A 53094-nucleotide genomic window follows, 5' to 3' on the forward strand; every position below is an offset into this window, starting at 1 on the left:
CGCCGATCTCCTTGCGGCGGACCCGATTGGCATAGGCGACCCGGTCCTCGACCAACTCCACTCTGAAGGACACGCCGAGCGGTTCGAGCTGGGCGGCCACAGCGGCGGTCAGCGCCTCGGCCTCGTCCGGCAGGCTGGTCGGGCAGGTGACGTCGAGCGTCAGGCCGTCGCTCCAGCCCGCCTCGTCCAGCAGTCGCCGGGCGGTGTCGCGATCGGTCCCGTCGGTGTCGGCGACCGCCGGCGCCCCGAAATGCATCGGGCTGAGGAAGCCGTCGAGCGCCCGGCCGGCGCCGCCCAGAACCCCCGACACCAGCGCCTGGCGGTCGAGCGCCAGGTTCAGCGCCCGCCGCACGCGGGGATCCTGCAGCGGTCCGCGGGCGGCGTTGAACAGAAAGATGATGGCCGTCGGCGATAGGTGGCCGACCAGCGTCACGCCGGCCTGCCTCGCCAGCCGCGCCGCGGCCTCCCGGTCGAGCCCGCTGGCGACCTGGGCGCTGCCGTCCGCAACCGCTGCCGAACGCGCGCCGGGCGCCGCCACGCCTTGGAGGTGCAGCACCGGGTTCGGCATCCCCCGGCCTTCGCCGGCCCGCAGCGTCATCCGGCCGTCGGGCGCGCGGGCCTCGACCCGGTAGGCGCCGCACCCTACCGGCTCGCCCTCGCCGGCCTGCGGCGACAGCACGTATCCGGATCCGAGGATGTCCAGCAGATCGGCCGTCGGCCGCTCCAGGTCGATCCGCACGGTCGATCCGGAAACAACGGTCGCCTTCGCCCCGGCCAGGTACTGCGCCCAGACCGCCGGCGCCCCGAGCGTGGCCCCCATGTCCGGCCGGGCCATGCGGGTGACCGACCATGCGACCGCCTCGGCATCGGCCGGGGCCCCGTCGTGGCACCGGATGCCGGGGCGCAGGTCGAAGGTCCAACTGCGGGCGTCGTCGGAGACCGACCAGCTCTCGGCCAGCGCCGGCCACCAGCGGCCGTCCGGCCCGCGCCGCACCAGCGCCTCGTGCACCGCCTCGAGCAGGGCGAGCTTGTCCGGGTCGTCGGTGCAGTCGTGCGGGTCGACGAGGTCGACACCAGCCTGGACGATCAACGGGCCGGCGGCCTCGGCGCTCAACGGTTGGCGCCCCAGACCTGCTTGTACAGTTCGACGATCGTGGTCTCGTCGGGAATCTTCGGGTTGTTGGCGTGCGAACCCGAGGCAACGCACTGCCGCGCCATGGTCTCCATCAGCCCGAACCACTTCGACTCGTCGATGCCGTAGGCCGGCGGGCTGGGCACCTCGAGGTCCTGGTTGATCTGGAACAGCCAGTCCAGCAGCTTGCCGGCGGCGACCTCGTCGCTGTCGCCTCGCCCGGCCGCCCCGATCAGCCGTCCGGCCTCGGCGTAGCGGTCGAGGGCGGCGTCCAGCGACCAGCGGGTGACGGTCGGCAGAAGCATGGCGTTGGACAGGCCGTGCGGCACGTGGAAATGCGCGCCGATCGGCCGGCTCATGCCATGCACCAGCGCCACCGAGGCGTTCGAGAACGCCATGCCGGCCTGGGTCGCGCCCAGCATCATCTGCTCGCGGGCCTCGCGGTTGGCCGGCTCGAAGCAGGCGGTGCGCAGATGCGCGCCGATCCGCTGCATGGCGGCGGTCGCCATGGAATCCGAATACGGGTTGCGCTTCTGGCTGACGAACGCCTCCAGCGCGTGGGTGAAGCTGTCGATGCCGGTGTCGGCGGTCAGCCGGAACGGCTTCTTCATGGTCAGCTCGTAGTCGACGATCGCCGCCTCCGCCTGGCCGCCCAGGCACATCACCAGCATCTTCTCGTCGGTCTCGACGTCGGTGATCACGGTACCGCGGGTCACCTCCGAGCCGGTGCCGGCGGTGGTCGGAATGCAGACCAGCGGCACCGCCGCGGTGTCGACCCCGTTCGGGACCTTGTAGTCGCGCATCCGCCCGCCATGCGCCGCCAGGATGTTCATGGCCTTTGCGGTGTCCATCGGCGAGCCGCCGCCGAAGCCGATCAGCCCGTCGTATCCGCCCTCCTTGAAGGCCGCCACGCCGGCCTCGACCACGGTGGTCGTCGGGTCCGGCACGGTCTCGGAGAACACCCCATGGGCGATGCCCGCCGCCTCCAGCGGGGCGGTCAGCGCGGCGATCAGGCCGGACGAGACCATGAACGGATCGGAGACGATCAGCGGCCGGGACACGCCCAGCTTGCCGAGCACCTCGGGGGCACGGCCGATCGCGCCGCCGCCGATCAGCATGATCCGGGGGCCGAAGATCGTGGCGGACATGGCGCATTCTCCCTGCGGTACTGTGGTCTTGCTTGGCCCGACGATACGCGGCGGCGGGAAACCGGGGCAAGGGCGGTGGCGACGGCAACCGCCCCCGGGACCGAAGGACGGCGACGAAACACGACCCGCGGCATGCTAAGCTGTTGCCGCCATGTCCCTAGTCCAAGACACCGTCCTGTTCCTCGCCGCTGCCGTGGTCGCCGTGCCGGTGATGAAACGGCTCGGTTTCGGGGCCCTGCTCGGCTATCTCGCCGCCGGGGTGGCAATCGGCCCATGGCTGTTCGGCCTCGTGTCGGACGTCGATTCGATCCTGCATTTCGCCGAGTTCGGCGTCGTCCTCCTGCTGTTCCTGATCGGGCTCGAGCTGCATCCGTCGCGGCTTTGGGCCCTGCGCCGGCCGATCCTCGGGCTCGGCTCCAGCCAGGTGCTGTTGAGCGCGGCGATCATCGCCCTGGCGGCCTGGCTGATCGGCCAGCGCGTCCAGACAGCGGTGGTGATCGGGCTGGTGCTGGCGCTGTCCTCGACCGCGTTCGCGCTGCAAACCCTGGCCGAGCGCAAGGAGCTACGGACCCAGCAGGGCCGGGCCGCCTTCTCGATCCTGCTGTTCCAGGACCTGGCGGTGATCCCGCTGCTGGCGGTGCTGCCCTGGATCGCAACCGCCTCGATCGAGAAGGTGACCGACGGTGCCGCCGGGATGAGCGACACCCAATGGCTGGCCATCTTCTTCTCGGTGTTCGCCGTGGCGGTCGCGGTGATCGGCGGACGCTATGTGCTGCGGCCTTTCCTCAAGCTGGTGGCCGCCGCCGACGTGCCGGAGCTGTTCACCGCGGCGGCCCTGCTGGTGGTGCTCGGCATGGCGCTGCTGATGGAGGAGATCGGGCTGTCGATGGCGCTCGGCGCGTTCCTGGCCGGGGTGCTGCTGGCGGATACCCAGTACCGGCACCAGCTCGAGGGCGACATCGAGCCGTTCAAGGGGCTGCTGCTCGGCCTGTTCTTCATCGCCGTCGGCATGTCGATGGATCTCGGCCTGCTGCTGGCCTCGCCGCTCGCGGTGTTCGGGGTGGCGATCGCGCTGATGGCGGCCAAGCTGGTCGTGCTGCTCGTGCTTGGGCTCGTCGCCGGCATGCGCTGGGAGGCGGCGCTGGCGCTCGGCGCGGTGCTGCCGCAGGGCGGCGAATTCGCCTTCGTGCTGTTCGGGCAGGCCACCAGCGTCGGCGCCGTCGACCGTCAGACCGCCGACTTCCTGATCCTGGCGGTCGCCGTCTCGATGGCGTTGACGCCGCTGTCGGTCGGCCTGGCGGACCGGGTACGCCGGACGTTCGCCCAGCGCGCCGAGGCGGAGGCGCCGCTGCCCGAGGTCGACGAGCACGACCCGCGGGTGGTGATCGCCGGCTTCGGGCGGTTCGGCCAGATCGTCGGCCGGCTGCTCAACATCCGCCGGATCAAGTTCGTGGCGCTCGACTCCGACAACGCCCGGATCGAAGTGGCGCGGCGGTTCGGCAACCTCGCCTATTTCGGCGACGCCAACCGGCTGCAGGTGCTGGAGGCCGCGGGAACCGGCAAGGCCGAGATCTTCGTCGTGGCCGTCGACGATCCGGACCGGGCGATCGAGATCGCCCGCATGGTGCGGATGCATTTCCCGGGCATCCGGGTCTACGCCCGGGCCATCGACCGGTTCCACGCCTACAGGTTGATGGAGGTCGGCGTCGACGCGGTGATCCGCGAGATGTTCGGCTCGAGCATCGACATGGCCAAGGCGGTGTTCGTCGGGCTCGGCGAGTCCAACCGCCGGGCCAACGAGCTCACCCGGACCTTCAAGGAATACGACGAGCAACTTCTGCGGGAGCAGTACCGGATGCAGGGCGACGAGTCCGAACTGATCCGCTCGTCGCGGGAGGCCGCCGTCCATCTGGCCGGGCTTTTCGAGCATGACCGCGAGCTCTCCGATGACGACGAGAGCCGCGGGCGGGAAGCCGCCGAATAGTCGAAAAACCACTTTCGGCGGTGTTTCGTTAACCAAATTCGTTCACACTATGGAAAGACATTTCGCACAGAGTTCGGCGACGCGAGGGAGAAGCACGCGCGCATGACCGACCCAACGATCCAAGCGGTACTCGATATCGCCTTGCGGGCGGCGCCTTGGATGGTGCTGGGCTGCGCGATCGGTCTGATCATCGCGCGCATCGGTCGCCGCGAGGGCCGGCGGCCGCCGGCCGCCGGCGTGGCGGCCGACACCGCGGACGTCACCCGCATCACCGACGGCTCCGGCCGGGAGACCCTGCACCGCCGGCTCGACACCGCGCTCGCCGGCGAGCGCGGGTTCGATGGCGCCCCGGCGCTCATCGTCCTGAACTTCGACAACTTCCGCTTCGTCAACGACGGCTTCGGCCATGCCGCCGGCGACGCCCTGCTCGCCGAGGCCGCGCATCGGATCCGCGGCGCTCTGCGCCACACCGACACACCGGCACGGATCGGCGGGGACGAGTTCCTGGTGCTGCTGGAGAACACCGGCGGCGCCGGCCCCGCGCTCGCCGTTGCCGAGCGGCTGCGCAGCGCGGTCTCGCGGCCCTATGAGATCGCCGGCCAGCGCTTTCAGCTGTCGGTCAGCATCGGAATCGCCCTGGCGCCGCGCCACGGCCGCACAGCCGAGGACCTGACCCGCAGCGCCACCGCCGCCATGTCGGCGATCAAGCGCCGCGGCGGCGACGGCGTCGAGCTTCCCACCATGATCGCGATGACCGATGCGTCGGAGCGGCTCCGCCTGGAGGCCGAACTGCGGGTGGCGCTGGAGCGCGGCGAGTTCGAGCTGCACTACCAGCCGAAGTTCTCGCTAGCCGACGGCCAGCCGCGCCTGATCGGCGCCGAGGCGCTGCTGCGCTGGAGCCATCCCAAGCGCGGCATGATCCCGCCGGCTTCCTTCATAGCGGTCGCCGAGGAGACCGGCCTGATCGTGCCGATCGGCGACTGGGTGCTGCGCGAGGCACTGGCGGCGGTGCGGCGCTGGGGCGCCGAGGCCGATGCGTCGCACCGCACGCCGTCGGTCGCGGTGAACCTGTCGTTCAAGCAGTTCGACCGCCCGGATTTCTTCGAGTTCGTCCGCGACACCCTGCGCGACGCCAAGGTCGACACGAGCCTGCTGGAGCTCGAGCTGACCGAGAGCATCGTCATGCGCAACGCCGAAACCACAGTCGAGGTGCTGCGCCGTCTGCGCGCGCTCGGCGTCCGGCTGTCGATCGACGACTTCGGTACCGGCTACTCGTCGCTCAGCCTGCTCAAGCGCCTGCCGGTACAGTGCCTGAAGATCGACCGTTCGTTCATGCGCGACGTCCCGGTCAGCGACGAGGACAGCGCGATCGTGACCGCCATCCTCGGCCTCGCCCACACCCTGGGCCTGGAGGTCGTGGCGGAGGGCGTGGAGACCGAGGCCCAACTGGCCTATCTGCGCGCCCGGAACTGCAACTCCGTGCAGGGCTTCCTGCTCGCCCGGCCGATGCCCGAGGCGGCCTTCCGGCTGCTCCTCAAGCAGGCCGCCCGGCGTCCCACCTCGCGCGGCAGCGATGCCGAGGACGGGCTGGCGACCGGGCTGTTCCCGATGCCGCTGCCGGTGCCGGCGACCTCCGACTGACCCGATCGCCTCTGTCGCCGGCGCGGACCCGCTTGGCCGCGCGCGCCCGGCGCGCTAGATAGCGGGTCGCTTCCTTCGGGATTCCCGTTCCATGTCCCTGTCCAGCCCGGCCGTGCGCGCCGTCCTGATCGGCAACGCGGCGCTCGCCGTCACGGTGCTCTGCTGGGGCTCCATGGTCCCGCTGATGCACGAGCTGCTGCGCCGGCACGACGCGCTGGAGATCGCGGTGCTGCGCTACGCCGTCGCCGCACCGCTGCTGCTGGCGATCCTGGTGTCGCCGATCGGCGGCCGCCCGCCCGCGGCCGGCACCATCGCCGGCGCCCTGCCGCGGCTGCTGGCCCTCGGCGTCCTCGGCGTCATCGTGTTCGCCACCGCCTACACCTTCGGGATCTACTATGCCGGCCCGGTGCAGGCCTCGATCGTCGGCAGCGCCGCGCCGGTGATCGCGGTGGCGCTCGGCTGGCTGCTCAACCGCGACGTCCCGGACCGCACCCTGCTGCTGGGCATCGCCGTCGCGGTGCCCGGAACCGCCCTGGCGCTGAGCGCCGGCAACGCCAATGCGCTGGCGGCCGAGAGCCCCTGGATCCTGGCGCTCGGGGTCGCCCTGGTGCTGCTGGCCAACGTCGCATGGTCGCTGTACTCGGCCCTGGCCCGGCGCTGGATGGACGGCTGGCCGCCGGTCGCCCTGACCGCGGCGACCATCGCCGCCGGCGGCATCCTGTTCTCACTGGGCTACGTGGCCGCCGGCCTCGCCGGGCTGGTGCGGTTCCCGCCGCCCGCCCCGACCCTCCCGGACGCCGGCCTGCTGGTGTTCGTCGCGGTGTTCGGCATCTGCCTCGGCGTGGTGTGCTGGAACCTCGGCGTCGCCCGCCTCGGGCTGTCGCTCGCCTCGCTGTACCTGAACGTCACGCCGATCGTCGCCATCGGCCTGTCGGCCGTGCTCGGCGCCGACGTCACCGCCGCCCACCTCGCCGGCACCGCGCTGGTGATCCTCGGGATCGGCGGCGCCCAGGTCCAACGCCTGCGCGACGCCCGCGCCGCCGACCGCGCCGCTCAGACCGCGGCCGAGCGGTAGGCGGCGCGGCCCTCGACCAGGGTCGCCGCCACCCGCACCGGCCCGGTGCCGGAATCCCGCACCACCGCCAGGTCGGCACGCGCGCCCTCGGCGATCGCGCCGCGGTCGTCCAGGCCGGCCGCCCGGGCCGGGTTGGCCGAGACCAGCGCCCAGGCCTCCGGGAACTCGGCGTCGCCGTCGCGCGCCAGCCGGAACGGTGCCTGCACCAGCGCCGGGTAGTAGTAGTCGGACACCAGGATCGTGCAGCGCCCCTCGCGCACCTCGCGGGCCGCCAGGATGCCGGCACTGCCCAGATGGCTGCCGCCGCGCACCACGTTCGGGGCGCCGCAGATCACCGGGTCGCCGAGCGACACCGCGGTCTCGGCGGTCGCGGTGTTCATCGGGAACTCGGCGATCCGGCAGCCGACGGCGTGATAGCGCCGCCGCATCTCCGGCGTCATGTCGTCGTGGCTGGCCAGCGCCACACCGTGCGCCACCGCCGCCGCCGCCAGCCGGTCGACAGAAGCCGGCACCTGCGGCCGGCCCTCGGCCACCCGGTGCAGCATCGCGATGAACTGGTCGTGGCTGAGGCCGGTCCGGGCGGTCTCGGTAGCGGTCGACCTGCCCTGGTTCAGGATGCGGTCGAGAATCATGTCGGAGTGGTCGTTGAACGCCAGCAGGTCGACGCTGCCCTCGGCCAGCCAGCCCAGAACCTCGTCCTCGGCCGCCAGGTTGTGGGTCTCGTGCCGCAGGTGGAACCGGGTGTCGCAGGCCAGCCGCGGCCTCATCGCCTCGATCGCCGACTTCAGCGCCACGGTGGACTCCCGGCCGCGCAGCCCCGGCTCCCAGGAGTAGGTCACGCCGTGATAGGCGGTGCTGATGCCGTTGGCGACCAGCTGGGCGTCGGTGTCCAGCAGCGCCAGGTCGGTCGGGAAGTGCACGCCGGGGCGCGGCATCATCTGGCGCTCGAAGGCGTCGCCGTGCAGGTCGATGACGCCCGGCAGCAGCCAGGCGTCGCCGGCGTCCCACTCCTCGCCGCGGCTGGCGGCGCCGATACCGGCGATCCGGCCGTCCTCGACGGTGACGGTGGTGTCCACGACCTGGCCGTCGGCCAGCAGCACGCGCCGGCTCGCGATGGTGCGGGTGGTCACCGGGCTTCTCCTCGTTCGGGGTGCATGGCATAACCCCGGCCGGGGTCGAGAGAGACCTGATTACCGCCACTCACGACCCGGCGCCAGACCCGCGATCGTGGTTTAACAGGAGTGTCACGGTGCCCGAGTTCCCCGCGTTTCCCGAGAACCAGGCCGACCCGGCGCCGACATGGCCGCGCTACGCGATCTACTTCGCCCCGGAGCCGGGCTCGCCGCTCGCCGAGTTCGGTGCCGACTGGCTGGGCCGCGACTGCGCGAGCGGTGCCGAACGGACGCTGCCGGCAGTGCCCGGCGTGACGCCGGAGCGCCTCGCCGCAATCACCGAGAGCGCCCGCAACTACGGGTTCCACGCCACCCTGAAGCCGCCGTTCCATCTCAAGCATGGGCGCTCGCCGGCGGCGCTCGAGGAGGCCGCCGCGGCGTTCGCCGCGACCCGTGCGCCGATCCCGGTGCAGCTCGGCCTGCGCTCGCTCGGCGGGTTCCTGGCGCTGATGATGACGCCGCCGGACCACCGGATCTCGGCACTGGCCGCCGACGTCGTGCAGGACCTCGACGGTTTCCGCGCCCTGCCCGGCGACGCCGAGCTGGCGCGCCGGCGCGAGGCCGGGCTGTCGGCCCAGCAGGAGGCGCTGCTGCAGCGCTGGGGCTACCCCTATGTGATGGGCGAGTTCCGGTTCCACATGACGCTGTCGTCGCGGCTGCCGGACGGCCCCGAGCGCGAGGCGATCGTCACGGCCCTGGAGCCGCGGGTCGCGCCGGTGACCGCCGGCCCGACGTCTATCGACGCCATCGCGCTGTTCGTGCAGGAGCGCAGGGGCGGCCCGTTCACGCTGGCCAGGCGATTCCCGTTCGGGGGATGACGCCGGGGAATTGCGTCAGAGCTGGCCGACGATCCGGGCCGGCAGGTCCGCCACGCTGGCCGCCGAACCGGACCCGTTCCCGGTGACCCCGCCGATCGCCCGCTCTGCGCGCGGGGTGCGCCCGAAGCATTCGCGGTAGCATTTCGAGAAGTGGCTGGCCGACACGAAGCCGCAGGCCAGCGCCACCGACAGGATCGACATCGAGGTCTGGACCAGCAGCTGACGCGCCCGCTGTAGCCGGAGCGTCAGGTAGTAGCGGGTCGGCGTGGCGCCCAGATACTTGCGGAACAGCCGCTCGAGCTGGCGGGTCGACAGCCCGGCGCGGTCCGCCAGGTCGGTCTGGGTCAGCGGCTCCTCGAGATTGGTCTCCATCTCGCTGATAACCGAGATCAGCTTCGGATGGCTGACCCCGAGCCGGGCCCGCAGTTCCATGCGCTGGTGGTCGTGCGGTTCGCGGATGCGGTCGTGGATGAACTGCTCCGACACCTGGTTGGCGAGCGCCTGGCCGTGCTGCCGGCCGATCAGGTGCAGCATCATGTCGAGCGCCGCGGTGCCGCCGGAACAGGTGAACCGGTCGCGGTCGATCTCGTACAGGTCGGACGACACCTCGATCTCGGGGAAGTCCTCGGTGAAGCCGCCGAGATTCTCCCAGTGGATCGTGCAGCGCCGGCCGTCGAGCAGGCCGGCCCGGGCCAGCAGGTGGCTGCCGGTGCACAGCGCCCCCATGGTCGCGCCCTGGCGGGCGACCCGCCGCAGGAAGCCGAGGATGCGCTCGTCCTCGTAGCGCTGCACGTCGATGCCGGTGACCACCACCAGGATCTTCTCGCGGTCGACCTCGGACATCCCCTTGTGCGGGACCACCTCGATGCCGTTGCTGGCCGCCACCGGCTTTCCGTCGGGGCTGATGATCTGCCATTCGTACAACGGCCGGCCGGCCATGCGGTTGGCCGACCGCAACGGCTCGACGGCCGAGGTGAAGGCCATCATCGAGAAGTTCCGGATCAGCAGGAACCCTATTCGGGTCGGTACCGCGTTCGGGTCGTCGAACATGGAATGGGCGTGCTCCGGAACCGCCTTTATTTCATTGTGTTCACGTCGGACGCCAGGCAACCAAACGTCGGCACAAGACTACTGCGAACAGCAGGCGCTACGCATTCGGAAAATATCGAAAAAGTGACAACATCCCGACCGCCGCCGAGGCGCTCGCCGGGCCGGTTGCGCGCCGCCTATCCGGCCAGGGTCGGTACCCCGTTGCGGATCACCGTGGTGCAGGGATTGAAGCCGATCCGATAGGCCAGCTCGGCCGGCTCCTCGATGGCCCAATGCACGAAGTCGGCGACCTTCCCGACCTCCAGGCTGCCTCGGTCGTTCTGCAATCCCAATGCCCTGGCCGCGTTCAGTGTGGTTCCTGCCAGCGCCTCCGCGGGGGTCAGGCCGAACAGCACGCAGGCCATGTTCATGGTCACCAGCAGTGACGTCACCGGCGACGAGCCGGGGTTGCTGTCGGTGGCCACCGCGATCGGGACACCCGCCTTGCGCAACCGGGCAACCGGGGGCCGACGGGTCTCCTGCAGCGTGAAGAAGGCGCCGGGCAGAAGGACCGCGACGGTTCCCGACTCGGCCATCGCCTCGATGCCGTCGGGACCGAGATACTCCAGGTGGTCGGCCGACAGGGCGCCGGCCGCGGCCGCCAGCGCCGCGCCTCCAAGGTCGCTCAGCTGCTCGGCGTGCAGTTTCACCGGCAGCTTGAAAAGCGCCGCCGCCTCGAACACCCGGGCCACCTGCGCCGGCGAGAACGCGATTCCCTCGCAGAACGCGTCGACCTGATCGACCAGCCCCTGCTCGACCGCCCCCGGCAGCACCTCGTCGCAGACGAAGTCGACATAGCCGTCGGCGTCGTTCATCCACTCCGGCGGCACCGCGTGCGCGCCGAGGAAGGTGGTGGTCACCGCCACCGGCAGCCGGGCCTCGATCGCCCGCGCCACCCGCAGCATCTTCAGCTCGGTATCCAGGTCCAGGCCGTAGCCCGACTTGATCTCGATCGCGGTGACGCCCTCGGCGAGCAGCGGCCGGAGCCGCCGCGTCGCGGCGGCGAGAAGTTCCTCCTCCGACGCCCTGCGGGTCGCGTTGACCGTCGACAGGATGCCGCCGCCGGCGCGGGCGATATCGGCATAGCTGGCGCCCATCAGGCGGCGCTCGAACTCGCCGGCCCGTTGGCCGCCATGCACGATGTGGGTGTGGCAGTCGATCAGCGCCGGAGTGATCCAGCCGCCGTCGGCCTGGTGCACGATCGACGCCAGGCCCTCGATCGGTCCGGTCAGGTCGGCGCGCGCCCCGACCCAGGCGATGCGCCCGTTCTTGACCGCGATGGCCCCGTCCTCGATCCTGCCATACGGCGTCGATCCCGCCATGGTGGCGAGCCCGACATCGACCCAGAGAGAATCCCACATGCCGCACCCCACCTCTGCGGCACGCCGTCCGGCCGACGGCCGTGCCCCCGCAGCGAGCCAACGGTAATCGGATGGCGCCCGCCATGCAAAACCCGGGAATGAAACGCTGGTTCGCACCCTGGGCGCTGACGCCCGACGGCTGGCTGCGCGACGTGCTGCTGGAAGCCGACGCCGACGGGACCCTGACGGGCGTCACGGCGGACGCCGCCGCCGGCGACGCCGAGCGGCTGGACGGCGCGGTGGTGCCGGGCGTGCCGAACCTGCACAGCCACGCATTCCAGTTCGCGCTGGCCGGTCGGGCCGAGCGCGCCGGCCCGGATCATGGCGCGCCCGGCGGCGACGACAGCTTCTGGACCTGGCGCGAGGCGATGTACGGCTTCCTCGCGGCCCTCGACCCGGACGGCATCGAGGCGATCGCCACCCGGCTGTACCGGGCGATGCTGGCGCGCGGCTACACCGCGGTCGGCGAGTTCCACTACGTCCACCATGCCCCGGGCGGGCAGCCCTATGCCGATCCGGCCGAGACCTCGCGCCGCCTGCTGCGGGCCGCCGAGACCGCCGGCATCGGCATCACCCTGCTGCCGGTCTACTACGAGGACGGCGGCTTCGGCGGAGCCCCGGCGGGCGAGCGGCAGCGCAGGTTCCTGCACGATCCGGACGGCTTCGCCCGCCTGCTGCAGGCGCTGGCGCCCGAGTTCGCCGGGCGCGCCGACCGCCGGCTCGGCATCGCGCCGCACTCGCTGCGGGCGGCCCGGCCGGACCGGCTGCAGGCGGCGGTCGCGGCGCTCGACGCGCTCGACCCGACCGCGCCGGTCCACATCCACGTGGCCGAGCAGCCGAAGGAGGTCGAGGACTGCCTGGCCTGGTGCGGGCGCCGCCCGGTCGAACTGCTGTTCGACACCGCGGCCGTGGACCGTCGCTGGTGCCTGGTGCACGCCACCCATCTGTCGGACGCCGAGCGCCGGGCGATCGCCGGTTCCGGCGCGGTGGCCGGGCTGTGTCCCACCACCGAGGCGAATCTCGGCGACGGGCTGTTCCCGGCCGGCGCCTATCTGGACGACGGCGGCGCCATCGGCATCGGCTCCGACAGCCATGTCTGCATCGACCCGGCCGAGGAGCTGCGCTGGCTCGAGAACGGCCAACGCCTGGTCACCGGGCGCCGCACCGTGCTGGCGGACGGTCCCGGGGCGTCGGTCGGCGTCGGGCTGCTGCAGCGGGTCTGCCGGGGCGGCGCCGCCGCGCTGGGGCGGGCGATCGGGGCGATCGAGGCCGGCCGGCGCGCCGACTTCGTGGTGCTGGCCGACGACGGCGGCGACGCACAGGACCCGTCCGTGCTGGTCGACCGCTGGATCTTCGCCCCGGCCGGCGTCCGAGTCGCGGCTACCGTGGTCGGCGGCCGGACCCGTGGCCCGGCCTGATCGAGCCGCGGGACCTCGATATTTCGTATGGTGGATGCATCGCCATTGCATCTTTCGCATGCGTTGTCCTACGAATTGCGATGAAATGAACGGACAGCGTGTCAAATGAGACCGGTCGGCAAGTTGAACGCGAGCGATCTGCAGAAGCGGGCGGGCGATGCGGCGGCGCTCCTGAAGATCATGGCGAACGACAAGCGTCTGCTGGTGCTTTGCGAGTTGGCCGATGCCGGCGAGCGCACGGTCACCGAGCTGGAAGGGATAAGCGGCCTCAGCCAGTCCGCGCTGTCGCAGCACTTGGCGAGGATGCGGCATCATGGGATCGTCAAGACGCGGCGGTCGGCCCAGTCGATCTTCTACTCGCTCGCCTCGCACGAGGCGCGGGTGATCATCGAGGCGCTGTGCCGGTTGTACCTGCCGCAAGTCGACACCGTGCCGGGCGAGGCGGCCGAGAGTGCCGCGGCCAGTTGAGGCGACGCCCGGCGATGCAGATCGGGCCTGATGATGACCACCGAACCGACTACCGAATTCATCGATGCCGTCACGCTGGCCGACTGGCTGCGTGAAGGAAGGGTCGCGCTGTTCGACGTGCGTGAGGAGGACGAGTTCGCGCAGGCGCGCATCCCGGGCTCGAGGCTGGTTCCGCTGTCGCGCTTCGATCCGACGGCGATCGCCGCCGGGCCGGACGACCGCATCGTGCTGCACTGCCGCAGCGCCCGGCGCTGCGGGCTCGCCGCCGAGCAGCTGCGCGCCACCGGCGACCGGCGTCCGCTGTACCGGCTGGAAGGCGGGATCATCGCCTGGGTCCAGAGCGGACTTCCGGTGGAACCCGGCTAAGCCTTTACCAAACAAACACCTTCTATCCCGCCCGGGATCGGTGTACCACTAGGATCACGCCCCCTGGTCCGCCTCGGGGCGTGTTCCTGTTTCCGCCCCGGGCGATCGATGCACGTGTATCTCCCCATCGCCGAGATTTCGGTGAACGTCTTCCTCGTTCTGGGGATGGGCGGAATGATCGGGGTGTTGTCGGGGCTGTTCGGGGTCGGCGGCGGGTTCCTCATGACGCCGCTGCTGATCTTCATGGGTGTGCCGCCGGCGGTTTCGGTGGCGACCAGCGCCAACCAGATCGTCGCTTCGTCGGTGTCCGGGGTGATCGCGCACTGGCGGCGCGGCAACGTCGACTTCAAGATGGGCATGGTGCTGCTGGTCGGCGGCTTCTTCGGATCGTCGGCCGGCGTCGCGCTGTTCACGCTGCTGCGCCGGTTCGGCCAGATCGACCTGGTCATCAACCTCAGCTACGTGGTCTTCCTCGGCACCATCGGCCTGCTGATGCTGAACGAGAGCGTGCGCTCGATCTGGCGTTCGCGCAGGCCGACCGGCCGGCGTTCCAAGCTGCACCAGCACAACTGGCTGCACGGCCTGCCGCTGAAGATGCGGTTCCGCCGCTCGAAACTGTACATCAGCGCCCTGCTGCCGCTCGGCATCGGGTTCTTCGTCGGCATCCTGACCGCGCTGATGGGGGTGGGCGGCGGCTTCGTGATGGTGCCGGCGATGATCTACCTGCTCGGCATGCCGACCGGCGTGGTGGTCGGCACCTCGCTGTTCCAGATCATCTTCGTCACCGCCAACGTCACCTTCCTGCAGGCTCTCAACACCCAGACCGTGGACGTGATCCTCGCGATCACGCTGCTGGTCGGTGCGGTCATCGGCGCCCAGTTCGGGACCCAGCTCGGCGCCAAGCTGCGCGGCGAGCATCTGCGCAGCCTGCTGGCGCTGATGGTGCTCGGCGTGTGCGCCAAGATCGCGGTCGACCTGGTGGTCACCCCCGTCGACCTGTTCTCGGTGGACTTCCAGTTGGGGCACGGATGAGGCGCGCCCCGGCCAGCTTCCTGATCACGGCCGGCCTGGTGCTTGCGGCGTTCGTCGTCGCCCCCGCGGTTCGGGGCCAGCAGGACCTGGTGGCCGACCTGTCCGACCACGAGATCGCCATCACCACCGGCTTCACCGGCGCCGAGCTGCTGCTGTTCGGCGCGATCGAGGGGGAAGGCCAGATCGTGGTGGTGGTGACCGGGCCGCGGCAGGCCATGACGGTGCGCCGCAAGGACCGGCTCGCCGGAATCTGGATGAACACCGAGTCGATGACCTTCCAGAACGTCCCGTCGTTCTATGCGGTCGCCGCCACCGGCATGCTCGACGAGGTCGATCCCGACGTGCGGGTCCGCCAGGAGATGGGGCTCGACCATCTCAATCTGCGGCCGATGCTCCGCGACCGGGACACTCCGGTCGCGACGATCCGCGCCTTCCGCGAAGGCCTGGTGCGCAACCAGGTCCGCCACGGCCTGTATTCCGCCAGCGCCGGCCGCATCCTGGTGCTGTCCGACCGGCTGTTCCGGACCCGGGTGTCGTTCCCGGCCAACGTGGTGACCGGGATCTACACGGTCTCCGTCTACTACATCCGCAACGGCAGCCCGGTGCACGCCCAGACCACCCCGCTCAGGGTGTCGAAGATCGGCATCGGCGCCTATGTCTTCCGCTTCGCGCACACCAACTCCGCCGCCTACGGCGTGTTCGCGATTCTGGTGGCGGTACTGGCGGGCTGGCTCGCGGCGGTGATCTTCCGTAAAGTCTGACCTCGGGAGAGCAAGACCGCAAAGCGGCGCTTCGGAACAGGGTATGAACGACACCGCATCCACAGACGCGTCCGCGCATCCGCGCGTGTTCCTCGTCGTCGTCGACAACAGCGAGGAAATGCGCGTGGCGCTGCGGTTCGCCGGGCAGCGGGCCCGCCACACCGGCGGCCGGGTGGCGCTGTTCCGGGCGATCGAGCCGGTCGAGTTCCAGCACTGGATGGGGGTCGGCGAGCTGATGCGCGAGGAGGCCCGCCAGGAGGCCGAGGCCCTGATGGACCGCATGAGCCAGCAGGTCGTCGAGATGACCGGCGCGATCCCGATCATCTACCTGCGCGAGGGCACGACCCGCGAGGAACTGATGAACCTGATCGACGAGGAGAAGTCGATCTCGGTGATGGTGCTGGGTGCCGCCGCCAAGGCCGACAACCCCGGCCCGCTGATCAGCTACCTGTCGAGCAAGGGCGCGGCGCGGCTGCGGATCCCGATCACCATCGTCCCCGGCTCGCTGACCGACGAAGAGATCGACGCGCTGACCTGAGCGGCGGGCGCTCCGCTCGCCCCTAAGCCGCCTGCGAGCGCTTGCCGGTCATCATGCCGCCGCGGTAGGCGCCCGGCTCGGTGGAGCCCCAGGTCTCGCGATAGCACTCCGGCAGCGGCCGGGTCCGGGCCGGTGCGAACCACAGGCGGTACAGCAGGCGGTCGGCGCGGCTGGCCGGGTCGTCGGTGAACGGCGTGCGGCCGTGGTAGACGACGTGGTTGTTGTAGAAAACCATGTCGCCCGGCTCGAGCCGGAACACGTGGCACTGCTCCTCGGCGACCTCGGCCAGCAGGTCCAGCGCCTCGTCCATCGCCGCGGTCATTTTCGGGACGCCGTCCAGGCGCTGCGCCTCCTCGACGAAGGTCCGCGAGTACTGGCTGCTGAAATGGCCGTCGCGGAAGCTGAACACCGGCATCGCGAACACCTTCTGGCCGCCGCCGACGTCCTGGGTCTCGCGGGTCCGCCAGTAGGGCTGGCACAGCAGCTCGTGCAGGTCCGGCCGGCGCCGCAGGATCGCATTGCGCACCGCCACCGAGCTGGCGACCTTGCTCTCGCCGCCGGCGCCGGCCTGGCGCACGCACAGCAGGCCGAGCACGTCGGCGCGGTCAGTGTGGAACCGCAGCGGGCCGTTCGACTGCGCCTTCTGGGTCGAGGTCAGGGAGCCCGGGACCACCGACGGCGCGTGCTTCTGGAGCTTGCCGCCGGCCTCGTCGCGGACGTCGCGCATCAGCTTGCCGTCGACCGACTGCGGCAGCAGCGGCCCGACATGGGCGCCGATTCCGGCCCACAGCACACGCAGGTCCTCGTCGTCGTAGTCGGCGACCGGCAGGCCCCGCAGCAGGGCGACGCCGCGGCCGTCCTCGATCTCGTCCAGCAGCGCGGCGAGCTTCGGCGCCAGCCCCGGCAGCGGGAAGTCCTCGGCCTTGACGTCGGCGAAGTTCAGGCCGCGGGCCTTGACCGCCCGGAACGCGGCGTCGATCTCGGCCACATCCGCGGCATCCAGGGCCTGGACCCAGTCGCGGGCGTCGGCGAGATCGGCGCCGGACCAGGCGGCGCGTCCGGTGATCGGATCGCTGAGCATGGCGTCGCGGGCGTCCTGTGACGGCGTCGGCATGATGTGTCTCCCTTGCAGCGGCAGGCCTCGCGCCCGTCGCGTCTTGCGTCCCTGCCCCTCGGCGTCTCGCCGGGCCTTGCACCCGGCGGGCGGCCATCCGGCGCGGTGCCGCGGCCGTGGGACGGGCAAGCCTACGCCTGCCCATGTCCGAGGCCAAGTCGGGTCCGCGGCGGAACCGCCATGACTTGACCCGCCGCTGGCCAGCTTGCACCTTCCAGGCACGCCAGCCTGGAGTCCGCCCGCATGATCCCCAATCCCTTCGAGACCGTGCGCGAGGTCGTCGACCCGTCGCCGCCGGTCTCCGACGCGGTCAAGTACACCACCTGCTACATGTGCGCCTGCCGCTGCGGGATCAAAGTCCACCTCAAGGACGGCCGGATCCGCTACATCGAGGGCAACCGCAACCACCCGGTCAACAAGGGCGTGCTGTGCGCCAAGGGCTCGGCCGGGATCATGACCCACTACTCGCCGGCCCGGCTGACCAAGCCGCTGAAGCGGGTCGGGCCGCGCGGCTCCGGCGAGTTCCAGGAGATCGAGTGGGAGGAGGCGCTGTCGACCGCCGCCGGCTGGCTCGGCGAGATCCGGGCCCGCGACCCGCGCAAGCTCGCCTTCTTCACCGGCCGCGACCAGTCGCAGTCGCTGACCGGCTGGTGGGCCAGCAACTTCGGGACCCCGAACCACGCCGCCCATGGCGGATTCTGCTCGGTCAACATGGCGGCCGGCGGGCTCTACACCATCGGCGGCTCGTTCTGGGAGTTCGGCGAGCCGGACTGGGAGCACGCCCGCTACTTCGTGATGTTCGGGGTCGCCGAGGACCACGACTCCAACCCGATCAAGACCGGCCTCGGCAAGCTCAAGGGCCGGGGTGCGAAGTTCGTGTCGGTCAACCCGGTGCGCACCGGCTACTCGGCGATCGCCGACGAGTGGATCGGCATCCGCCCGGGCACCGACGGCCTGCTGGTGCTGGCGATCGTCCACGAGCTGCTGAAGGCACGGCGCGTCGACCTCGACTACCTGGTCCGCTACACCAACGCGCACTGGCTGGTGATCCGCGATCCCGGCAACGCCGAGGACGGCCTGTTCGCGCGCGACGCCGACGGCCATCCGCTGTGCTTCGACCGCAAGTCCGGCGCGCTGGCAAGCGCCATGCTGGCCGACGTCGCCCCGGCCCTGGTCGGCGAGCACGTGCTGCCCGACGGCCGCATCGCGGTGCCGTCCTTCCAGCTGCTGCACGACCGCTATGTCGCCGACGAATACGCGCCCGACGCCGTGGCCGAGCGTTGCGGCGTGCCGGCCGACACCATCCGTCGGCTGGCCGCCGAGATCGCCCACGCCGCCTTCGAGCAGGAAGTGGTGATCGAGCAGCCCTGGACCGACTGGGCCGGGCGCAAGCACGACCGCATGATCGGCCGGCCGGTGGCGATGCACGCCATGCGCGGGATCTCGGCCCACTCCAACGGCTTCCACACCTGCCGGGCGCTGCACCTGCTGCAGGTGCTGATCGGCTCGATCGACGCCCCCGGCGGCTTCCGCTACAAGCCGCCCTTCCCGAAGCCGGTGCCACCGCCGGTCAAGCCGGTCGGCCGGGCCGACCAGGTCAGGCCGAACACCCCGATGGCGGGGCCTCCGCTCGGCTTCCCGATGGGTCCCGAGGACCTGCTGATCGACGAGGACGGCACGCCGCGCCGGATCGACAAGGCGTATTCCTGGGAGGCGCCGGTCGCCGCCCACGGCCTGATGCACATGGTGATCCGCAACGCCTGGGCCGGCGATCCCTACCCGGTCGACCTGCTGTTCATGTACATGGCCAACATGGGCTGGAACTCCTCGATGAACACCGCCGGCACCATGGCGATGCTCACCGACAGGGACCCGGCGACCGGCGAGTACCGGATCCCGAAGATCATCTATGCCGACGCCTACGCGTCCGAGACCATCGCCTTCGCCGACCTGGTGCTGCCCGACACCACCTACCTGGAGCGCTGGGACTGCATCTCGCTGCTGGACCGGCCGATCTGCGACGCCGACGGCGCCGCCGACTCGATCCGCCAGCCGGTGGTGCCGCCGGACCGCGACGTGCGGCCCTTCCAGGACGTGCTGATCGACCTCGGAGTCCGCATCGGCCTGCCGGGCCTGGTCAGGGAGGACGGCACGCCGCGCTATCCCGGGGGCTACCCGGACTATCTGGCGAACCACGAGCGCTCGCCCGGGATCGGCCCGCTGGCCGGCTGGCGCGGCGTCGACGGCTCGAAGGCGGGCAAGGGCGAGCCGAACCCCGACCAGCTGTCGCGCTACGTCGACAACCAGTGCTTCTGGCGCCACGAGTTCAAGCCCGAGGAGCGCTACTTCAAGCACGGCAACCGGGCCTACCTCGACACCGCCGTCGCCCTCGGCCTGATCGGCAAGGCCGACCCGATCGTCATCCAGCTGTACTCCGAGCCGTTGCAGAAGTTCCGGCTGGCGGCCCAGGGCCACGGGGCCGTGCAGCCGCCGGAGCAGCACCGCGAGCGCGTCGCCCGCTACTTCGACCCGCTGCCGTTCTGGTACCCGCCGTTCGAGGGCGAGGCGCTGGACGAGGCAGCCTTCCCGATGCACGCGATCACCCAGCGCCCCGCGGCGATGTACCATTCCTGGGGCTCGATGAACGCCTGGCTGCGGCAGATCCACGGCCTGAACAAGCTGCACATGAGCCGCGAGCGGGCCGAGAGCCTCGGCATCGCCGACGGCGACTGGGTGGCGGTGACCTCGCATCACGGCCGCATCAAGGCCCAGGTCAAGCTGATGGAAGGGGTGAACCCGGACACGCTGTGGACCTGGAACGCCATCGGCAAGCGCCGCGGCGCGTGGAACCTGGCCGCCGACGCGCCGGAGGCCACCAAGGGCTTCCTGCTGAACCACCTGATCGCCGAGCTGCTGCCGGAGAACGGCGGGTACCGCTACGCCAACTCCGACCCGGTCACCGGCCAGGCCGCCTGGTACGACCTCAGGGTGCGGATCGAGAAGGTCGCCGCCGACGCGCCGGGCACGGTCGCCGAGCCGCAGTTCGATCCGGTCTCGGTCCCGCCCAACCCGCCGCGGGCGCCCGCGACGGTGCGATTCGGCGCGAAGGAGGTGGCGGAATGAGCGGGATATCGAGCCCCGCCGGGCGAACCTGCTGCCCCGACCGGTGGGTTCCGGATCGATCCGGTCCGCTTGCGCGGCCCGCCTCGTCCGGAATGACGACAGAGGGGGGAGGTTCTGGCCGGCTGCCCCCGGCTCGACTTCGAGGAGCCGCGATCACCTGCCCAACTCCCTATCCTTGTCGTCATTCCGGACGGGCACGCCGCCCCGGCGCGGCCGAGCCGGAACCCACGTGGCGACGTGCGGCAATGCGGTGCCACGCCAGACCGGAGGCCGCGGAATGACCTCGCTCCCCGCCGCCACCGCCGGCACGAAGAAGCTCGGCCTGGTCATCGACCTGGACATCTGCGTCGGCTGCCATGCCTGCGCGGTGAACTGCAAGGAATGGAACGCCGGCGGCCACTCCGCGCCGCTGACCGACTGGAACGCCTATTCCGGGACCGAGAGCGCCGGCGACGGGATCGACGACGCCGGCGCCTGGGGAGTGTGGTTCAACCGCATCCACACCTACGAGGCCGGCGACGGCGCCGAGGGCCGGACCGTGCACTTCCCGCGGTCCTGCCTGCATTGCGAGACCCCGGCCTGCGTGACCGTCTGCCCGACCGGCGCCAGCTACAAGCGCGAGGAGGACGGCATCGTCCTGGTCAACGCCGACCTGTGCATCGGCTGCAAGCTGTGCTCCTGGGCCTGCCCCTACGGCGCCCGCGAATACGACCACGCCGACGGCGTGATGAAGAAGTGCACCCTGTGCATCGACCGGATCTACAACGAGAACCTGGAGGAGATCGACCGGGTGCCGGCCTGCGTCTCCACCTGCCCGGTCGGCGCCCGGCATTTCGGCGACCTCGGCGACCCGGACAGCGCGGTGTCGACCCTGGTGGCCGAGCGCGGCGGCTACGACCTGATGCCCGAGATGGGCTACCGGCCGGTCAACAAGTACCTGCCGCCGCGGCCGCAGAAGAAGACCTGCGGCGCCACCGGCGCGCCGAGCCGGCTCGAGCAGCTGGCGGCCGAAGCCGCCGACGCGGTGCCGCAGGGCGGGGCGTCGGGGACCGGAACCGCCGCGACCACCGGCGGCAAGCTGCTGGCCTGGGTCGACGCCGTGCTGTCGCGCTGACGGAGAGCTGAACCATGCATCCCGCCGCTTCCGTCATCTTCTTCACCACCGCCTCCGGGGCCGGCTACGGCCTGCTGTTCCTGCTCGGCCTCGCCGGCGCCGGCGGGCTGGTCCCGGCCGGCCTCGGGCTCGGCCTCACCGGGCTGGCGCTGGCGCTCGGCCTGATCACCGCAGGCCTGCTGGCCTCGACCTTCCACCTCGGCCATCCGGAGCGGGCCTGGCGGGCGATGTCGCAATGGCGCTCGTCCTGGCTGTCGCGCGAGGGCCTGGCGGCGGTCGTCACCTACCTGCCGGCCGGGCTGTTCGCGATCGGCTGGGTCTGCCTCGGCCGGACCGACGGGGTGTGGGCCGTCCTCGGGCTGCTGGCCGCCCTCGGCGCGGTCGTCACCGTCGCCTGCACCGGCATGATCTACGCCTCGCTGGCCACCATCCGGCAGTGGCGGCACCCGCTGACGGTGCCGGTCTACCTGGCGATCGCGCTGTACACCGGCGGCCTGTGGATGGCACTGCTGACCGCGGTGTTCGGCGGCGAGGCCGGCGTCTTCCTGTGGCTGACGGTCGCCGCCGGGATCGCGGTGGCGGCCCTGAAGCTGGCCTACTGGCGGTCGGTCGACACCGGGGCGCCGGCGGCGACCGCCGGAACCGCCACCGGCCTCGGCGGTCTCGGCCGGGTAAGGCTCCTGGAGGCCCCCACCACCTCGCGCAACTACGTGATGCGCGAGATGGGCTACCGGATCGCCCGCAAGCACGCGCGCAAGCTGCGCGTCATCGCCGGCGGGCTGGGCATCGGGCTGGCGCTGGCGCTGCTGCTGGCCGCGGCCGCCGTCGGCACGGCGAGCGTCGCCGTACCGATGCTGCTGCTGGCGGCGCTGGCCGGGTCGGCCGGCGCGGTGGTCGAGCGCTGGCTATTCTTCGCCGAGGCGACGCACGTGGTGACCACCTACTACGGCGCCGAAGCGGCATAGGTCCGAACCGGCCCGACGACCGGGCCATATACCCGGTCACCCGGGCCGGCGCTCGTAGTAGTCGTCGAACGGCTCGTCATGGGTCCAGGCGAAGCCGTGCCGCAGGTACAGCCGGGCGGCCGGGCTGCCCTTGAGGACCCCGAGGCGGATCGGCAACCCCGCCGCATCGGCCTCGGCGATCAGCCGGCGCAGGACCGCGCCGCCGACCCCGCGGCCCTGCACCGCCTCGTCGAGGTAGAAATGCTCGAGCACCAGGCCGTCACCCTCGGGCTTGAGCGCCACACAGCCCGCAAAGCTGCCGTCGACCAGGATCAACCGCAGATGGGTCGGATCGTAACCCGCCCTGAAATACCGCCGCGCCCGCTCCGGGTCGAACCGGCCGACCCGTTCCAGATGCGGACGCAGGACACGGATCCGCAGGTCGAGCAGGGTCTCGAAGTCGACCTCACCGGCGGGCCGGAAGCTGACCGCCCCGGTCATGACGGTACCGGAGGCTGGCCCGGCATCTCGTCATCCGCCGGCTCGGCGCGCGGATCCAGGTCCGAGACCATCGGGCTGGTGCGCGGCACCGCCACGAACGGCCCCTGGTCCTCCGGCGCCGCGCGGCGGGTCATCCGCCACAGCGCGAACAGCCCGACCAGCGTCGCCACCACCACGCCGAATCCGTAGAAGCCGGAGGGCCCGACCAGCGCGATCGCGTTGGTCGAGGCGATCGGGCCGATCACGGCGCCGAGGCTGTAGGCGAGCAGCAGGCCGGCGCTGGCCGCCACCAGGTCGTTGGCCTCGATGTGGTCGTTGGCATGCGCCACGGCGATCGAGTACAGCGTGACCGCCACCCCGCCATAGGCGCCGGCCAGGATCACGAACGGCCAGAAGCCGAGGCCCGGAGAGAACGCCAGCACCGCCGCCAGCACCGCCGCCGCGAAGAAACAGCCGGTCAGCACCGTCCGGCGGTCGAACCGGTCGGACAGCTTGCCCAGCGGCCACTGCACCACCAGCCCGCCCAGGATTCCGGAAGAGACGAAGATGGCGATCTGCGACACCGCCATGCCGATCGTGGCGGCATACACCGAGGCGGTCGCGAACACCGCGCCGGACAGCGTGCCGCTGCCGAAGCTGCCGACGATGCCGAGCGGCGAGATCCGGTACAGGGCGATGAAGCCGAGCGCCGAGCGCCCGACCTCGCCGGACGCCGCCGAGCGCGCGAGCGTGATCGGCACCAGTGCCAGCGAGAACAGGATCGAGGCCACCCCGTACAGCACGAAGCTGGCCGGGTCGGAGAGGTTCAGCAGGAACTGCCCGGCGCCCATCGCCCCGTACTGAACCACCATGTAGATCGACAGCAGGGCACCGCGGGTGGCGTTGGTGGCGGCGCCGTTCATCCAGCTCTCGGCCACCATGTAGACGCCGGCCATGCAGAAGCCGAACGCGACCCGCAGCACGAACCAGTAGACCGGCTCGACCGCGAAGGCATGGGCGACCGCGGTGGCCGAGACGATCGAGACCAGGGCGGCGAAGGCGCGCACATGGCCGACCCGCTCGATGATCCGCCCGCAGGTCAGGCAGCCGAGCACCAGGCCGACGAAATAGCCGGACAGCACGAGGCCGGCGACGCTCGCCGAGAACTGCGGGTCGAGGCCGAGCCGGACGCCCAGCAGCGAGCCGAACAGGCCGTTGGCGGCCTGCAGCAGGCCGATACTGAGAAGCAGCGCGGCGATCGAGGCAATCGGGCCGGGCATGTCGATCCTCCGCGCCATTCGTGACGCTGCGCTAGCATGCGCCGCCGCCGGCGCCTACCCCAGAAGCGACCGGCGCCCGCGCCTCCCGGACAGTCCGACGCATGCGGGCTTGTCCTGCCGCCGGCCGTCGTCTATGCCCGGGCCATGCGCTGGCGCACCCCCATCGGCGGAATCGCCATTCTGATCGGCCTGACCGGCTACGCGGCGGCCGCCGCCACGCTCGGCGGCGCGCTGCCCGAGCATGCGCTGCTGCAGGCGGTCTACTACCTGCTGGCCGGGCTGCTTTGGATTCCGCCGGCGGTCTGGATCATGGGCTGGGCCAGGCGCGACGACCGGAGCGGCTGAGCGGCGCCGGCGGCAGCGTCAGGTCTGCGCGACCATGCCGCCGAGTTCGTCCATGGTCAGCCACTCGTCGTTGCTGTCGCTGGCGTAGCGGAACGCCGGGTCGACCGGGCGGGCGCCGCGTCCCAGCCAGTCGCGCAGCGGGTTGTCGACGAAGGCCGGCAGCACGATGTAGCGGTCGTCGATCTCGACGGTGGTGCGGGCGTCGTCCTCCGGCACCATCACCTCGTGCAGCTTCTCGCCCGGGCGGATCCCGACCACCTCATGCGGCAGGCCGGGGCCCATGCACTCCGCCACGTCGACGATCTTCATGCTGGGGATCTTCGGCACGAAGATCTCGCCGCCGTGCATCAGTTCCATCGACGACAGCACGAAGTTCACGCCCTGCTGCAGGGTGATCCAGAACCGGGTCATGCGCGGATCGGTGATCGGCAGCCTGTCCTTCTTCGCGTCCACCAGCTTGCGGAAGAACGGGATGACGCTGCCGCGCGAACCGATGACGTTGCCGTAGCGCACCACGGAGAACTGGCAGCCGCCGGCGCCCGACAGGTTGTTGGCGGCGACGAAGATCTTGTCGGAGGCGAGCTTGGTGGCGCCGTATAGGTTGATCGGGTTTGCCGCCTTGTCGGTCGACAGCGCGATCACCTTGCGCACGCCGGTCCGGATCGCCGCCGTCACCACGTTCTCGGCGCCGTCGACGTTGGTGCGCACGCATTCGAACGGGTTGTACTCGGCGGTCGGCACGTGCTTCAGGGCGGCTGCGTGCACCACGTAGTCGACGCCGCGCATCGCCATCTCGAGCCGGTCGACGTCGCGCACGTCGCCGATGAAGTATCGGATCTCGCGGGACGGCTCCTGAACGAACTCCTGGCCCATGTCGTACTGCTTCTGCTCGTCGCGCGAGAACACGATGCAGCGCCGGGTCCGGAACCGGCCGAGCACGGTGCGGACGAACTGCCGGCCGAACGAGCCGGTGCCGCCGGTCACCAGCACGGTCTTGCCGTCCAGGTCGATGAAGCCGGTGTCGAACTGTCGGATCGCCATCTCGTTCTCTCGCGGCCGGTTCTCGCAGCCGGGGTCCGGGCCGAATCAGCCTGCATTGTCCCGCGCCGCCATCGGATTGTGAAGCACGGCGGTTGACAGGCCCCGTCCGGAGAGCGCTCGATTATGGTCATGGCGGTTCGAACGGCATGTACAAGCATGCCGGCGGGCTGCCGGTCTCTTGGGCATATGCCCGTCCCGTTCGCCCGAATGACAATCACCAGGGGGCGCAACAGCCCCGAGGAATTGCAGCCTGACACCCCGAAATCCGCGGCTTTCCCGCGGCATTCCGGATGGCACATGAATTGCGAAACCGGGCCGGCACGGACGTCCTCTCGGGCGGGGACCGTCGGACGCTCCGGCAACGAAAAAGGAGAGCAGGGATGTCGTTTACACGTCGAGCCTTCGTGGGGGGCGCCATCGCCGCGCCTTTCGTCGCCTCGCTGCCGCGGGGGGCGCGCGCCGCCGGATCGGTCCTGCGGGTGATCCCGCATGCCGACCTGAAGAACATCGACCCGATCTGGACCACCGCGTACATCACGCGGAACCACGGCTACATGATCTTCGACACGCTGTTTGCGATGGACGAGACGCTGACGCCGCGTCCGCAGATGGTCGATACCTACACCGTCAGCGACGACCGGCTGGTCTGGACCTTCACCCTGCGCGACGGCCTGGCCTGGCACGATGGCCCGCCGGTCACCGCCGAGGACTGTGTCGCCTCGCTGAAGCGCTGGGGCAAGCGCGACGGCATGGGCCAGAAGCTCATGCAGTACACCAAGAGCCTGGAGGCGGTCGACGCCAAGACCTTCGTGCTCACGCTCGAGAAGCCGTTCGGCCTGGTGCTCGACGCGATCGGCAAGATCTCGTCGAACGTGCCGTTCATGATGCCGAAGCGGCTGGCCGAGACCGACCCGTTCAAGCAGATCCCCGAGGTCATCGGCTCCGGCCCGTACAAGTTCGTCAAGGAGGAGTGGGTCCCCGGCTCCAAGGTGGTCTACGCCAAGAACGAGGCCTACGTCCCGCGCAAGGAGCCGGCGAGCGCCGCCGCCGGCGGCAAGGTCGTCAAGGTCGACCGGGTCGAGTGGCTGTACATCCCGGACCCGACCACCGCCATGAACGCGCTGGTCTCCGGCGAGGTCGACTACTACGAGCAGGTGCCGGGCGACCTGGCGCCGATCATCGGCCAGACCCCGGGTATCACCACCGAAGTGCTGGATCCGCTCGGCAGCCAGGGCATGCTGCGCTTCAACCACCTGCTGAAGCCGTTCAACACGGCCGAGGCCCGGCGCGCCGTGATCAGCGCCGTCAACCAGGAGAAGTTCCTGCAGGCCGGCGTCGGCAACCCCGAATTCTACAAGGTCTGCGAGAGCTACTTCCCGTGCGGCTCGCCGCTCGAGAACGACGCCGGCCTGGACATGATCCGGCCGATCGACCTGGCACGCAGCAAGAAGCTGCTGGAGGAAGGCGGCTACGACGGCACCAAGGTGGTGCTGATGCAGCCGACCGACATCCCGATCACCTCGGCGTTCAGCCTGGTGGCGGCCGAGACCATGCGCTCGCTCGGCATGGAGGTCGAGTTGCAGGCCATGGACTGGTCGACCCTGACTTCGCGCCGGGCCAAGAAGGACCCGGTCGACCAGGGCGGCTGGAACGTGTTCCACACCTGGTGGATCGGCGGCGACCTGGTCAACCCGATCGCCGCGGTCGGCCTGTCCGGCGGCGGTACCGAGAAGGCCTGGTTCGGCTGGCCGACCGACGCCAAGCTCGAGGAACTGCGCGACAAGTTCGCCTTCACCAGCGATCCGGCCGAGCAGAAGGAACTGGGCAAGGCGATCCAGCAACGGGCGATCGAGGTCGGCACCCACGCCAATGTCGGCACCTTCTTCGTGCCGTGCGGCTACCGCGACAACGTGAAGGGCATGATCAAGTCGCCGGTCCAGTTCTTCTGGAACATGTCCGTCTGACGACCAGCACGGCCGGCGGGGCCCCGTCCCGGGCCCCGCCGGCCGCCATACCCGACGGACGATCGCGGTGGCCGGGGGAATTTCTTCCTGCCCTGCGGCTATCGCGAGAGCGTCAAGGGCATGATCAGATCCCCGGTGCAGTTCTTCTGGAACATGTCGGTGTGATCGAGACCGGAGCGAAGGCGGACCTGTCGATGGTCAGCACAAGACCCGAAGCGGCGGGTGGGTCCCGGGTCATCTCTCGATGGGATCGAGGGCTGTCCGGGATGAGGTCTGGAGGGGGACTCCCCCTCGGCCGCCCCCCCCTCCCCGCCGGCATCCCGGACGGCCGCGCGTCGGCGCCGGCGATCCGGGACCCACGACGCGACGGTGGAGAGGACTTCTAGACCATGTGGATATTCATCGGCCGGCGCGCGCTCGCCACCATCCCGGTCATGCTGGTGGTGGCGTTCGTCGTGTTCATGATCCTGCGGCTGTCGCCCGGCGATCCGGCCACCGTGATCGCCGGCGACTACGCCAGCCCGGCCGACATTGCCCGGATCCGCGACCAGCTCGGCCTGAACGAGCCGATCGCGGTGCAGTTCTTCAGCTGGATCCTGCGACTGGTGCAGGGCGACCTCGGGATCTCGATCTTCTCCAACCTGCCGGTCACCACGCTGATCGGCCAGCGCATCGAGCCGACCCTGATGCTGTCGCTGGTCACCGTGGTGTTCTCGGTGCTGGTGGCGGTGCCGCTGGGCGCGCTGGCCGCCTTCAAGTCGGGGACCTGGGTCGACCGCTCGGTGATGGTGTTCGCCGTGTTCGGGTTCTCGATCCCGGTGTTCGTGCTCGGCTATTTCATGGTCTGGGGCTTCTCGCTGGAGCTGAAGTGGCTGCCGGTGCAGGGCTACAAGAGCCCGTCGGACGGGATCGGCCTGTTCCTGCGGCACATCGCCCTGCCGGCCGGAGCGCTCTCGGCGTTCTACGTCGCCCTGGTCGCCCGCATCACCCGGGCCAGCGTGCTGGAGGTGCTGGAGGAGGACTACATCCGCACCGCCCGCGCCAAGGGCCAGGTCGAGAGCAAGGTGCTGCTGGTGCACGCTCTGCGCAACGCCTCGGTGCCGATCGTCACGGTGATCGGCCTCGGCATCGCCGCGCTGATCGGCGGCGTGGTGATCACCGAGAGCGTGTTCAACATCCCGGGCCTGGGCCGGCTGGTGGTCGACGCCATCCTGAAGCGCGACTACCCGATCATCCAGGGCCTGATCCTGTTCTTCTCGCTGCTCTACATCGTGCTCAACCTGCTGATCGACATCGTCTACACGATGCTCGACCCGAGGATCCGGTATTGACCGAGCAAACCACATCCGCCCTGGTCCGCCGCCTCTCCGGGCCGTGGTCCCTCCTGGCCGGCCATCCGATCGGCATCATCGGCGCGGTCGTCATGATCACCGTGATCCTGGCCGCGATCCTGGCGCCGCTGCTGTGGACCAGCGACCCGATCGCCCTGAACCCGGTGAACCGCCTGAAACCGCCGAGCGAGGCGTTCTGGCTGGGCACCGACATGTACGGCCGCGACGTGTGGAGCCGGGTCGTCTACGGCGCCCGGGTGTCGCTGACCGTCGGGGTCTCGGCTGCCGCCCTGTCGGTGGTGTTCGGGCTGCTGATCGGCATGGTCGCCGGCTATGTCCGCTGGCTCGACGGCATCGTCATGCGGGTGATGGACGGGCTGATGGCGATCCCCGGCATCCTGCTGGCGATCGCCCTGGTGTCGCTGTCCGGCGCCAGCCTGCTGACGGTGATCGTCGCCATCACCATCCCGGAAGTTCCGCGGGTGGTCCGGCTGGTCCGCGCGGTGGTGCTGTCGGTGCGCGAGGAGCCGTATGTGGAGGCGGCGATCTCGGCCGCCACGCCGGTCACCAAGATCCTGCGCAAGCACATCCTGCCCAACACCATCCCGCCGCTGATCGTGCAGGCCACCTATGTCTGCGCCTCGGCGATGCTGGTGGAATCCTTCCTGTCGTTCCTGGGCGCCGGCACCCCGCCGGAGGTCCCGAGCTGGGGCAACATGATGGCCGAGGGCCGGCTGTTCTTCCCGCTCGCCCCGTGGATCGTGCTGTATCCCGGGGTCGCCCTGGCGCTGACCATCCTGGCGGTCAACGTGCTGGGCGACGCATTGCGCGACAAGCTCGACCCGAAACTGGCGAAGCGGATATGACCGACACCTCCCCCCCCGGCGCGTCCCCCCCCGGCGCGTCCCCCACCGGCGGGCACCGCACCGTCCTCGATGTCCAGGGCCTGACGGTCCGGCTGCCGGAGGGCGCCGACCGCCTGAACGCCATCCAGAACGTGTCGTTCAGCGTCGGCGCCGGCGAGATCGTCTGCATCGTCGGCGAGTCCGGCTCCGGCAAGTCGGTCACCGCCTTCACGGTGATGGGCCTGCTGCCCAAGCGCCAGCTGCGGCCGGTCGCCGGCAGCATCGTGTTCGAGGGCGACGACCTGCTGCAGAAGTCGCCGACCGAGCTGCGCCGGATGCGCGGCGAGCGGCTGTCGATGATCTTCCAGGAGCCGATGACGGCGCTGAACCCGGTGATGACCGTCGGCGACCAGATCGGCGAGGTGCTGGACATCCACACCCAGCTCGACCGCGGCGAGCGCGAGCGGCGCGTGCTCGACATCATGGAGCTGGTGCGCCTGCCCGACCCGAAGGCCATGCTGAACGCCTACCCGCACCAGCTGTCGGGCGGCCAGCGCCAGCGCATCATGATCGCCTCGGCCCTGGTGCTCGACCCGGCGCTGCTGATCGCCGACGAGCCGACCACCGCGCTCGACGTTACCACCCAGGCGCAGATCCTGAAGCTGGTGAAGGAGATGCAGGAGCGGCGCGGAACCGGCGTGCTGTTCATCACCCACGACTTCGGCGTGGTCGCCGACATCGCCGACCGGGTTGTCGTCATGCAGCAGGGCGCCGTGGTCGAGACCGGCACCGCGGACGAGATCCTGCGGCGGCCGAGCCACCCCTACACCCGCATGCTGATCGGCTCGGTGCCGAGCCTGAACCCGCCGGCCCGCGCGCCCCTCGACCGCGCCCCGGTGGCGCTGGAGACCCGCGGCCTCGGCAAGACCTATGGCGGCGGCGGGTTCCTGCGCAAGGCCCGCATCGTGCGGGCCGCCGAGGACGTCAACCTGGTGGTGCGCAAGGGCGAGACCCTGGGCATCGTCGGCGAGTCCGGCTCCGGCAAGTCCACCGTGGCGCGCTGCGTGGTCCGGCTGATCGACCCGACCGACGGCGAGATCTTCCTGCACGACGCCGAGATCGCCAGGCTGTCGGCACCGTTGCTGCGCAAGCACCGCAAGCGCGTGCAGATCGTGTTCCAGGACCCCTACCGCTCGCTGAACCCGCGCCAGACCGTGGCCGAGTCGATCATCGAGGGGCCGATGAACTTCGGGGTGTCGCGCGCCGACGCGCTCGCCAAGGCGCGCGGCCTGATGACCCTGGTCGGGCTGGAGCCGGACGCCGTCGAGCGCTACCCGCACCAGTTCTCCGGCGGCCAGCGCCAGCGCATCTGCATCGCCCGCGCGCTCGCCATGGAGCCCGACGTGCTGATCGCCGACGAGGCGGTCTCGGCGCTCGACGTCTCGGTGCAGGCCCAGGTGCTGGAGCTGCTGGACGACGTGCGCAAGAAGTTCAACCTCGCGGTGCTGTTCATCACCCACGACCTGCGCGTCGCCGCCCAGATCTGCGACCGCATCATGGTCATGCACAAGGGCCGCGTGGTCGAGGAGGGCACGACCGTCGAGGTGTTCGCCAACCCGCGCGAGGACTACACCCGGGCGCTGTTCGACGCCGCGCCGGGGCGGGGCTACGACTTCGGCGGGGTAAGGGAGCGGGCGGCGGCGGGGTAGCGGCTCCGGCCGGCCCTTCGCGGCCGCGCGATGCGCGGCACCTCAGGGCGACAGGGGATGTTGGTTTCCGCACGCCGCGTCTTTCCTCTATCGCCCTGAGGTGCCCGTCGCGAAGCGGCGGGCCACGAAGGGCCGGCCGCAGCCGCCACACCACCCCGGGAACCCCGCCCCGCTCCTGCCGTTTTCCGGTGGTGCCGTGCCCGGCACCCGGAGGACGCCATGAACCGATCGCTTGCCCTTGCCATTCCCCTGAAGCTGGCCGCCGCGGCCACCGCCGCGCTGTTCGCGGCCGTGCTGGCCACAGGCCCCGGCGCCCACGGCCAGACGATCTCTTCACCGGCCCAGCCGGTGCTGACCGGCAGCGCCTACTGGGACGGCCCGGCCGTGCCCGAGAGCGCCGAGTTCGAGGCCACGGTGCTGGACGTCACCCCGACCGGCCGGGCGCCCGAGCTGATCGGCCGCACCCGGGTCCGGCCGATCCAGACCCGGCCGCTGCGCTTCGCCATCCCCTACGACCCGGCGCTGATCAAGCCGGGCCACCGCTACACGATCGAGGCGCGGATCGCCGACGGCGGCGCGCTGCGGTTCGCCACCGCCGCCCCGGTGCCGGCCTTCGTCGACGGCCAGCCGGTGCCGGTCAGCCTGACCCTGGCGCCGGCCGGCGGCAGCGCCGCGGCCACTCCGCGGCCCGGCGGCGGCATCACCGCCTCGACCCTGCCGCCGCCGACGTCGCCCGCGATCCCGGCGCCGGTCCCGACGCCCGGCCCGTCCACCGCCGCCGGCTTCCCGCCGGCGCTGCCCGCGGAGTATGCCGGCACCCTGCCCTGCGCCGACTGCGCCGGCATCGAGTACAGCCTGACCCTGGAGCCGCGCGACCGCTACACCCTGGTGCGCCGCTATCTCGGCCGGCAGGGCGAGCCGGAATTCACCGAGCGCGGCGGCTGGCGCTACGACCCGAGCGCGCGCAAGCTGACCCTGGGCGGCGCCCCGCCGCCGGCGACCGTGTTCGAGGTGCGCAGCGCCGACCGCCTGCGGCTGCTCGACGTCACCGGCCAGCCGATCGTCTCGGAGCTCAACTACGAGCTGGTCCGCGGCGGCGCCGAAGCCTCGGTTCCGCCGGCCTACGCGCCACCGGCCACCGCCCCGGCCCTGTCGGTCCCGCCGCCCTACCCGCCGGCGGTCGCCAGCCGCGGCCCCATGGTGCTGGGGGCACCGGGCACCACCGACGCCCCGGTGCGCCGGGTCCGCGGCCTGTACCGCGGCTCGACCGACGGCGCGACCTTCGTCGAGTGCGGCGACAGCCGGGCCGTCGCGGTCGCCGCCGGCGGCCAGGGCGCGCTGCTGGCCAGCGCCTACCAGCGGGCCCGGCCGCAACCCGGCGAGGCCGTGCTGGTCGAGCTGGACGGCCGGGTCGGCCTGGGCCCGCTGCCGTCCGGTGCCGGACTCGGCCGGACCCTGGCGGTCGAGCGCTTCGTCGCCATCCGCCCCGGCGAGAGCTGCGCGCCGCCGGCCCAGCCCGCGCCCGCCACCTGGAGCGCGCCGGACGGCCGGCCGCCGTTGCGCGAGACCACCTGGAGGCTGCTGGCGGTCGGGGCGCAGACCGTGGCCCCCTCGCCCGGCGGCAAGCTGCCGTTCCTGGAGCTGAACGCCGACCTGCCGGTGTTCAGCGGCAACGCCGGCTGCAACGGGATCGGCGGCGAATACGCCCTGTCCGACCAGAGCCTGTCCTTCACCCTGGGGCCGAGCACCCGGATGGCCTGCCCCGGCGCCATGGAGCTAGAGCAGGCGTTCCGCGACGCCCTGGCCAAGGCAACGACCTGGAACATCACCGGCGACCACCTGACCCTGTACGGACCCGACGGCACCGCCCTGCTGCGCTTCACCGCCCGCCCAGTCTGAGCCCCGGTCTGAGCCCCGGCTTCCGCCGGGACCGGGATCCTGCTACGCCTCCGGCGGATCGGCGTGGAACGGAGGACGGGGCGATGCTGGAACCTGCACGGGCGCAGGAGGCCGCCGACCTGGTCTGGCGGCACTGGCGCGACGGCAGCGCGATGGCCGCCCTGCCCGACGGGCTGCGGCCGGAGACCCGGGCCGAGGGCTATGCCGTGCAGGCCGGGCTGATGCGCCACACCGCCGCCCCGCTGTTCGGCTGGAAGATCGCCGCCACCAGCGTCGCCGGGCAGCGCCATATCGGGGTCGACGGCCCGCTGGCCGGGCGCATCCTGGCCGAGCGGGTGCACGCGGCCGACGCGGAGATCCCCCTCGCCGGCAACCGCATGCTGGTGGCCGAACTGGAGTTCGCGTTCCGGATGGCGCGCGACCTGCCGCCGCGGGCCGCCGCCTACGGTGAGGCCGAGGTGCTGGACGCGGTCGCCACCCTGCACCCGGCGATCGAGGTGCCGGACTCGCGGTTCGAGCGCTTCGAGACCGCCGGTGCGGCCCAGCTGATCGCCGAGGCCGCCTGCGCCCGCGACTTCGTGCTGGGCGAGGCCACCACTGCCGACTGGCGGGCGCTCGACCTGGCGGCGCACAGGGTGACCGGGACGATGCCGCGCACCGGCACGCATCCCGGGCTCGGCTCGAACGTGCTCGGCGACCCGCGGATCGCGCTCACCTGGCTGGTCAACGAGCTGTCGGGCCAGGGCGTTACCCTCGGCGCCGGCCAGGTGGTCACCACCGGTACCTGCGTGGTGCCGATCGCGATCCGGCCCGGCGACCGGCTGCACGGCGACTTCGGCGTGCTGGGCTCGATCGGGGTGGCGTTCGGGGGTTGATGCCCGTCGCGCCGTGGGTTCCGGATGCGTTCCGCCTGCGGCGGCCCGCTCCGGAATGACGGTTGTCAGTTTGTCGTCATTCCGGACGGGCGCGCCGCCCCGGCGCGAACGAGCCGGAACCCACGGGGCGACGAGCGGTCAACCGACCCCCAGCACCTCGGCGAGGGCGTCGACCACGCGGTCGACGTCGGCTTCGGCCATCGCCGGGAACAGCGGCAGCGACAGGCAGCGGGCGTAGTAGGTCTCGGCGCCCTGCAGTTCCGGCGACGGGTGGTGCGCGCGGAAATACGGCTGGCCGTGCACCGGGATGTAGTGCACCTGGGTGCCGATGCCGCGCGCCCGCAGGGCGTTCATCACCGCCGCCCGCTCGGTGCCGAGGGCGGCGAAGTCGATCAGCGCCACCGACAGGTGCCAGACCGGGTCGCAGCCGTCGGCCACCGGCAGCGGCCGGACATGCGGGCCGAGCCCGGCCAGCCGGTCGGCGTAGCGCGCCCTGAGCGCCCGGCGGGCCTCGGCGAAGCGGTCGAGCTTGCCGATCTGGCGCAGGCCGAGGGCGGCGTGGATGTCGGACAGCCGGTAGTTGAAGCCCGGCTCGGGCATCTCGTAGTACCAGGGGTTCGGCGCCCCGGTGGAGTCGAAGGCCCGCTCCCGGTCGGTGAAGCGCGCCGGGTCGCGCACCATGCCGTGGTTGCGGTGCCGGCGCATGCGCTCGTCCAGCACCGGGTCGCGCGTGGTCAGCACCCCGCCCTCGCCGGTGGCGATGGTCTTCACCGGGTGGGTCGAGAACATGGCGATGGCGCTGTCCGGCACCGCCCCGACCTTGTGCCAGGCCTGGTCGCGGGCCCGCATCGAGCCGCCGAGCGCATGGCAGGCGTCCTCGACGATCGGCACGCCGGGAAACGCGTCGGCCAGGCCGGCAACGTCGACGCAGTGGCCGTTCAGGTGGACCGCGACGATCGCCCTGACCCGCTCGCGGCCGGCCCGGGCGGCAGCGGCCTGGGCCTGGGTGACGCCCATCAGGCCGGTGTCCGGGTCGACGTCGGCGAACGCCACGTCGGCCCCGACATAGGCCGCGCAGTTGGCGCTGGCCAGGAAGGTGACGCTGGGCACCACCACCGCGTCGCCGGGGCCGACCCCGAGCGCCAGCATCGCCAGGTGCAGGCCGGCGGTGCCGCTGGAGCAGGCGACTGCGTGCGGGGCGTCGACGGCGGCCGCGAACGCCGCCTCGAAGGCGTCGACGGTCGGCCCGGTGGTCAGGAAGTCGCCGCGCAGCACCTCGGCCACGGCGGCGACGTCGTCGTCGTCGATGACCTGGCGGCCGTAGGGCAGGAAGCCGGGCAGCAGCGAGGGCGGCGGGACGCTCACCGGACCGCGCTCACTGTTCCCGCAGCGCGGTGTCGAGCGACCGGGCGATCGGCGCGATCAGGTAGTCGAGCATGGTCTGCTCGCCGGTCGAGATGATCGCCATCGCCGGCATGCCGGGCACCAGCTCGACGCCGAAGCGCCGCATCATCCCGGGGTCGAGCTCGATGCGCGCCTCGTAGTACGGCGCACCCTGCTCGGGCTGCACCACGTCCGGCGAGATGTGCGTCACCTTGCCGTCGATCGGCTTGAAGGTCCGCTGGTTGAACGAGGTCAGCCGCACGGTCGCCAGCGCCCCCTCCTGCACCGTGTCGATGTCGTTCGGGTCGAGCTGCACCTTCACGATCATCTCCTCGTCGTCCGGTACCAGGTTGAGGATCGGGTCGCCCGGGGCGACCACGCCGCCATGGGTGTGGAACCGCAGGCCGTAGACCCGGCCGGTCTCCGGCGCGGTGATGGTGGTGCGGCTCAGCGCGTCCTGGGCGGCGGTCATCTGCTGGCGCAGGTCCTGGAGTTCCGCCTGGGCCGCCCGCAGTTCGGTCTCGACCTCGGCGATGGTGCTCTCGACCAGCCCGGCCTTCTGGAACTCGGTCTCGGCGATCCCCTGGGAGGCCCGTGCCATCAGCGCCTCGCGGTTGTCGATCGATCCCTCGAGCTCGGCCTCGGAACGCTGCAGGGCGAGCAGCCGCGGCTTGCGCTCCAGGCCCTTCTCGTACAGCTCCCGGACGCCGACGATCTCCTCGTTGATGATCGCCAGCTGGCGACGGTCGGAACGGTGCTGCGCCTTCAGGGCGGCGATCTCCTCGCGGCCCTTGGCGATCCGCCGGTCCAGCAGCTGCAACTGGCTCTCGACCGAGGCGCGCCGGCCCTCGAACAGCCGGCGCTCGCCCTCGAGGATCTCGGCCACGCCGGGCTGGCCGGCCGCCCTGACCAGTTCCGCCGGGAAGTCGATCGTCTTGGCACTCTGGCGCTCGGCGAGCAGCCGCGCCTCGCGGCCCAGGGCAGCCTGATACTGCTGGTTGATGCGATCGAACTGGGTCTGTGCGCGGGTCGGGTCCAGCGCCACCAGCGGCTGGCCCGCCTGCACCCGGTCGCCCTCGCGGACCAGGATCTCCCTGATGATGCCGCCCTCCAGGTGCTGCACCACCCGCTGGCTGCCGGCGACCTGGACCTGGCCCTGGGCGACGGCGCCGGATTCCAGCGGCGCCAGGGCGGCCCAGATCCCGAACACGCCGAAGAACAGGAAGACGATGCCGTAGCCGATCCACAGCACGCCCTTCCAGCCGAGCGGATTGCGCTCGTCGTCCTCGCCCAGCGGATCGTTCCAGCGGGACAGGTCGCGTGTCTGGTCGTCGCGCACCAGGGCCATGCCGTCTCCCTCAGCCCTCCTTGCGGTCCGGTCCGGCGGAGATCGCCTGGACATTGTGCACCCTCAGCGAGGTCGACTGCGCGCGCATCGGGCTCGGCGGCCGGACCACCACGCCGCGGCCGCCGATCGGGCGCGGAACCGTCGGCTCGCCGGTCGGGGCGGTCGCCGCCGGCGTCGCCGTCCCGTCCTCCGGCAGGTCGTCCATCCGGGCCTCGTCGCCGTCGTCCGGGATCGGGTCGCGATCGACGACCAGTTCCGATTCCATGCCAGCCGCAGCCGGGCGTGCCTCGGGCCGCGGAACCGGGGCCGGGCGAAGCTGCGACGGCGCCGAAGGGCCCGGCTGAGCCCGGACCGGTCCCGGCTGCTGTCCCGGCTGCTGTCCCTGCGGCGGGCCCGCAGGCGAACCGGGATGCGGTCTCGGCGGCCCGGCCTGCAGCCGCGGAGCCGGCCCGCCGGCATCCGGCGCGCCACCCGGGCCCGCGACCGCCTGGCCGCCCGGGCCGGCGACCGCCGGGCGCGGCGGCAGCGGCGGCAACGCCGGCATCACCTCGTCGCGCGGCCCGAAGCGCTGCACGGTGCCGTTCTGCAGCACCAGTACCTTGTCCATCAGCGACAGCGTCTGCGGCCTGTGGGTGATCAGCACGACGGTCACCCCGTTCGCCTTCAGGGCGCGCACCGCGTTTATCAGGGCGTCGTCGCCCTGGCTGTCCAGGTTGGCGTTGGGCTCGTCCAGCACCACCACGCGGGGGTCGCCGTATAGCGCCCGCGCCAGTGCGACCCGCTGCTTCTGGCCGCCCGAGAGGATCTGCCCGGCCCAGCCGATCTCGGTGTCGTAGCCGTTCGGCAGCCGCAGGATCATGTCGTGCAGCCCGGCCAGACGGGCCGCCTTGACGACCTTCTGCGGATCCGGCTCGTCCTCCAGGCGGGCGATGTTCTCGGCCACGGTGCCGGGGAACAGCTCGATGTCCTGCGGCATGAAGCCGAGGTGACGGCCGAGTTCCTCGCCGTCCCAGCTGAACACGTCGGCACCGTCGAGCCGCACATTGCCGATGTTCGGCTTGGCAACCCCGACCAGCAGCCGGGCCAGCGTCGACTTGCCGGAGGCCGACGGCCCGATGACCCCCAGTGCCTCGCCGGCGGCGACCTCGAAGGTGATGCGCTGCAGGATCGGCTTGGTCAGGCCGGGCGGCTGGAAGTACAGGTTCTCGACCGACAGGTGGCCGGCCGGCGGCGGCAGCTCCATCTTCTCGAGCCGGCTCTGGGCGGCCTCCAGCACCTCCTCGATCTGGCGATAGGCCTGGTAGGCCTCGATCATCGGCCGGGCCTGGCCGACACCCTGCTCGATCGGCTGCAGGGCCCGCCCGAGGATCAGCACGGCGGCGATCATCAGGCCGGGCGTCATCGGGGTCTGCGGATCGATGATCTGCACCACCGAGACCGACATGATCACCATCTGCACCAGCATGCGCGCCGACTTGGAGATCGCCAGGAACACCGCCGCCCGGTCGCTGGCCTTGCCCTGCAGGTCCAGGACCTTGTCGTTGGCGACGTGGTAGCGGCGCAGGATCGCCTGGCGCATGCCCATGCTCTCGACCACCGCGGCGTTGCGGACCGCCGAGTCGGCGGACTGGAACGCGGTCGCCGAGTGGCCCTGCGCCTCGGCCAGGGCCGGCCGGGTGACCCGGTCGTTGACGATGCCCAGCACCAGCATGACCGCGGCCCCGCCGAGCGCCGCCAGGCCCATCGGCGCGTTGACGTAGAAGATGATCAGGAGGAACACCGGCACCCAGGGGATGTCGAGCATGGTCAGCATGCCCGGTCCGGTCAGGAAGCTGCGCAGCACCGCCAGTTGCCGGAGTACCTGGATCGACCCGACCTTGGAGCGGTCGAGCGCGTCGATCACGATCGCCGACAGCAGCAGCGGCGCGATGCGCCGGTCGATCCAGCGCGATACCCGCACGAAGGCGAAGGCGCGCACGCTGTCGAGCGCCGCCTGCACGCCGAGCGCCAGGGTGGCCATGAGCAGAAGCAGGAACAGGGTGGCCGGGCTGCGGCTCGCCAGTACCCGGTCGAAGACCTGGTACATGAACAGCGGCATCGTCAGCATCAGCAGGTTGACGAAGAAGCTGAACACGCCACACGCAGCGAATGCCGTGTAGCAAGCCCTCAGGAGTCGATGAACGGTGACGGGACCGCGCGACTGCATTCTCGCCTTCGTCAGACCGGGCTGGACGCGCGTCGACGCGCACCAAACACCGTATCATAACCGCCGGCCGAGAGCGACCGGGCCGGCGAATCAGTCCTCAGTGAACTTCGCGAGGTCGATCTCGCCGTGGCGGAACGGGATCCAGTACTTGGTCTCGGGGTTGTACTGAACGCCGTAGATGTTCGTGCAGAACACCTTCTGCGGGGGCAGCGTTCCACTGGCTTCCTGCTCGGTCCGGGCGTTGTCGACGAGTTCGGATGCCTTGAACTTCTCCCAGGCAGCAGCGACGTCGGCACGCTCCGCCTCGGGAAGATCGTTGATCTCCATCGCGAGATCCCACGTCTTCTCGAGATCGTTCCAAAGATCGTCCAGATAGGTGCCCATGACCCTCGCCCGTAATGCATCTTGCTCGCTTGCTCAGCGATGCCGGCTTATACCAAACGCGGCAAGCAGGGAAACCCGAAACTTGGTCGTCGCCGGTCGGCGGGAGTGTCTTATGAATCGCCGCAGGTTGTAAACCACTTGTCACCGACAAGGGCCACGGCGTGGCGAGTGCGTTGACCGGACTCGGGCAAACAGCTATCCGACCGGGTCACCCTTTGGAACTGGGGAACATGGCGACCAGAAACCGGCCCAAAGCCCGCACAACCGCCCCGACCGGCAGCGTGTCCGAACGGCCGACCGCCGTGTTCGTCCTGGGCATGCATCGCAGCGGCACTTCGGCGCTCACGCGGGTGATGAACCTGCTCGGCGTGGAACTCGGCGACGACCTGATGCCGGCGGCGGCCAGCAACAACGAGACCGGGTTCTGGGAGCACCAGGCGGCCGTCGACCTGCACGGCGAGCTGCTGGATGGCCTGGGCGCCAGCTGGGACGACCCGCGTGCGCTGCCGGCCGACTGGCTGACCGCCGACGCGACCGCCGACGTCCGGACGCGCCTCGTCGAGCGGATGCGCACCGATTTCGCCGACCACTCCCTGTGGGGTATCAAGGACCCGCGGATGTGCCGGTTCGTGCCGCTGTGGACCGCTATCGCGGACGACCTCGGCGTGACCCCGGCATGGGTGATCATGCTGCGCAACCCGATGGAGATCGTGCGGTCGCTGCACCAGCGCGACGGCATGTCCAGGGGGCGCGGCTACCTGCTTTGGCTGCGCCACACCCTGGAGGCCGAACGGGCGACCCGGGGCGGTCGCCGCGCCTTCGTCGACTATGCCGCCCTGATGGCCGACTGGCGACCGGTGATGAAGCAGCTCGCCGACGACCTCGGGCTGCCGCTGACTCTGCGCGGCCGCAAGGCGCAGGCGGCGATCGACGGGTTCCTGCAGCCGCAGCTCCGGCATTTCTCGTTCCACGACGAGGCGCTGTCCGACGACCCGCAGCTGGCGCAATGGGTCGGGGCGGCCTACGGCGCACTCGGCCGGCTGGCCGCCGGTCCGGACGGCGACGCCGAGAAGGCGCTCGACGCGGTCGCGGCCGGGCTCGACCTCGCCGGCTGGTACTACGACGACGCGGTCGCCGACGCCATCCCGCGCGAGAAGCGGCTGGCCGAGGAGCTCGAGGACCTGCACCACCGCCTGCACGAGCGGCAGATCTGGGCAGCCGAGCAGGAGAGCCGGGTCGCCGAGCGCGAGAACCGGATCGCCGAGCGCGACCACCGCATCGCCCAGCGCGATGCCGAGCTCGCCAACCTGCACGCCTCGCTGGCCGACATCTCGACGTCGCAGGCGCATACCATCCAGGAACTGCGGCGGACCCTGGTCGAGAAGGACGCCGAGTTCAGCATGGCGCAGGGCGAGGTCGCCCGGCTGCACCAGAACTTCCGCTACATCGGCTCGACCTGGTCGTGGCAGCTGACCCGGCCGCTGCGCGGCCTGGCCCGGATCGGAATCGGGTTGCTCGGGACCATGCGGCTCCGCAGCTACGAGATGGTGCCGCTGACCTTCATCAACATCCGGCACCTCTCCCAGGGTCACTACGTGGCGCTGAACCCGCATCCCCATATCGTCCTGGGCACCCAGCGCGGGCGGCTTCCGACCGGCTGGATCGAGATCAAGTACCAGATCGAGGCCAAGCGCATCGCCTCGCCGTTCCTGTTCGTCGACCAGGGCGAAGGCACCGACGAGTCCGGCCGGTTCCGGCTGCCGCCGACCCGCAACGGCCGCGGCCGGGCCATCGTGCGCCTGCCCGACCGGGTGACCTCGCTGCGGCTCGATCCGGTCACCTTCATGGGTGAGTTCCGGGTCGGCCCGATCCACATCCGCGAGCTCAACGGCGTCGTCCTGGCCGCCCAGCTGCTCTGGGACCGGATCGCGCCGGCGCTCAAGGACCGCGACGTGCGCCGCCGGACCTGGGACGGCCTGGTGGCGGCCCTCAAGCGCGGCGGCCTGCGCGAGATCAAGGAGGGGCTCCGGCACCAGGCGACCGAGCCGCTGCGCACCTACCGGAACTGGTGGGACACCTACGCGGCGCTGGCGGCCGGCGACATCGAGGCGATCGAGCGCCACATCGAGGTGATGCCGACCAAGCCGCTGCTGTCGGTGATCATGCCGACCTACAACACCGATCCGGACGTGCTGGAGAAGGCCATCCAGTCGGTGCGCGACCAGCTCTACCCGAACTGGGAGCTGTGCATCGCCGACGACGCCTCGACCCGCGAGGAGACCCTCGAGGTGGTCCGCCGGCATGCCGCCGAGGACGAGCGGATCAAGGTGGTCTACCGCGAGAAGAACGGGCACATCTCGGCCGCCTCGAACTCGGCGCTCGACCTCGCGACCGGCGAGTTCGTGGTGCTGCTCGACCACGACGACGAGCTGACCCGGCACGCGCTCTACATGATCGCGAACGAGCTGAACTGGCACCCGAACGCCGACATCATCTACAGCGACGAAGACAAGATCGACGAGGCCGGCGAGACCGACCAGCCCTACTGCAAGCCCGACTGGTCGCCGGACATGTTCCTGGCCCAGAACTACCTCAACCACCTCACCGCCCACCGCCGCAGCCTGGTCGAGGAGGTCGGCCGGTTCCGCCTGGGCTTCGAGGGCAGCCAGGACTACGACCTGGCGCTGCGGATCATCGACCGCAGCAGCCCCGACCGGATCCGCCACATCCCGTTCATCCTCTACCACTGGCGCGCGGTGTCCGGTTCGGTCGCCGACACCGAGGAGGCCAAGGACTACGCGCTCGAGGCCGCCCGCCGGGCGATTCGCGAGCACCTGGAGCGCCGCAAGATCAAGGCCGAGGTGGTCGCCGGCGACGACAAGTACAGCCACCGCGTGGTCTACGCCCTGCCGAAGAAGCCGCCGCTGGTCAGCCTGATCGTGCCGACCCGCAACAAGGCGGAGATCCTGAAGCTGTTCGTCGACGGCCTGCGCGAGAACACCGACTACCAGAACTGGGAGATGATCCTGGTCGACAACGGCAGCGACGAGCCGGAGTCGCTGGACTACTTCAAGACCCTGGCCGAGGACCCGCGCATCAGCGTGATGCGCGACGACGGCCCGTTCAACTACTCGCGCCTCAACAACCGGGCCGCCCGCTCGGCCAAGGGCGAAATCCTCGGCCTGATGAACAACGACATCGAGCCGATCGGCCGCGACTGGCTGACCGAGATGGTCCGCCAGGCCGTGCAGCCCGGGGTCGGGGCGGTCGGCGCCAAGCTGTACTACCCCAACGACACCCTGCAGCACGGCGGGGTGATCGTCGGCCTTGGCGGGGTCGCCGGGCATTTCGACAAGCGGCTGCCGCGCGAGAAGCGCGGCTATTTCGGCCGCGCGGCGATCGTGAACAACTTCTCGGCGGTCACCGCCGCCTGCCTGCTGACCCCGAAGAAGGTGTGGGACGAGGTCGGCGGACTGGACGAGCACCACCTGGCGGTGGCGTTCAACGACGTCGACCTGTGCCTGAAGATCCGCAAGGCCGGCTACCGCATCGTGTGGACGCCCTATGCCGAGCTGTACCACCACGAATCGGTCAGTCGCGGCCTCGACACCGCACCCGAGAAGATGGAGCGGTTCGCCGCCGAGGTCCGCACCATGCAGGAGCGCTGGCAGACCCGGCTCGAGGCCGATCCCTTCTACAACCCCAACCTCACCCTCGACTTCGAACGGCCGCATCTCGGCGACCCGCCGCGCGCCACCCGGCCCTGGGAGCAGTACTACGTGGGCTGAAGGGGGGCTCCTCGCCGCGCCGTCGCCGTCTACTCCGCCGCGGCCGCCCGGCCGTTGCCGGACTGCCGGCTGACCAGCCGGGCGTACAGCCCGCCCTTCGCGACCAGCTCGTCGTGGCGGCCGGTCTCGGCGACCCGGCCGCGGTCGAGCACGACGATCCGGTCGGCGCCGCGCACCGTCGACAGCCGGTGGGCGATGACCACGGTGGTCCGGCCCTCCTGCAGGCGCTCCAGGGCGCCGCGCACCAGCCGCTCGTTGACCGCGTCGAGATGCGAGGTCGCCTCGTCCAGGATCAGGATCGGCGCGTCCTTCAGGAACGCCCGGGCGATCGCCACCCGCTGGCGCTGGCCGCCCGACAGGCTGGCCCCGCGCTCGCCGACCCCGGTCGCCAGGCCGTCCGGCAGGGCGTCCACCAGGTCGCCCAGCGCCGCATGCTCGACCGCCGCCCGCAGCTCGGCCTCGGTCGCATCGGGCCTGGCCATGCGGATGTTGGCCTCCAGGGAGTCGTTGAACAGGTAGGTGTCCTGGGCGACCAGGGCGACCCGGTCGAGCACCTGGTCGATGCGGTGCTCGCGCAGATCCAGGCCGTCCAGCAGCACCCGCCCGGATTCCGGGTCCCAGAACCGCATCAGCATCTGCGCGGTGGTGGTCTTGCCGGCGCCGGACGGCCCGACCAGGGCCACGGTCTCGCCGGCCGCGACCTGCAAGCTGACGCCGTCCAGCGCCGGGCGGTCGGTGCCGGGATAGCGGAACCGCACGTCCTCCACCGACAGCGCCGCACCGTGCAGCGGCCGGGCGGTGTCGACGCCGGGCCCGTCCTGCACCACCGGGGTCTCGACCTCGACCGCGTGGATCCGGCGGGTGGCGCCGAGGGTGTCGGCGAGCTGCCGGCCGATCTGCGCGATCTCGGAGACCGGCAGGAAGGCCGCGATGCCGAGCAGGGTGAGCAGCGGCAGCAGGCCCGGATCGATGGCGCCGTCGGCAGCCCGCGCCGCCCCGGTCACCACGATCGCCAGGCCGCCGAGCCCGGTCAGCACCTCGAGGATACTGTGCTGGGCGGTCAGCTCGCGGAAGAACGGCATCCGGTGCCCGACATGGGCGTCGGTCAGCCGGTCCAGATCGTCGCCGCGCACGAGTTCCTGGCGGTTGGCGACGATCTCGCCCAGGCCCTGCACCGAGTCCACGGCATGGGCCGCCAGCTCGCCGGCGGCCTCGCGGGCCTTGGAGCCGAGCGTGTCGACCCGGCCGCGCATCAGCCACGGGCACAGCCCGACCGCCAGCAGGAACGGCGCCAGCGCCGCCGCCAGCCAGACGTCGGCCCAGGCCAGGGTGGCCAGCACCGCCGCCGGCACCAGCACCGCCACGAAGGCCGGGGCGACGGTGTGGGCGAAGAAATACTCGACCAGCTCGACGTCCTGGGTGGCGATGCCCATCAGGTCGCCGGTCCGCCGCCGCACCAGATAGGCCGGCGCCAGCTTGTCGAGCTTGTCGAAGATCGCGATCCGCATCTCGGCCAGCAGCCGGAACGCCACGTCGTGGGCCAGCCAGGACTCCGCCCAGTGCAGGATGCCGGCCAGCGGCGCGGTGACGAACAGCCAGGGCAGCAGCGGCTCGAACGGCCGGCCCTCCTTCAGCGCCAGCACGATCAGCGCGCTGATCACCCCGACGCCGATGAAGGCCACGACCCGCGCCACCCCGAACACGAAGGTGGCGGTCATCTTGCCCTTCCACGGCCCGATCAGGCCGAGCAGCAGGGCGACCAGCCGGCCCCAGCCCAGGCCCTCGGCCGCGACGATGCCCTCGGTCGGGCCGCCCAGCACGTCGTAGCGCCGGGTCGCGGCCGCGGACTCCGCCTCCTCGGCCGCCGGCGCCTCGGCCAGGTCGGCGTCGTCGGCCGACCGCTCGGCGTCGCGCACCTGCTCGGCCATCAGCGAGGCATAGACCCCGCCCTTCGCCAGCAGCTCGCGGTGCGGGCCCTGCTCGACCACCCGGCCCTCGTCCAGCACCAGGATGCGGTCGCAGTCGACCACGCTGGACAGCCGGTGCGCCAGGATCAGCGTGGTGCGGCCCTGCATCAGCCGGTCGAGGGCGGCCTGGATGGTCGCCTCGTTCTCGGCGTCGACCGCCGACAGCGCCTCGTCCAGCACCAGGATCGGGGCGTCGCGCAGGATCGCCCGGGCGATCGCCACGCGCTGGCGCTGGCCGCCCGACAGCTTGATGCCCTTCTCGCCGACCGCGGTGTCGTAGCCCTGCGGCAACCCGGCGATGAAGCCGTGGATGTTGGCCGCCTTCGCCGCCTCCACCATCTGCGCCTCGGTGGCGTCGGGCCGGCCGAGGCGGATGTTCTCGGCGATCGTGCCGTGGAACAGGAAGGCGTCCTGCTGGACCACCGCGACGCGGCTGCGGATCGCCTCGAACGGCAGGGTCCGCAGGTCCTCGCCGCCGATCCGCACGGTACCGGCATCGGGGTCGTAGAACCGCAGCAGCAGCCGCACGATCGACGACTTGCCGACCCCGGACGGGCCGACCACGCCGACCCGCTCGCCCGGCTTCACGGTGAAGCTGAGTGCCTCGTGGGTGACCCGGCGCGAGCCCGGATAGGCGAAGCGAACGCCCTCGAAGGCGATGCTCGGCTCCAGATCCGGCACCGCGCGGGCCGGGGCGTCGGCCACCGGCGGCCGGGCGTCGAACAGCCTGTACAGGCCCTGGGCGGCGGACAGCCCGACCATGCCCTGGTGCAGGACCGAGCGCAGGTCGCGCATCGGCCGGAAGATCTCGACGCCGAGCATCAGGATCACCAGCAGCGCCGACAGCTCCATGGCCCCGGCCTCGACCCGGTAGGCGCCGAGCGCCAGGGCGCAGGCCGCGCCGAGCGCGATCGACGCATCGGTGATGCCGCGCGCCAGGGTGTTGGTGCCGAGCACCCACATGGTGGTTTGGAACAGGTGCCGGGCCTTCTCGGCCAGGACCGTCGCGCGCTCGGCCGAGCGGCCGAAGGCCTTGAGGGTAGCGAGGCCCTGGATCGAGTCGAGCAGCTCCGCAGCGAATGCCGCATAGGCCCTCTGGCGGGCGATCGAGTTGGCGGTGTCCTTCTTGTGCCAGGCCGCCGGCGCGAACAGCGCCAGCAGGGCGAAGCCGCACATGATCGCCGCCACCGGCAGGTCGAGCCAGGCGACGAAGGCGAAGATCAGCAGCGGGGTCAGCGCCGCCACCAGCAGCTGCGGCAGGTACTGGCCGAAATAGGTCTCGAGCTGCTCGACCCCGTCGATCAGCACCAGGGTCAGGTCGCCGGACCGCTCGGCCCCGACATAGGCCGGTCCGAGCGCCGCCAGACGCTCGAACAGGTTGCGGCGCAGGCGCTTCTGGACGATCGCCGCGGTCTCGTGCGCGACCATGGTCCGCCATTGCTCGAACACCCCGCGCAGCACCATGACGACGGCGATGCCGACCGCGGCGGGGGCGATCTCGGCAAGACCGTCGCCGGCGAACACCCGGGCGATCAGCCAGCCGAGCAACGCCAGACGGGCCACGCCGAGCGCGACCGCGACCAGCCCGATCAGCACCGCCCAGGCGATCCGCCCGCGCACACCCTGCGTGAAGGCCCAGAGCCGAGGCTCGAAATGCATCTGCGTCACTCCGGATTTGCGAACGAGTCGCAAGACACTACTGCCGAACGGTTTCGTTCGTCCGTAGACAAATTCGAGGAACGTCCGTAGAAAATCGTACAGCCTGCCGGACCGCCCACAACGCTATGATACGGCCATGATCGGAGACTGGGACAATCTGCGCGTGTTCCTGGCGCTGGCCGAGGAGGGCAACCTGACGGCCGCGGCCCGTCGCCTGCGCGTCAGCCACCCGACCATCGCGCGGCGCGTCAAGGCGCTGGAGGAGGAACTCGGCACCCGGCTGTTCGACCGGCTGCCGGACCGCTTCCAGCCGACCGAGCAGGCGCTCGAGCTGCTGCACGACGTCAAGGAGATGGAGCGCGCCTCGCTGTCGATCGACCGGCGCAGCGCCGGCCTGTCCGCCTCGCATCTCGGCACCGTGCGGATCTCGGTCGACGAGACCATGGCGGAGTTCCTGGCCCGGTACCTGATCGAGCTGACCGCCAACCACCGCTGCATCGAGTTCGAGATCGTGGTCGCCCATACCTACGCCAACCTGTCGCGGCGCGAGGCCGACCTGCTGATCCGCAACCGGGTGCCGGACCTCGCCAGCCTGGTCGGCCGCAAGGTCGCGACCTTCGCCTATGCGGTCTACGGCACCGCCGAGATGGCGGCCCGCAGCGACGGGACGCGCGCCACCCTGGTCGAGCTGCCCTGGGTCGGCTTCGACGACGAGCACCAGTACATGCCGGGCCAGGCCTGGCAGGCGGCCCTGCTCGGCAACGGCAAGCCGTCGGTCCGGACCAACAACGGCGTGGTGCTGGCCAACGCCATCCGCGGCGGCAACGGCGTCGGCGTGCTGCCCTGCTTCATCGGCGACGCCGAGCCGGGCCTGCGGCGGATCACCCCGGTCGTCGCGGAAGCCGCCGCCGAGCAGTGGATGCTGGTGCACAACGACCTGCGCAACGTGCCGCGGGTGCGCATCGTGATGGACGCCCTGGTGCAGCTGTTCCGGGCGCACCGCGCCGAGGTCGAGGGCACCGGCGCGGCGCCGGCCCTGGCGATGTCTGCCTAAAGTCCGGAATCGCCTCTCCGTCTCCCATACACCCCACTAGCAATTCGGCGCAACAAATCGTACATGCAATCAGCGCATGGACTTCGAGTGGGACGCCGCGAAGGCCACCGCCAACCTCGCCAAGCACGGCGTGCCGCTCGATCTTGTTCACGCATTCGGCTTCGAGGCGGCAGTGATCCGGGTCGACGACCGGCGAAACTATGGCGAGGTCCGATGGAGAGCCTTTGGACCGATCAATGACCGCCTGCACGTACTGGTCTACACCATTCGGAACTCCAGCTTACGAGTGATCAGTCTGCGCAAGGCCAATGATCGGGAGTTCGACTTCTACGAGCGCACGGCGGAGGAATGAGATGGTTGGAACGATGAGACGGCGGCTGGTGCGCCCCACACCCGAGGAAGACGCCGCGATCACCGCGGCCGCCGAGAACGACCCGGACAATCCGCCGTTGACCGACGAGGAAATGCGGCAGATGCGCCCGTTCGCCGAGGTGCACCCGGATCTGGTGCGCCGGCGCGGGCCGCAGAAGGCGCCGACCAAGGTGCCGGTCACGATCCGCCTCGACCCGGACGTCGTCCAGCGCTTCAAGAGCGGCGGGCCGGGATGGCACGCCCGGATCAACCTTGCCCTGCGCAAGGCGGTCGGGTTGGATCGTTAGGACACGAAACGCGCCACCTCGCCGGAGCCGCCCGATGACCGCCGACACCGACTTCACCGCCGAGGGCGGCTGCACCTGCCGGCAGGTGCGCTACCGGATGACCAGCCGCCCGATGTTCGTGCACTGCTGCCACTGCCGCTGGTGCCAGCGCGAGACCGGCACCGCGTTCGCGCTCAACGCCATGATCGAGGCCGACCGGGTCGAGCTGCTGGCCGGGCGGCCGGAATGCGTGGTCACCCCGTCGGAGAGCGGCAAGGGCCAGAAGATCTGGCGCTGCCCGGCCTGCCGGGTCGCGGTATGGAGCAACTATGCCGGGGCCGGTGACAAGATCCGCTTCGTGCGGGTCGGCAGCCTGGACGAGCCGGACCGGCTGCCGCCGGACATCCACATCTTCACCGCGTCCAAGCAGCCCTGGGTGGTGCTGCCGGCCGGCACGCCGGCGGTCGAGGAGTTCTACCAGCGCAGCAAGTACTGGCCGGCCGGGAGCCTGAAGCGCCGCGAGGCCGTGCTGGCGGGGTGAGCCCTCAGGTCCCGGTCATACCGGCGCCGCCGGGCGAGAACAGCCGCGCCAGGATGGCGACCCCGGCCGCCAGATAGATCGCGCAGCCGACCGCGATCGCCTCAATGGACACGCCGCCGTCCAGCAGCACGCCCAGCAGCACCGGCGACAGCGCACTCGCGACCACCGAGCAGGCGGTCACCAGGGCGCGGATCGCGCCCAGGTGCCGCACACCGTACAGCTCGGCCCAAAGGGTGCCGAGCAGGGTCGAGCTGAAGCCGGCGGTGGTGCCGGCCGCCATCAGGAACAGGTAGCCCGACCACACCGGATCGAACGTCGCCAGCACCAGCAGCCCGAGACCGAGCGGCGCCAGGTAGAAGCGCGAGGTCCGGCGCGCGCCGATCCGGTCGATCACCGGCCCGGCGACCAGCGCGGCGCCGACCTGGCAGGCCGCATAGCCGACATAGCCGACGGCGAAGGCGGCCAGGGTCCAGCCCTTCACCTCGGCCAGGTGGACCTGGTGGAACAGCACCCCGGTGACGATGAAGGACGGGCCCATCGCCGCGATCAGCACCCGGTGGAATACCCGGTCGCGGACCACCTCGCCGCGGGTCCACTGGCGCATGGCATCCGTCCCGTCCCCGCCGGTCCGGTGCAGGAGGGCGGCGTGACGCCGGCCGTGGGTCGCCAACAGGGCCAGCGCCGCAGGCAGGATCAGGACCGCCACCACCAGCGCGGTGCCGCCGTAGGTCTCGCGCCAGCCGAAGGCGGCGATCGCCGCCACCACCAGGACCGGGCACAGCGCCTCGCCCGCCGGAAAGCCGAGGGTGGCGACGCTGACCGCCTTGCCGCGGACCGACGGATCGGCATAGCGCGCGGTCGCCGTGACCGCGGTGTGCGACGCCAGCCCCTGCCCGAAGAACCGCAGCAGGAAGATCGCGAGACCGAGCGTGACCGGCCCGGCCGCCAGCGCGGCACCGGTCGCGGCGAGCGCCAGGCCGGCGAGCACGGCGGCCGCGAACAGCCGCAGGTCGATCCGGTCGATCAGGCCGCCGGCCCAGATCAGCAGGAAGCCGCTGGCCAGGGTGGCGGCCGAGTACACCGCCCCGAATCCGGCATGCCCGAGATCGAAGGCGTCGCGGAACTGCTGCGAGAACAGCGAGACGAAATAGGTCTGCCCGGCGCTCGACGCGAATGCCACCAGCAGGCCGAACGCCAGCAGGCGCCAGTCGGCCCGCAGCACCCGCCAGCCGGTCGGCCTCACGCCGGGCTCGCGGCCGCGGCAGCCGGCGGGAACCGGACGCCGGCCATCAGCTTCGCCAGCGCAGCGTGGTCTCGCGCACCGGGTTCTCGAACGGGGTGCCGTCGTCGCGCCAGGCGGCATAGGCCTTCTTCAGGCGGAAATACCACTTGGCCTGGACGTCGGCGTCGTTGATCAGCATCAGGGCCGGGCCGTGCCGGAGGCCCCGCTGCTGGCGCACCACCACGTCGCGGTCCTGCGCCAGGAAGCGCCGGACGAACGGCTGCAGGACCGGCTTCAGCAGCGACAGCACCGGCACCGTCCAGAAGAACATCTGGTGGATCTCGGTGGTCGTCGCGTCGACCGGCGTGACCGCGGTGAGCCCGCACACCCGGTGCCGGCCGATCTCGATGTCCTCGACCCGCAGGCCCGGCAGCTGGAAGCGGATCTCGGTGGTCGGCACGCCGCCGAGCAGCCTGTAGGCCGCCGAGTTGCTGGACGGCTGGTGCCGCAGCATCGCGAAGCCGAGCTCGGTCGGCCCGAATCGCTTGGCCTTCTCATGGATCGATTTGCGCGACCGCCACCACCAGCTGGTATGCACGAACGGCCCGTGCGCCGGATCCATCAGGCCGATGACCGCGTGGTCGACGTGGCAGGGGAAGGTCATGCGCTGCACCAGGCCCGGCGCCCGGTCGGTCACCGACGGCAGGCTCGGCGGCGGGACCGCGGGCTCGGCGGTCGAGCGCGGGTCGGCCGGCATGTAGACCCAGATGCCGCCGTGCCGGTCGACCGTCGGATAGGCCCGGACCCGGATCCGGCCGATCTCCATGGCCTGGTCGGCCGTCAGCGACGGGATCGCGGTGCAGCGGCCGTCCGGCGCGAACCGCCAGCCGTGATAGCAGCACTCGACCTCGCCGCGGTCGAACCGGCCGTCAGACAGCGGGATGCCGCGGTGCGGACAGATGTCGCGCAGGCCGAAGACCGACCCGTCGTCGCCGCGGCCGAACACGATCGGCTCGCCCAGCAGGGTCTTCGGCTGCATCGCACCGGGCGCCAGATCGGCGGACGGCATGGCGAAATACCAGATGTCGCGCAGGAACGCCTGGTCGCGGCCCGTCGGCTCGGGAAGCGCAGGATCGACGGGCTGCGGCTCGGAAGCGGATGTCGGCGTCGGCATGGCGCGGACAGTGCCATCGGCCCCGGATCGTGGCAACTGCGCACGCCGCCGCAGGCGACGGCGGGGTCCGGTCAGGCGATTCCGTTGGGGCAGGTGCTGCCGACGGTGGCGTCGCCGGCCAGGGCGCTGGCCGGCAGCCGGGCCACATGGGTGATGAAGCAGTCGATTCCCCGACCGCTCCGGGTCACCGGCAGGATCAGCCCTTCGTGCAGCACCCGGGCCTCTTCGCGAGGATAGAGCGACGCCCTTTCGGTCCGGACGAGCAGATGGACGGCCACGAACGGTCGGCGGGTCGCCAGGGCCCGGTCGTAGCCGGCGCGCACCGCTTCCCGGAACAGATCCGGATAGGTCGACATCAGGCGGCCGGTCAGGTCGATGCCGATGTCGCCGGCGACGTCGCTGCCGCAGACCCGGCAGAGATAGTCGTCCTGGTCTTCGTCACGGTCGTGCACGCACAGCGACCCGACCAGGGCGCCCAGCTCGACGATATCGAAGGCATCGCGGGGAACCATCCATTCGCCATGGCCGGCGGCCATCCAGCGCGCGAACAGCCGTCGATTCGTCTCCGTGACGAGCACGCCTTCGTCGCCCGGCCCGAGCGACGCTTCGCGTACCACCGACCAGTCCAGCTTGAAGTCGTAGTCGCGCGAACTCGGCATCCGACAGCGGTCCCCCGGTACCTTCCGTCGGGCGGGTACGCTAGTATCGATTCCCGCTCGAATCCAGCACTATCGGGCGTTGTTCCGCGCGGTTTTTTGCCACCCTGTGTTGCTGCAACGGGAGTACCGGCAGACGGCCGGAGGAGAGGGAGCCCGGACATGGCCGCCTGGATCGAGATGATCGCGGACGAGGATGCCGACGCGGAACTGCGCGATGTCCTCGCGCTGGCACGCACGCCGCACGGGACCGTCGACAACGTCATGCGCGTCCATTCCCTGCGGCCGAACACCATGCGCGGCCATGTGATCCTGTATCGCGCCGCCCTCCACGACGATGCGAACACCCTGCCGACCTGGCTGCAGGAAACGATCAGCTCCTATGTCTCGATCCTCAACAGGTGCCCTTACTCCCTCGCCAATCACTGGGCCAACGCCGCCCACCTGATCGGCGACGACGACCGCGCCGCGCGGATCCGGTCGGCGCTCGATGCCGGGACGCCCGAGGCGGTGTTCGACGGCCGCGAACTCGCCCTGCTGCGATATGCCGAGAAGCTGACCCTGCGTCCCGGGGAGATGGAAAGATCCGACGTCGAGGCGCTCAGGGCCGCCGGGCTGGACGACGGCGCGATCCTCGAGGCCAACCAGATCGTCGGCTACTTCAACTACGTGAACCGGTTGCTGAACGGGCTCGGGGTCACGACCGACGGCGACGTTGTCGGCTACTACCCCGGCCGCGACCGGCCTCAGTAGACCAGCTGGTCGTCGCCGCCGGAGCCGCCGATCACGATCTCGCCGCGGTCGGCCAGGTCCTTGGCGGACTGCACCATGGCCTGCTGGGAGTCCTCGACGTCCTTGAGCCGGATCGGCCCGAGCGCCTGCATGTCCTCGCGCATCAGCTTGGCGGCGCGTTCCGACATGTTCGAGAAGAACAGGTCGCGCAGTTCCTCCGACGCGCCCTTCAGCGCGATCACCAGCTTGTCCTTGTCGACCGCCCGCAGCAGCGT

The 53094-nt window shown here is 71.1% G+C and carries 44 protein-coding genes (1 of these 44 only partly in view); 26 read left to right on the forward strand and 18 right to left on the reverse strand.

From position 1 onward, the window contains the following. Window positions 1-1114, reverse strand: the 5' portion of a protein-coding gene (locus tag RIC31_RS21195) for an ABC transporter substrate-binding protein (protein ID WP_350112459.1). It extends 317 nt beyond the left edge of the window; 1114 of the gene's 1431 nt are visible here — the first part of the coding sequence; it begins with the start codon at window positions 1112-1114; its stop codon lies off the left edge, out of view. Next, complete coding sequence (locus RIC31_RS21200; RefSeq protein ID WP_350112462.1) at window positions 1111-2280, reverse strand: iron-containing alcohol dehydrogenase; 1170 nt, start codon at window positions 2278-2280, stop codon at window positions 1111-1113. Before RIC31_RS21200 ends, RIC31_RS21195 begins: the two co-directional genes overlap by 4 nt. Window positions 2281-2431: 151 nt before the next feature. On the opposite strand from RIC31_RS21200, the gene RIC31_RS21205 reads away from it, so the two are divergent. The 3 genes from RIC31_RS21205 to RIC31_RS21215 all read left to right on the forward strand — a co-directional run bounded on the left by RIC31_RS21205 (window position 2432) and on the right by RIC31_RS21215 (window position 6980). Beyond that, complete coding sequence (locus RIC31_RS21205) at window positions 2432-4264, forward strand: monovalent cation:proton antiporter-2 (CPA2) family protein (protein ID WP_350112464.1); 1833 nt, start codon at window positions 2432-2434, stop codon at window positions 4262-4264. 102 nt (window positions 4265-4366) lie between these two features. Next, on the forward strand, window positions 4367-5905 hold the full coding sequence (locus RIC31_RS21210; protein WP_350112467.1) for a putative bifunctional diguanylate cyclase/phosphodiesterase: 1539 nt from the start codon (window positions 4367-4369) through the stop codon (window positions 5903-5905). Between the two features lie 91 nt (window positions 5906-5996). Then, entirely contained in the window at window positions 5997-6980 is a 984-nt protein-coding gene (locus RIC31_RS21215) for a DMT family transporter (RefSeq protein ID WP_350112470.1), read from the forward strand. On the opposite strand, the gene RIC31_RS21220 is transcribed toward RIC31_RS21215, so the two are convergent. Continuing rightward, complete coding sequence (locus RIC31_RS21220) at window positions 6959-8110, reverse strand: alpha-D-ribose 1-methylphosphonate 5-triphosphate diphosphatase (protein ID WP_350112473.1); 1152 nt, start codon at window positions 8108-8110, stop codon at window positions 6959-6961. The two genes, RIC31_RS21215 and RIC31_RS21220, sit on opposite strands and share 22 nt — an antisense overlap. A 119-nt stretch (window positions 8111-8229) precedes the next feature. Here RIC31_RS21220 and RIC31_RS21225 point away from each other — a divergent pair, with 119 nt between their 5' ends. Continuing rightward, window positions 8230-8970 carry a DUF1045 domain-containing protein gene (locus RIC31_RS21225; protein ID WP_350112475.1) on the forward strand — a complete coding sequence of 247 codons (741 nt, stop codon included), beginning with the start codon at window positions 8230-8232 and terminating at the stop codon, window positions 8968-8970. A gap of 15 nt (window positions 8971-8985) precedes the next feature. Here the strand turns inward: RIC31_RS21225 and RIC31_RS21230 are convergent, their stop codons facing one another. Together RIC31_RS21230 and hutI are read right to left on the reverse strand one after the other, a co-directional pair. Further along, window positions 8986-10020, reverse strand: a complete 1035-nt coding sequence (locus tag RIC31_RS21230) for a GlxA family transcriptional regulator (RefSeq protein ID WP_350112477.1) — start codon at window positions 10018-10020, stop codon at window positions 8986-8988. 176 nt (window positions 10021-10196) lie between these two features. Further along, on the reverse strand, window positions 10197-11420 hold the full coding sequence (gene hutI / locus RIC31_RS21235; protein ID WP_350112479.1) for an imidazolonepropionase: 1224 nt from the start codon (window positions 11418-11420) through the stop codon (window positions 10197-10199). Between the two features lie 98 nt (window positions 11421-11518). Here hutI and RIC31_RS21240 point away from each other — a divergent pair, with 98 nt between their 5' ends. The 6 genes from RIC31_RS21240 to RIC31_RS21265 all read left to right on the forward strand — a co-directional run bounded on the left by RIC31_RS21240 (window position 11519) and on the right by RIC31_RS21265 (window position 16003). Beyond that, window positions 11519-12838: a formimidoylglutamate deiminase gene (locus tag RIC31_RS21240; RefSeq protein WP_350112481.1), complete on the forward strand. Its 1320-nt coding sequence runs from the start codon at window positions 11519-11521 to the stop codon at window positions 12836-12838. A gap of 105 nt (window positions 12839-12943) precedes the next feature. Further along, on the forward strand, window positions 12944-13306 hold the full coding sequence (locus RIC31_RS21245) for an ArsR/SmtB family transcription factor (protein ID WP_350112483.1): 363 nt from the start codon (window positions 12944-12946) through the stop codon (window positions 13304-13306). Window positions 13307-13336: 30 nt separating this feature from the next. Next, entirely contained in the window at window positions 13337-13672 is a 336-nt protein-coding gene (locus RIC31_RS21250; RefSeq protein WP_350112485.1) for a rhodanese-like domain-containing protein, read from the forward strand. Window positions 13673-13780: 108 nt separating this feature from the next. Then, the gene (locus RIC31_RS21255; RefSeq protein WP_350112487.1) at window positions 13781-14704 is read left to right on the forward strand and encodes a sulfite exporter TauE/SafE family protein; all 924 of its coding nucleotides are present in this window, start codon (window positions 13781-13783) and stop codon (window positions 14702-14704) included. Next, on the forward strand, window positions 14701-15465 hold the full coding sequence (locus RIC31_RS21260) for a TIGR02186 family protein (protein WP_350112489.1): 765 nt from the start codon (window positions 14701-14703) through the stop codon (window positions 15463-15465). The genes RIC31_RS21255 and RIC31_RS21260 overlap by 4 nt, the downstream gene beginning before the upstream one ends. A 43-nt stretch (window positions 15466-15508) precedes the next feature. Further along, window positions 15509-16003, forward strand: coding sequence for a universal stress protein (locus tag RIC31_RS21265; RefSeq protein ID WP_350112492.1), 495 nt, complete (start codon window positions 15509-15511; stop codon window positions 16001-16003). Between the two features lie 22 nt (window positions 16004-16025). Here RIC31_RS21265 and RIC31_RS21270 read toward each other — a convergent pair whose 3' ends face one another. Then, window positions 16026-17117: a TauD/TfdA family dioxygenase gene (locus RIC31_RS21270; RefSeq protein ID WP_350112495.1), complete on the reverse strand. Its 1092-nt coding sequence runs from the start codon at window positions 17115-17117 to the stop codon at window positions 16026-16028. Window positions 17118-17360: 243 nt separating this feature from the next. Between RIC31_RS21270 and RIC31_RS21275 the strand changes: the two genes are divergently transcribed. The 3 genes from RIC31_RS21275 (at window position 17361) to RIC31_RS21285 (ending at window position 22319) form a co-directional block, all read left to right on the forward strand. Next, on the forward strand, window positions 17361-20240 hold the full coding sequence (locus RIC31_RS21275) for a molybdopterin oxidoreductase family protein (RefSeq protein ID WP_350112498.1): 2880 nt from the start codon (window positions 17361-17363) through the stop codon (window positions 20238-20240). Between the two features lie 277 nt (window positions 20241-20517). Then, window positions 20518-21354 (forward strand): 4Fe-4S dicluster domain-containing protein, encoded by an 837-nt coding sequence (locus tag RIC31_RS21280; protein WP_350112501.1) that lies wholly within the window; start codon window positions 20518-20520, stop codon window positions 21352-21354. Between the two features lie 14 nt (window positions 21355-21368). Continuing rightward, complete coding sequence (locus RIC31_RS21285; RefSeq protein WP_350112504.1) at window positions 21369-22319, forward strand: dimethyl sulfoxide reductase anchor subunit family protein; 951 nt, start codon at window positions 21369-21371, stop codon at window positions 22317-22319. Window positions 22320-22355: 36 nt separating this feature from the next. Here RIC31_RS21285 and RIC31_RS21290 read toward each other — a convergent pair whose 3' ends face one another. Then, a complete protein-coding gene (locus tag RIC31_RS21290; protein WP_350112507.1) occupies window positions 22356-22799 on the reverse strand; it encodes a GNAT family N-acetyltransferase in 444 nt (147 codons plus the stop codon). Then, complete coding sequence (locus RIC31_RS21295; RefSeq protein WP_350112510.1) at window positions 22796-24058, reverse strand: MFS transporter; 1263 nt, start codon at window positions 24056-24058, stop codon at window positions 22796-22798. Before RIC31_RS21295 ends, RIC31_RS21290 begins: the two co-directional genes overlap by 4 nt. A gap of 144 nt (window positions 24059-24202) precedes the next feature. On the opposite strand from RIC31_RS21295, the gene RIC31_RS21300 reads away from it, so the two are divergent. Beyond that, window positions 24203-24403, forward strand: a complete 201-nt coding sequence (locus RIC31_RS21300) for a DUF2842 domain-containing protein (protein ID WP_350112513.1) — start codon at window positions 24203-24205, stop codon at window positions 24401-24403. An 18-nt stretch (window positions 24404-24421) separates the two neighbouring features. On the opposite strand, the gene pseB is transcribed toward RIC31_RS21300, so the two are convergent. Next, complete coding sequence (gene pseB / locus RIC31_RS21305) at window positions 24422-25444, reverse strand: UDP-N-acetylglucosamine 4,6-dehydratase (inverting) (protein ID WP_350112516.1); 1023 nt, start codon at window positions 25442-25444, stop codon at window positions 24422-24424. Between the two features lie 380 nt (window positions 25445-25824). On the opposite strand from pseB, the gene RIC31_RS21310 reads away from it, so the two are divergent. The 6 genes from RIC31_RS21310 (at window position 25825) to RIC31_RS21335 (ending at window position 34067) form a co-directional block, all read left to right on the forward strand. Further along, window positions 25825-27408 carry an ABC transporter substrate-binding protein gene (locus tag RIC31_RS21310; protein ID WP_350112519.1) on the forward strand — a complete coding sequence of 528 codons (1584 nt, stop codon included), beginning with the start codon at window positions 25825-25827 and terminating at the stop codon, window positions 27406-27408. 389 nt (window positions 27409-27797) lie between these two features. Next, window positions 27798-28739 carry an ABC transporter permease gene (locus RIC31_RS21315; protein WP_350112522.1) on the forward strand — a complete coding sequence of 314 codons (942 nt, stop codon included), beginning with the start codon at window positions 27798-27800 and terminating at the stop codon, window positions 28737-28739. Further along, on the forward strand, window positions 28736-29605 hold the full coding sequence (locus tag RIC31_RS21320; RefSeq protein ID WP_350112525.1) for an ABC transporter permease: 870 nt from the start codon (window positions 28736-28738) through the stop codon (window positions 29603-29605). Before RIC31_RS21315 ends, RIC31_RS21320 begins: the two co-directional genes overlap by 4 nt. Next, entirely contained in the window at window positions 29602-31293 is a 1692-nt protein-coding gene (locus tag RIC31_RS21325; protein WP_350112528.1) for an ABC transporter ATP-binding protein, read from the forward strand. Before RIC31_RS21320 ends, RIC31_RS21325 begins: the two co-directional genes overlap by 4 nt. 219 nt (window positions 31294-31512) lie before the next feature. Further along, the gene (locus RIC31_RS21330) at window positions 31513-33192 is read left to right on the forward strand and encodes an META domain-containing protein (protein ID WP_350112530.1); all 1680 of its coding nucleotides are present in this window, start codon (window positions 31513-31515) and stop codon (window positions 33190-33192) included. 83 nt (window positions 33193-33275) lie between these two features. After that, window positions 33276-34067, forward strand: coding sequence for a 2-keto-4-pentenoate hydratase (locus RIC31_RS21335; RefSeq protein WP_350112533.1), 792 nt, complete (start codon window positions 33276-33278; stop codon window positions 34065-34067). A 138-nt stretch (window positions 34068-34205) separates the two neighbouring features. Here the strand turns inward: RIC31_RS21335 and pseC are convergent, their stop codons facing one another. The 4 genes from pseC to RIC31_RS21355 all read right to left on the reverse strand — a co-directional run bounded on the left by pseC (window position 34206) and on the right by RIC31_RS21355 (window position 39388). Beyond that, window positions 34206-35432, reverse strand: coding sequence for a UDP-4-amino-4,6-dideoxy-N-acetyl-beta-L-altrosamine transaminase (pseC, locus tag RIC31_RS21340; protein ID WP_350112536.1), 1227 nt, complete (start codon window positions 35430-35432; stop codon window positions 34206-34208). A 10-nt stretch (window positions 35433-35442) separates the two neighbouring features. Next, on the reverse strand, window positions 35443-36798 hold the full coding sequence (locus RIC31_RS21345; RefSeq protein ID WP_350112541.1) for an HlyD family type I secretion periplasmic adaptor subunit: 1356 nt from the start codon (window positions 36796-36798) through the stop codon (window positions 35443-35445). A 10-nt stretch (window positions 36799-36808) separates the two neighbouring features. Next, window positions 36809-39004, reverse strand: a complete 2196-nt coding sequence (locus RIC31_RS21350) for a type I secretion system permease/ATPase (protein WP_350112544.1) — start codon at window positions 39002-39004, stop codon at window positions 36809-36811. 90 nt (window positions 39005-39094) lie between these two features. Next, window positions 39095-39388 carry a hypothetical protein gene (locus RIC31_RS21355; RefSeq protein WP_350112547.1) on the reverse strand — a complete coding sequence of 98 codons (294 nt, stop codon included), beginning with the start codon at window positions 39386-39388 and terminating at the stop codon, window positions 39095-39097. A 281-nt stretch (window positions 39389-39669) separates the two neighbouring features. On the opposite strand from RIC31_RS21355, the gene RIC31_RS21360 reads away from it, so the two are divergent. Beyond that, window positions 39670-43176: a glycosyltransferase gene (locus RIC31_RS21360; RefSeq protein WP_350112550.1), complete on the forward strand. Its 3507-nt coding sequence runs from the start codon at window positions 39670-39672 to the stop codon at window positions 43174-43176. A gap of 29 nt (window positions 43177-43205) precedes the next feature. Here the strand turns inward: RIC31_RS21360 and RIC31_RS21365 are convergent, their stop codons facing one another. Continuing rightward, window positions 43206-46802, reverse strand: coding sequence for an ABC transporter ATP-binding protein (locus RIC31_RS21365; RefSeq protein WP_350112553.1), 3597 nt, complete (start codon window positions 46800-46802; stop codon window positions 43206-43208). Between the two features lie 136 nt (window positions 46803-46938). Here RIC31_RS21365 and RIC31_RS21370 point away from each other — a divergent pair, with 136 nt between their 5' ends. From RIC31_RS21370 to RIC31_RS21385, 4 genes are all read left to right on the forward strand, one after another. Then, a complete protein-coding gene (locus RIC31_RS21370; protein WP_350112556.1) occupies window positions 46939-47856 on the forward strand; it encodes a LysR family transcriptional regulator in 918 nt (305 codons plus the stop codon). A gap of 76 nt (window positions 47857-47932) precedes the next feature. Next, window positions 47933-48208: a BrnT family toxin gene (locus tag RIC31_RS21375; RefSeq protein WP_350112559.1), complete on the forward strand. Its 276-nt coding sequence runs from the start codon at window positions 47933-47935 to the stop codon at window positions 48206-48208. A 28-nt stretch (window positions 48209-48236) separates the two neighbouring features. Then, window positions 48237-48515, forward strand: a complete 279-nt coding sequence (locus RIC31_RS21380; protein ID WP_350112562.1) for a BrnA antitoxin family protein — start codon at window positions 48237-48239, stop codon at window positions 48513-48515. Window positions 48516-48549: 34 nt separating this feature from the next. Beyond that, window positions 48550-49035, forward strand: coding sequence for a GFA family protein (locus RIC31_RS21385; protein ID WP_350112565.1), 486 nt, complete (start codon window positions 48550-48552; stop codon window positions 49033-49035). A 4-nt stretch (window positions 49036-49039) separates the two neighbouring features. Here RIC31_RS21385 and RIC31_RS21390 read toward each other — a convergent pair whose 3' ends face one another. The 3 genes from RIC31_RS21390 to RIC31_RS21400 all read right to left on the reverse strand — a co-directional run bounded on the left by RIC31_RS21390 (window position 49040) and on the right by RIC31_RS21400 (window position 52090). Next, window positions 49040-50278, reverse strand: a complete 1239-nt coding sequence (locus tag RIC31_RS21390) for an MFS transporter (RefSeq protein ID WP_350112568.1) — start codon at window positions 50276-50278, stop codon at window positions 49040-49042. Between the two features lie 46 nt (window positions 50279-50324). Beyond that, window positions 50325-51431, reverse strand: a complete 1107-nt coding sequence (locus RIC31_RS21395) for a Rieske 2Fe-2S domain-containing protein (RefSeq protein ID WP_350112571.1) — start codon at window positions 51429-51431, stop codon at window positions 50325-50327. A gap of 71 nt (window positions 51432-51502) precedes the next feature. Then, complete coding sequence (locus tag RIC31_RS21400) at window positions 51503-52090, reverse strand: hypothetical protein (RefSeq protein WP_350112574.1); 588 nt, start codon at window positions 52088-52090, stop codon at window positions 51503-51505. Window positions 52091-52249: 159 nt separating this feature from the next. Between RIC31_RS21400 and RIC31_RS21405 the strand changes: the two genes are divergently transcribed. Then, window positions 52250-52840: a carboxymuconolactone decarboxylase family protein gene (locus tag RIC31_RS21405; protein ID WP_350112577.1), complete on the forward strand. Its 591-nt coding sequence runs from the start codon at window positions 52250-52252 to the stop codon at window positions 52838-52840. On the opposite strand, the gene RIC31_RS21410 is transcribed toward RIC31_RS21405, so the two are convergent. Continuing rightward, window positions 52834-53094 (reverse strand): FliG C-terminal domain-containing protein (locus RIC31_RS21410; RefSeq protein WP_350112580.1); only part of this gene is annotated, 261 nt, incomplete at its 5' end. The two genes, RIC31_RS21405 and RIC31_RS21410, sit on opposite strands and share 7 nt — an antisense overlap.

The sequence above is a fragment of the Thalassobaculum sp. genome, from assembly GCF_040219615.1.
Classification (GTDB): domain Bacteria; phylum Pseudomonadota; class Alphaproteobacteria; order Thalassobaculales; family Thalassobaculaceae; genus Thalassobaculum_A.

Bases quoted from the DNA above. Each gene is read 5' to 3' on its own strand.
- RIC31_RS21200 (WP_350112462.1), bottom strand. From the start codon at position 2,280: ATGTCCGCCACGATCTTCGGCCCCCGGATCATGCTGATCGGCGGCGGC.
- RIC31_RS21205 (WP_350112464.1), top strand. From the start codon at position 2,432: ATGTCCCTAGTCCAAGACACCGTCCTGTTCCTCGCCGCTGCCGTGGTC.
- RIC31_RS21210 (WP_350112467.1), top strand. From the start codon at position 4,367: ATGACCGACCCAACGATCCAAGCGGTACTCGATATCGCCTTGCGGGCG.
- RIC31_RS21215 (WP_350112470.1), top strand. From the start codon at position 5,997: ATGTCCCTGTCCAGCCCGGCCGTGCGCGCCGTCCTGATCGGCAACGCG.
- RIC31_RS21230 (WP_350112477.1), bottom strand. From the start codon at position 10,020: ATGTTCGACGACCCGAACGCGGTACCGACCCGAATAGGGTTCCTGCTG.
- hutI (WP_350112479.1), bottom strand. From the start codon at position 11,420: ATGTGGGATTCTCTCTGGGTCGATGTCGGGCTCGCCACCATGGCGGGA.
- RIC31_RS21240 (WP_350112481.1), top strand. From the start codon at position 11,519: ATGAAACGCTGGTTCGCACCCTGGGCGCTGACGCCCGACGGCTGGCTG.
- RIC31_RS21245 (WP_350112483.1), top strand. From the start codon at position 12,944: ATGAGACCGGTCGGCAAGTTGAACGCGAGCGATCTGCAGAAGCGGGCG.
- RIC31_RS21250 (WP_350112485.1), top strand. From the start codon at position 13,337: ATGATGACCACCGAACCGACTACCGAATTCATCGATGCCGTCACGCTG.
- RIC31_RS21255 (WP_350112487.1), top strand. From the start codon at position 13,781: ATGCACGTGTATCTCCCCATCGCCGAGATTTCGGTGAACGTCTTCCTC.
- RIC31_RS21260 (WP_350112489.1), top strand. From the start codon at position 14,701: ATGAGGCGCGCCCCGGCCAGCTTCCTGATCACGGCCGGCCTGGTGCTT.
- RIC31_RS21265 (WP_350112492.1), top strand. From the start codon at position 15,509: ATGAACGACACCGCATCCACAGACGCGTCCGCGCATCCGCGCGTGTTC.
- RIC31_RS21270 (WP_350112495.1), bottom strand. From the start codon at position 17,117: ATGCCGACGCCGTCACAGGACGCCCGCGACGCCATGCTCAGCGATCCG.
- RIC31_RS21275 (WP_350112498.1), top strand. From the start codon at position 17,361: ATGATCCCCAATCCCTTCGAGACCGTGCGCGAGGTCGTCGACCCGTCG.
- RIC31_RS21280 (WP_350112501.1), top strand. From the start codon at position 20,518: ATGACCTCGCTCCCCGCCGCCACCGCCGGCACGAAGAAGCTCGGCCTG.
- RIC31_RS21285 (WP_350112504.1), top strand. From the start codon at position 21,369: ATGCATCCCGCCGCTTCCGTCATCTTCTTCACCACCGCCTCCGGGGCC.
- RIC31_RS21290 (WP_350112507.1), bottom strand. From the start codon at position 22,799: ATGACCGGGGCGGTCAGCTTCCGGCCCGCCGGTGAGGTCGACTTCGAG.
- RIC31_RS21295 (WP_350112510.1), bottom strand. From the start codon at position 24,058: ATGCCCGGCCCGATTGCCTCGATCGCCGCGCTGCTTCTCAGTATCGGC.
- RIC31_RS21300 (WP_350112513.1), top strand. From the start codon at position 24,203: ATGCGCTGGCGCACCCCCATCGGCGGAATCGCCATTCTGATCGGCCTG.
- pseB (WP_350112516.1), bottom strand. From the start codon at position 25,444: ATGGCGATCCGACAGTTCGACACCGGCTTCATCGACCTGGACGGCAAG.
- RIC31_RS21310 (WP_350112519.1), top strand. From the start codon at position 25,825: ATGTCGTTTACACGTCGAGCCTTCGTGGGGGGCGCCATCGCCGCGCCT.
- RIC31_RS21315 (WP_350112522.1), top strand. From the start codon at position 27,798: ATGTGGATATTCATCGGCCGGCGCGCGCTCGCCACCATCCCGGTCATG.
- RIC31_RS21325 (WP_350112528.1), top strand. From the start codon at position 29,602: ATGACCGACACCTCCCCCCCCGGCGCGTCCCCCCCCGGCGCGTCCCCC.
- RIC31_RS21330 (WP_350112530.1), top strand. From the start codon at position 31,513: ATGAACCGATCGCTTGCCCTTGCCATTCCCCTGAAGCTGGCCGCCGCG.
- RIC31_RS21335 (WP_350112533.1), top strand. From the start codon at position 33,276: ATGCTGGAACCTGCACGGGCGCAGGAGGCCGCCGACCTGGTCTGGCGG.
- RIC31_RS21345 (WP_350112541.1), bottom strand. From the start codon at position 36,798: ATGGCCCTGGTGCGCGACGACCAGACACGCGACCTGTCCCGCTGGAAC.
- RIC31_RS21350 (WP_350112544.1), bottom strand. From the start codon at position 39,004: ATGCAGTCGCGCGGTCCCGTCACCGTTCATCGACTCCTGAGGGCTTGC.
- RIC31_RS21355 (WP_350112547.1), bottom strand. From the start codon at position 39,388: ATGGGCACCTATCTGGACGATCTTTGGAACGATCTCGAGAAGACGTGG.
- RIC31_RS21365 (WP_350112553.1), bottom strand. From the start codon at position 46,802: ATGCATTTCGAGCCTCGGCTCTGGGCCTTCACGCAGGGTGTGCGCGGG.
- RIC31_RS21370 (WP_350112556.1), top strand. From the start codon at position 46,939: ATGATCGGAGACTGGGACAATCTGCGCGTGTTCCTGGCGCTGGCCGAG.
- RIC31_RS21375 (WP_350112559.1), top strand. From the start codon at position 47,933: ATGGACTTCGAGTGGGACGCCGCGAAGGCCACCGCCAACCTCGCCAAG.
- RIC31_RS21385 (WP_350112565.1), top strand. From the start codon at position 48,550: ATGACCGCCGACACCGACTTCACCGCCGAGGGCGGCTGCACCTGCCGG.
- RIC31_RS21395 (WP_350112571.1), bottom strand. From the start codon at position 51,431: ATGCCGACGCCGACATCCGCTTCCGAGCCGCAGCCCGTCGATCCTGCG.
- RIC31_RS21400 (WP_350112574.1), bottom strand. From the start codon at position 52,090: ATGCCGAGTTCGCGCGACTACGACTTCAAGCTGGACTGGTCGGTGGTA.
- RIC31_RS21405 (WP_350112577.1), top strand. From the start codon at position 52,250: ATGGCCGCCTGGATCGAGATGATCGCGGACGAGGATGCCGACGCGGAA.